Genomic DNA, 55583 nt, shown 5'->3' on the forward strand with positions numbered 1-55583 from the left:
ACGCGGGAGAGTAGGTCGCTGCCAGGTCTGCCAAGCGCATGTTCACCCTCACATCTTCTCATTACGATAAAGGCCCGCCAACGGGACCACGGGCCGCGTAAGCGGCCCTTTCTCTTGGCGGATCCCTTGATTCCGGTAAGCGCAAACTTACCTCTAAGGTTGACGCGGGGTGGAGCAGCCCGGTAGCTCGTCAGGCTCATAACCTGAAGGTCACAGGTTCAAATCCTGTCCCCGCAACCAATCCCAAAACAGCCCGCGAAAGCGGGCGTTTTTGTATCTGGCTGACAGTGGCCGGCTGATTTGAATTGTCATCAGGGGCCCGCAACGAGGCAAAGCCGACGGCGCATATCGCCGTGCACGTCCTGAAACTGCCTGGCCTGGATCTTAGGAGCGCTGGTCCTGAAAACGGTTCCAGGCATGCATGCGGTTGGCTACCTGCACCGCGATCGGATGGTAAGGAACAGGCTTCATGGCGGTCACCGGCAGCGGCATCTGCCCGTCGGTACGTCGGCCCGCCGCCCAGCGGCCGATCTCCTGACCGAGCGACATGGATAGCGCCACGCCGCGGCCGGAATAGACGCCGCCAAAGACGAGGCCGGGCGCCAGCCGGTAAAGCCGCGGCTTGCGGTCGGGCACCACGGCGAAGGTTCCGTGCCAGTATTCCACCATTTGCGGTTCGCCGCCAAACGCCCGGAATGCCTTGCCCAGCATGTGCGAGACTTTTGCGCGGCCGCGGTCGGCCTCGTCGTGCCAGAAAGTATGCGTGCCGCCGCTGACCAGCCGATTATGGCGGTCATAGTGGAAATAGCGGAGGTCGTTGCGCATGTCGGACACGGCCGGATTGCCGACCAGGATCCTGGCGCGCAATTCGTCGGGCAGGGGATCGGTCGCAGCCTGGAACACCTTGAAAGGCACGAGTGTCTTCTTCAGCCCCGGCCAGATGTCGCCGGTCAGCGCATTGGTCGCCAGAATGACCTCCGGCGCCGTGACGCTGCCCGTTGCCGTAAAGACGCGCCAGCCGCCTTCCAGCCGCTCGAGCCGCGTCGCGCGCGAGTTCTCGTAGACGGTCACGCCTTCGCGCTCCAGCGCGTCCGCAAGCCCGACAGTCATGGCGAATGGATTGATATGGCCCGAATTGTGGACCATCCAGCCGCCGAGATAGGGGCTGCCAATGCGCGCGCTCACTTCCGCGCGGTCGAGCCAGGAGACATTCGCGCCGAAGGCTTTCCATTCGTCGTGGAATTGGCGAGCGCGGGCCAGAGTCGCCTCGGTGTGGGCTGGCTGGATCCAGCCTTCCTGCACCTGATGGGCATCGATGTTGAAGCGCTGCATCAGGCCGAAGGCGACGCCGGCCGCGTCCGCCACCATGCGATTGTAGCGGGCGCCGACGGTCTTGCCATAGGCGGCCTCGAATTCCGAGGGCGACGCCTTCGAGTGATGCGAGATGACGAGGCCGTTGTTGCGGCCCGAGGCAGCCGATCCGATCTCATTGCCTTCCAGCAGGATGACGTCGACGCCGCTGTCGCGCGCGCCGAGCGCCGCGGCCATGCCGGTGAAGCCGCCGCCGACGACCAGCACATCCGTCTTCAGATCGCCTTGCAGCGCCGGCGCCGCTTCGCGCGAGCGCGCGGTCTTGCGCCACAGATGCGGCGTCTTCCAGTCCACCTCAAACATGAAGGACCGCCTCGCTGGCGCCGCCGAGATAATGCTCGCTCAATGCGGAGTGCTCGGCCATCTCCTGGGCGGGGCCGTGCAGCTTCACCTTGCCGGTGTTCAGGAGATAGGCGTAATCGCCGCATTCGAGCGCGAGCTGGACGTTCTGCTCGACAAGCAGGATCGAGATGCCGTTGCGCGACAAGTCGAGGATGATGCGGAAGATCTGATGCACGATCTTCGGAGCAAGGCCGAGGGAAGGTTCGTCGAGCATCAACAGCTTCGGCTCGGCCATCAGCGCGCGGCCGATCGCCAGCATCTGTTGCTGTCCGCCCGACATCCGGCTCGCCACGCTGTTGCGGCGCTCCTTGAGCACCGGGAAAAGATCGAAGGCCTCGGCGCGAAGCGCCTCGAAGCTCTTGCCGGCGCGGCCGATATGGGCGGCGACCAGGTTCTCCTCCACCGTCAGGCGCTGGAAGATCTGGCGGCCTTCCGGGCAATGGGTGATGCCGAGGCGCACCACCTGTTCCGGACGCATGCCGGTGATGTCGCGTCCTTCGAACGCGATCGCGCCTGCGCTTGCCCGCGCGACGCCGGAGATTGAGTTGAGCAGCGTCGTCTTGCCCGCGCCGTTCGGGCCCAGCACGACGACGATCTCATTCGGATCGACCTCTATGTCGATGCCTTCAAGAACGCCGACGCGCCCGTATCCCGAGCTGAGCCCGGCGATCCTGAGCAGCGGCCCGGATGTCGTCGATGTCATTGGCGGTTCCCAGATAGGCGAGTTGGACGTCGGGGCTCGCCTGAACCTCGGCGGGCGTGCCCTGGAACAGCAGCTTGCCGTGGTGCATGACGATGATGTTGTCACAGAGCGACATGACCAGATCCATGTCGTGCTCGACGATGATGGTGATCCGGTCGGGCAGGCGCTGGGCGGCCAGCCTTGCGGTCAGTTCCGCCGTCTCGTGATGATTGAGGCCGGCGGCCGGCTCGTCGAGCAGCAGCACGCGCGGATTCGGGACCAGCGCTCGGGCAATCTCCAGCATGCGCTGCCGGCCATAGGGCAGGCTGCCGGCGTCGCAGTCGGCGTAGCCCTGCAAATCGAAGAAGCGCAGGATCTCCATGCATTTCTCGCGCCGGCTTTCACGCCTGGCCAAGGCATAGGGCGGCCACATCACTTCCTTCCATGTGCCGGCGGCATCGGCCGGGTAGAAGCACACTTCGAGGTTCTCGAGCACCGTCATCTGGTCGAAGAGCCGGATGTTCTGGTAGGTGCGGGCCACGCCGGAATTGGCGATCTGGTATTTCTTGAGTGTGTCTAGGCGCTTGCCGTCGAGCGTGATCGATCCCGAGGAGACGCTGTAGGAGCCGGCGGTCATGTTGATCAGCGTCGACTTGCCGGCGCCGTTCGGCCCGATCACGCCGTGGATGAGCCCGGGAGCGAAGGCGGCCGTCACGTCGTCGATGGCGACGACCTGGCCGTATTGCTTTCGCAGTCTGTCGAAGGCCAGGGTCATTTGCCGAAAAGCCTCCGGATGAGCTTGTCCGGCCCGAAGCTGCGCGGCACGATTCCCGCTGGGCGCACAATGATCAGGAAGATCATCAAGAGCCCGAGGAAGAGGATGCGCCATTCGGCGAACTCGCGCAGCACCTCGGGCAAGAGCATCAGGATCGCGGCGCCCGCCACGATGCCGAGAATGTTGCCGATGCCGCCGATCACGATCATCAGCACGATCAGCACCGATTCCTGGAGCGTGAAGCTCTCCGGGCTGACGAAGCGCTGGGAGGCGGCGAAGATCGCGCCGGCGATCGAGCCGATCGTCGCTGACGTCGCGAAGGCAGCAAGCTTGGCGTTGGTCGTGTTGATGCCGATGCCGCGAGCGGCGTCCTGGTCCTCGCGGATGGCCGCCCAGGCCTTGCCGAGGATCGAGCGCTCCAGCCTCCAGACCAGGACGCCGGCCACCAGCACGGTGACGAGCAGCAGCCAGAAGAAATCGATCGGACGGGCGACCTGGATGCCGAGGATCGAGGCCTTGTCGAGGCGCGCTATGCCCTTCGGCCCACCGGTGAGCCAGTCCATATTGTTGATGATGATGCGGATGATCTCGCCGAAGCCAAGTGTGACGATGGCAAGGTAGTCGCCGCGCAGCCTCAGCACCGGTATGCCGAGCAAGATGCCGGTGACGGCGCCGAGGCAGGCTGCAACCAGGAGGATGAGCAGGAACGGCCAGTGCAGGTCGAGCTGAGGGCTGGCAAGCAGCGCATAGCTGTAGGCGCCGACCGCGTAGAAGGCGACGAAGCCGAGATCGAGCAGTCCCGCATAGCCGATCACGATGTTCAGCCCGATGCCGAGCAGGATGTAGATCAGCAGGCTGTTGATGACGCGGACATAGTAATTGGGCAGGAAGGGCGTCGCCACGATCAGGGCGAGGGCGATGGCGAAGAAGAGGAACGAAACGGCCCGGCCCGAACGCGGCCTGGTGGCGGTGAGGGTCCCGGCGGCAGACATCAGAACTCCCTCTTGTACACGATGCTCTCCTCGGACACGGCCTCGCCCAGAATGCCGGCGGGGCGGACCAGGAGCACGAGTATGAGGATCGCGAAGGAGAGCACGTCGCGGTATTCGGTGCCGAGCACGCCATGGGTGACGACGGGCAGCAGCGCCGTTCCGCCAACCTCGACGAAGGCCAGGATGAAAGCGCCGAGCATGGCGCCGGGAATGGAGCCGATGCCGCCGAGGATCGCCGCGGTGAAGGCCTTCAGCCCGATGACGGCACCCATGGTCGGCGACATGATGCCGTAATAGCTGGCATAGAGGATGCCGCCCGCCGCGCCGAGCAGTGGCCCGACGAAGAACACCATCGAGATCGCACCGTTGACGTTGATGCCCAGAAGCTGGGCGGTGGGCCGGCTTTCCGAGACGGCGCGCACGATGATGCCGATGCGGCTGCGGTTGACGAGAAAATGCAGGCCGAACATCAGTGCGAAGGCCGCGACCAGGATGCCGATCTGCACCGAGCTGACCGTGCCGCCAAGCACCTCGTAGCGAACGGAAGGAAAGAAACTGGGAAAGGCGACCGGCTGCGGTCCGGCGAGGATCTGGATGCCGGTGACCAGTGAAAGCGACACGCCGAGCGAGGAGAGCATCGGCGCGAGACGGGTGGAATTTCGCAACGGCTTGTAAGCCACCCTTTCGATGCCGACGCCGATGATTCCGACCACGAAGATCGCAACGACAAAGGCCGCGGTGAGCGCGATCGCACCCGCGGCGCCGACATCGCCGATCAGCATGGTGAGCAACAGGAAGGCGACGTAGGCGCCAAGCATGAACATCTCGCCATGGGCGAAATTGATCATGCGCAGCACGCCGTAGACCATGGTGTAGCCGAGCGCGATCAGAGCGTAGATGGCGCCGATCGTCAGGGCATTGACCGTCTGTTGAATGAGGTTTCCCAGCATGGGCTGGCGTCCCTGTGCAATGGGTTCCGCCCGGCAGGCTCAGCCGGGGAGGGGAACGATCAACCTGGCCGCAGCGCTCTGCGTCGGGTGCGGCCGCAAACAAACGAAGGAGCCGCCCGCCAAGGGGCAAGCGGCTCCGGCGCGCAATCGCTATTTCTGGCCGACGAGATGGAAGTCCGAGCCTTCGACCTTGTAGAGGTAGGATGGGGCGACTTTGAGTTCGCCGGTCTCGTCGAATTCCAACTCGCCCACGGCGGTCTTGACCTTGACCGCGTGCAGCGCGGCGTTGATCTCCTCGCGCTTCAGCCCCTTGGTCGTCTTGAGCACCTGCTCGAGGATTTGGCCCTGGACATAGCCGTAGATCGAATAGGGGCCGGCTTCCTCGCCGTATTTGGCCTTGTAGAGCTTGGCGAAGTCGGCGATCGCCGGAGAGGCGTCCATCGGCGGCACCTGGATCGCGACCAGCGTGCCCTGGATGTTGGCCTCGCCGGCCTGCTTGATGAGGTCCGGCGTGTAGCCGCCATCGGGGACGATCAGCGTGGCGCTGATGCCTTGCTCATGCATCTGCTTGGCGAACAGCGCGAGCTGCGGCATGACGGCGCCGAGATAGATCACGTCCGGCTTCTTGGGCTTGATCTGCGCCAGCACGGCGGTGAAGTCGACGTCGGTCGGCGCGACCGCGATGGTATCGAGAACCTTGCCGCCGCCCGCCTCGAAATTCTTGGCGAAGATTTCCGAAATGCCTTGCCCGAAGACCTGCTTGTCGTTGACGACGAGCGCGGTCTTTGCGCCGAGCTTGCCGAGCGCGTATTCGGCCGGCAGCAGCGCACCCGCCAGGTCGTTGGCAACCGGGCGCACCATGAACTTGTAGCCCTGCTTCGTCAGCGACGGGTTGGAGCCGAAGGTCATGGTCGGCAGCGAGCAATCCTCATAGATCGGCAGAGTCGACTGGGCGACGCCGGAATTGAAGTTGACGAGGCCGAGGACCACCTTGTCGTTGTCGCAGAATTTCTGCGCCACCAGCGTTCCTTCGCGCGGGTCCGCCTTGTCGTCTTCCTGCTCGTAGGCGATCGTCACGCCGTTGACCCCGCCGTCGGCGTTCAGCTTGTCGACATAGAGCTTGAAGCCGTTGTGCCACGTGGTGCCGAAATAGGCCTGCGGGCCGGAGAGCGGAGCTGAAAGACCGACCGTGGCCTCCTCGGCCATGGCCGGCGCCGCGAACAACGATGCTCCCAACAGGAGCGTGGCAGTGAATTTTCCCATGATGGTTCCCCTTGGCTACTGGTCACGACGGGAGCGGCCGTTCCGGTCTTCTTCTCCTTGATCGTCATCGAAGCAGACAAAGAGATCGTCGTCAAGAAAGTGTCTACACTATTGCGTTCAATTTTGTGCTCAGATACGATTATGTGTCGCGGGCCCTTCGCCGGCGCTTCAAATCCGCGCCGTTTCCCGGCGCGAAAACCCTGAGCAGCGCGTCTTTGAGCGCCTGCTGCGTGGCGGAGACGGTCATTTCGATATGCTCGCGCAACAGTTTCATGCCGTTCTCGGCGTCTCGCTTGACGGCGGCGGCGACAATCGCCGAGTGGGCGGTGACCTGCGTCTTGTCGTGCGAGGGGTGCTCGATCTGGATGCGGCGGATGAAGCGGATACGGGCATTGATAGAGGCGAGCTGGCCGACGAGTTCCGGATTTCCGGAGAGCTCGGCGATGAGCAGGTGGAAGCCTTCATCCTCGGCCAGGATGACATCGGGCGCCTGGTCGCGATAGCCGTCGACGATCGCCTCCCAATACTGCCGCAGGCGGTCGATCTCGCCGTCTTCCGCGCGTTCGCACATCAGCTTGAAAGCGGCGCATTCGATGATCGAGCGCAGCTCGTAAAGGTCGAGCAGTCCCTCGGTGCTGAGGCTTCTGACGAAGAAGCCGCGATTGGGCGTGAGCGAGACGAAGCCTTCGGATGCGAGCCGGTTCAGCGCCTCGCGTATCGGCGTGCGCGAAACGCCCAGGCCGCGCGAAAGCTGCACCTCGTTGATCCGCTCGCCCGGCTTGAGCGTGAATTCGACCAGAAGCTTGCGGATGGTGTTGTAGGCTCGTTCGCTGCTATCGGCGGTGCGACGCGTATCGGCCTCGCCGGCGGGGAGCGGATCGTTGTCGGTACTCTCGGCGCGTTCGGTCATGAGGGCTCCCATCTGATTTGCGTGCAACTCGTGTCGACACTTTGCGATGCGTCTTTCTTTCCCAAACCGGCGCGAATGGCAAGCGAGAGGTTCGAGTTGAGGGGGCGGCAATGATCCTGGGAGTTCTTGGCGTCGGCCATCTGGCAGCCTCGATGCTGGCCGGGTTTCAGCGCTCCGGGCTCGGCCCCGAGAGCATCCTTCTGTCGCCGCGCGGCAAGGCGGCGGCACTTTGCGCCCGGCACGGCTTCCGGCTCGCGGCGGACAACCAGGATCTCGTCGAGCGGGCCGACATCGTGATTCTCGCGGTGCGGCCTGCACAGGCGCCAGAGGTTATCCGGGACTTGCCCTGGCGCAAGGGGCAGCTTTTGATCTCGGTTTGCGCCGGCGTGCCGCTGTCGCGGCTTGCCGTCGCGCCCGCACGGGCGGTGCGCGCCATGCCGTTCACCGCCGCCGAGATCGGCGCCAGCCCAACGGCCTATTTCCCAGACATCGAAGAGGCTCGCGCGGTTCTCGGCCGGCTCGGCCCGTCGATCGCCTTGGCCAGCGAAAGGGATTTCGAAGTGGCAACGGTCAGCGCAGCCGTCTACGGCTGGGCACAGGACCTGATCCGCAAGACTGCCGAATGGTCGAGCGCCGAAGGCCTCGATCCGGACATTGCCCGCCGGCTGGCAGCCATGACCTTCGCGGCCGCCGGCAAGCTGATCGCTGAAAAGCTCGAGCCGGTGGACCAACTGCTAGAGGAGCTCGTGACACCTGGAGGCATCACCGAGCGCGGCCTGCAGGTCCTGTCGGCGCGTGGCGTGCCTGCCGCCTGGAACGAGGCTTGCGCGGCGGTGCTCGACAAGCTGACGGCGCAGGCGCCGGGCTGATCGCGCGAAGTGTCCCGGCCGTCGCCCTCACCGTTGCGGCGCGGGTGGATAGACTTGGCCGCCGGCGGCCTGTTCGCTGGGCGCGACGATGAGCTCGGCCATATCGACGTGATCCGGCAGGCGCAGCGCCGAAACGAGCACGGCGGCAATGTCGGCCGGGTGCAGCGGCCGCTGTTGCGAATACATGCGCTTTCGCAGGCCTTCGTGGTCGCCGTCGAAGGCCTGGAGGTAGAAATCCGTCTCCACGCGCCCGGGAGCGATCTCGGTCAGCCGCACGCCGGTGCCGGCAAGGTCGAAGCGCAGGATGCGGCCTGCTTGCGACAGCCCGGCCTTGGCCGCGCCATAGGCAGTGGTGCCGGGAAAGACGGCGCTGCCCGCCGTGCTGGTCAGGTTGAAGATATGGCCGCGCTTGCGCGCGATCATACCGGGCAACAGGAGGCGGATGAGCTGCAGCGGCGCGGTGAGGTTCAGCGCCACCACCTCGGCCGTTTCCTCGGCACTCTGTTCGTGCAGGGGGCGCACCGTGGCCAGGCCGCCGGCATTGTTGACCAGCACGTCGATTTCCGCCGCACCGAGCGCGGCTGCGATCTTTTCCACGTCGCGGACATCGGCGACCAGCGGCCTGACTTGCGGCCCCAGCCGCTGCCGGAGGTCAAGCAGCGCGTCGTTGTTGCGCGCCAGCGCATGGACGGTCAGTCCTTCTTCCACGAGGCTTTCGACGATCGCGGCACCTATACCTTTCGAGGCACCAGTGACGAGGGCATTGCGATACTCCATGGCCGTACTCCCGGGGTGCGATGCGATGATCAGAGCGCGCCGTGCTTGGCGACTGTCTTGAGAATGCCGACGAGCCCGGTTTCCCGCGCCGCCTTCAACTCCTCCTGGCCGCGGCCATTCACCGCGGCATTCGTCGAGGCCGTGATCGAACGGACCGTATCGCTGTCGAGCCTGGCATCCAGGAGCGTGTCCCAGATTGCCTGGTAGGTGGGGCCGTATTTGCGCAGGAAGTCTTCGATGCCGTCCGCGTTGAGCATGTTGGAAATGAAGGATCCCTGCAGGGTCCATTTCGGTCCTGGCCCGTACATGAAGGCCCTGTCGACGTCCTCGACCGAGGCGACGCCGTCGCGCACCAGCGCTATCGCCTCGCGCCACATCGCCGCCATCAGGCGCAAGGCAATATGGCCGGTCACTTCGCGGTTGAGCGTCACCGACTTCTTGCCGATGGCCTCGTAGACGGCGCGCGCTCGCTCGATCGCCTGCGGATCCGTCGCCTTGCCGCCGACGATCTCGACCAGCGGCATCAGATGCGCCGGGTTGAACGGATGGCCAAGCACGATGCGGTGGGGCAAACGGCACTCGGTCTGCATGTCGGAGACGAGAAGCGCCGAGGAAGAGGAGGCGATGATGACCGCGTCGCCGACATGGTCCTCGATCTCGGCGAGCAGCCGGCGCTTGAGTGGCAGATCCTCCGGACCGTTTTCCTGGACGAAGTCGACGCCCTCGAGCGTCTCGGCCAGCGTCTGGAAAAACTGGACAGCGCCGGGCGCCGGCGAGGGGCCTTTCAACGCGTCGAGATCGGCCATCAGGGCCGACAGAACGTCATGGAGGGTTGCCTCGCGCCGATCTGTCGGATCATAGACGCGCACGTCATGTCCGGCGTGCGCGAAGCAGGCCGCCCAGCGCTGTCCGATCACACCGAAGCCGACCAGGCCGATCGTCAGCTTTTCCATCGTCAGGCCCTCCTTCCATCGAGCGCGGCGCGGAAGGCTTCATTGAGATCGTTCCACGGAATGAGCAGGTCGAGCCAGGCGCCGATCCGTCCGGCAACCAGGATCGCCTCGTCGATCAGGCCATCGAACGGGTATGCGTCGCCCATCGCCGCCTTGAGCCGGAAAAGCAGCGCCGGCGTTTCCTCCATATGGCAGAAGTCGCGAAGGCGCGTCGCCGCCTTGTCGAGCGCCAGCGCGGCGGCGTGGCGCCGCATCGCTTCGCCCGTTCCGCGCTCGGCGCGGATCCACCACAGGAATTCATGCAGCACCCGGGCTTCCGATTCGGCGGTGAAGACGGGTCCCGCCGGATGCATGATGGCGCGCGAGGATGTCGCCTGGCCGATGTCGGACGGACAAGCGCCCCAGAGCGCCTTGCGTGCCGCGACGATATCCTGCGGCAGCGGCGATGGCGCCGGCGGCGCGGGGACACGGCCGTCCACCCTGGAAAGCGTGCCTTCGAGGATGCGGCGGCCCTGGTCTTGCTTGAGCGTGGCGGCGAGCTCGGCGATACCCTCCACCGGCGCGTCGAGATGGCCGAGCACGGTGACCTCGGCATTCTCGGCCTGCAGCGGCGCGAAGGTGATTTCGAGGAACTGCCGCACCGGCCAGTAGATGAAGGTGCCGGCGCTCGCGGCAAGCACATGCGTTGCGCCTTCCAGATCCTCCACGAAGGGCGCGTGCCAGTAGATGTGGCTGCCGGCGATTTTGGGCGTGTGCAGTTGCAGGCGCATGGGCAGGGCCGAAAGCAGCGCCCGGCGGGTGCGATCGGCATCGCCCGTGAGCCTTATCGGCCAGTTTTGCCCTTCGGCCGAGAAATTCAGGTCCATCTTATTTCCCGGGATTGAAGAAGGAGACGGGCTTCAGGATCTGGTTGCGCATGTCGAGCAGATAATCGGTCTCGATGACCTTGCGGCGATAGGCCTGCCATTCCGGATCGGCCTCCATGCGGTCGCGCCGCTCTTCCCGGTCGGCAAGGCTCGCGTATTTCCAGAGATGTACGGTGCGGGAGAGATCGCCGATATGGGTCTGGAAGAAGCCGAAGGGCTCGCCCAGATAATGCCGCTGCATGGGCAAGCCGACATCCTCATAGAGCTTGAGGAAATGCGGCAGCTTGTTGGGGCGGGCGGTGTAGGTGCGATGGTCGAAGATCATCTCGGTTGCTCCTTCTGGTCGTGGTCCGGCGTCGCTTGAGCCGTCGAAATCGTGTCTGGTCTGTCGAATCGGGCTCAGCCGCAGCTCCGAACCGTCTCCGCGATGAGCCTGGCGGTCAGCGCCGGCGCTTCGATCTGCGGCACATGGCCGATGCCGTCGAGGAGATGGACCGCGGCAAAGCCCGGCGCGCGGGCCGCGTGGGCGGCCGGTATGACGCGGTCGAGCCGGCCCCAGACAAGCCGCGTCGGCACGCCAAGTTCGGCTAGCGCCGTCGTCAGGTCGAAGCCTTGCGTTCCGTCGGGAAACAGGGTCTCGGCCATCGTGGCTAGCGCGCCGCGATTGCCTGTCTTGTCGATCTGCCTGAGTGCTGCTTGCGCATAGCCGGCGGGCAGGGCTGCCGGATTGCCGACCATGACTGCCAGCCACCGCTCCAGTGCCTGGACGCTGGTCGCGCGGGCAAACCCGGCGATGAAGCCCGCATTGATCTCGGGACCAAGCCCGCCTGGGGCAAAAAGGGTGACCGAGCGCACCGTGAGGCGACCGAGCCGGGCGAGCGCAAGGGCCGCCGCGCCGCCCAGCGAATGGCCGGCGAGATGGGCGTCCCGTACGCCGAAGGCGTCCAGGCGATCGGAGAGGTCGAAGGCGATCTCCTCGATATCCTTCGCGGGCCGCGCGGCTTCGGCGCCGTGGCCGGGCAGGTCGAGGCTGATCGTCTCAATTCCCGGTTCGAGCAGCGGCACGACCTGCCGCCAGACGGAGCTGTCGGCTCCGAAGCCATGCAGCAGCAGCACCGGTGCCGTTTGTCGCGGCGGCGCAGCAGCGGGCGATGCCACCGCGGCCCGGGCCACACGGATCCCGCCAGGCTCGTCCTGACGCGCGGCGAGAGCGGCGTCGATATCGCGCTTCTTGATGCGGCCTCTGGGACCGCTTCCGGCAATGGTCGAAAGATCGAGACCCGCCGCGGCGGCAAGCCGGCGAGCGAGCGGGCTGGCGATGGCGCGTGTGCCGCTCCGGCTGGCGGGGGAAGAGGCGTTGCTTGCCGCGAGCAGAGGACTGGCTGCCGACGATGTCGCGGCCGGTGTGCCGGCCGAGACGGTCCGGCCCGAGGGCCTCTCGTCGGCGATGGTGCCGAGCACCGCGCCCACCGGCGCTTCCTGCCCTTCGAGGAAGAAGATGTCCGCCAGCCAGCCATCGCGGTCGGCTTCGATCTCGGTTGCCGCCTTGGCCGTCTCGACGGTGACGACAAGATCGCCGGCCTTGACCGGATCGCCCGGTTTGGCCGCCCAGGCGACCACCAGCACGGCTTCCATATATTCGCCGCCGGCGCTGTCGATGCTGATTGGATGGATGGCCATCGCCGTCTCCGTCACTTCAGCGTCGTCAGCGCGGCGGCGCGGATCTTCTCGGCACTCGGCAGCATCGCCGTCTCGAGCGGCTCGGAATAGGGGATCGGCATGTCCGGCAGCGTGACGCGCGCGACCGGCGCGTCCAGCTCGTCGAAAGCGTGATCCATGATCGTGGCCGACAGCTCGGCGGCATAGCCGCAGAAGCGCCAACCTTCATTGACCACCACCGCATGATGCGTCTTGGCGATCGAGGCGACGATGGCATTGACGTCGAGGGGGCGCAGCGACCGGAGGTCGACGATCTCGGCCGAAACGCCGTCCGTGGCCAGAAGATCGGCGGCCTTCGACGCCTCGATCACCATCTTGGACGTGGCGAAGACCGAGATGTCGCTGCCCTCGCGCACAATCGCCGCCTTGCCAAGCGGCACCGTGACGTCGCCGTCAGGCACCTCGCCGCGGATATTGTAGAGCAGCTTGTGCTCGAGGAAGACGACAGGCTGATCGTCGCGGATGGCCGCCTTCAGCATGCCCTTGGCGTCGGCCGGCGTCGAAGGCGCGACGACCTTGATTCCGGGAATATGCGCGACCATGGAATCGAGCGCCTTGGAGTGCTGCGCGCCGGCGCCGGCGCCACCACCGCCCTGGGTGCGCAGCACGAAGGGCATCTTCACCTGGCCGTTCCAGATGTAATTGTAGATCGAGGCCTGGTTGACCAGCGCATCGAGCGTCAGCGGCATGAAATCCGCATACATGATTTCAAGCACCGGCCGGGTGCCGGTCATGGCGGCGGTCACCGCCATGGCGGTCAGCGCCTGTTCGGAGATCGGCGTGTCGCGCACCCGCTTTTCGCCGAACTCCTCCATCAGTCCCTTTGTCACCTTGAAGACGCCGCCATAGCGGGCGATGTCCTCGCCGAAGAGGAAGACGGAAGGGTCGGCCTGCATTTCCTCGCGCAGCGCGGCATTGAGCGCTTCGGCATATCGCATCATCGCCATGTCAATGCGCCTCGCTATAGGGATTGCAGGCTTCGTCGATCATGAATTCCGGCATCGGGTCGGAAAGCGCGGCTTCGAACGCCTCGTCCGTCTCGGCCCTGGCGGCGGCCTCGATCGCGGCGAGCCGCGCCTCGTCGACCTTTTCCGACAGCGCCTTGCGCGAGATCAGCAGGGGGTCGCGCGCCTTCCAGGCTGCTATGTCCTCCGGTTTCTGGTAGCCGCCCATGTCGGAGGTGGAGAAGCCTTCGACGCGATAGGTCTTGCATTCGACCATGCCAGGACCCTCGCCGCGCCTCGCCCGCTCCACCATGGCCGACACGGCGCGGTAGACGGCGACCGCGTCGTTGCCGTCGACAATCTCGGCCGGCATGGCATAGCCGGCTGCCCGGATCGACAGATCCGCGACCGGCGACTGGACGTCGGAAGGAACCGTCAGCCCGAACTGGTTGTGCTCGAGCACGAAGACGACCGGCAGCTTCCAGAGCCCGGCCATGTTCATCGCTTCGTGGCAGATGCCGGTCTGGGCGGCGCCGTCGCCGAAGATGCACATGGCGACATTGCCGGTGCCGAGGATCTGCATGGACAACGCCATGCCGGTGGCGGCGGGAATGCCGGCGCCGACGATGGCATTGCCGCCGATCACACCCTTCTCGGCGTCGGCGACCAGCATGTGCCCGGCGCGCCCGCCGCAGGCGCCGGTGGCCCTGCCGAATATCTCGGCCACCACGGGACGCATGGCCATGCCCTTGCCGATATAGACGGCATGACCGCGGTGCGTCGTGGCCACCTTGTCGCCGATCTCCAGCGTCGCCGTCGCGCCGACGCCGACAGCCTCCTGGCCGTCGCACCGGTGGATTGGACCGCGTGTGCGCCCTTCCTTGTGAAGCGCTCCGAGCCGCTCTTCCAGATGCCGCACGAGCAGCATCCGGCGATAGATTTCCAGCTGTTGTTCGACGGAAGGAGTGTTCTTCACGGCTATCCCCGATTTCGTGCCGAAATTAAATACAAAAGTGTCGACACTTTGCAAGCACTTCTGCAAGATGGGGTGAAAACAAGTTGCAAAAGGGGACTTGCCATGCGGCTCCAGGACAAGGCGGCCATCGTCACGGGGGCCGGTGCCGGCATCGGCGCCGCCGTCACCACGCTGTTCGTGCAGGAGGGCGCCCGCGTGCTGGCTGTCGACCGCGACGGCGCCCGGGCCAGCGAAGTGGCGGACAGGACCAGGGCCCTGGCGATGGAGGCGGACGTCTCCGACGAGGCCTCCGTCGCGGCAATGGTGCGCTACGCTCAAGAGGCTTTCGGCCGGATAGACGTGCTGGTCAACAATGCCGGCTACGGCATTCGCGGCTCGGTCGTCGACACCTCGGCAGGAGATTGGGACGCGCTGATGGCGGTGAACCTCAAGGGCGTCTTCCTGTGTTCCAAGCATGCCATTCCCGTCATGGCCGCCGGTGGCGGCGGGGTCATTGTGAACACCGCCTCGAACGTCGCCCATGTCGGACTTGCCGACCGGGCCGCCTATGTGGCCTCGAAAGGCGGCGTCGCGGCGCTGACGCGCGCCATGGCGCTGGACCATGCGGGCCAGAACATCCGCGTCAACGCGGTGGCGCCGGGCGTCACCTGGTCGAGCTATTTCGACAGAATGCTGGAAACCCATCCCGACCCGGAGGGATTTGTCGCAGCCCTCAATGCACGCGCGCCGATGAACCGCGTCGCGCAGCCGATCGAGATCGCCAATGCGATATTGTGGCTCGCCAGTGGCGAATCTTCCTTCGCGACCGGGTCGATCCTGACGGTCGACGGCGGCATGACCGCCTGGTGAGCCCAGGCTCCGTTGCATCACGGCGGCGCGTCCTTCGCGGCATCAGGCAACGGGCGGGATGGAGCGCAGAGCGGCGAGCATCTCGTCGAGGTCGGCGCAAGGCAGGCAGCCGAGGTTGGCGATATCCTTGGTCACGTCGACCGGCAGGCCCGAATTGGAGTCCTTGGGCACCTCGTTCAGCCGCCCGCCGATCAGGACCGGCAGGGCAAGTCCGCGTGCCGCCATAGCCGCTTTCAGCGCCTGCGCATAGCGCAGCGCCACGCCATTATAGGTGCTGACCGCGATGGCGTCCGCGCCGGTTTCGGCGGCGCAGGCGACGAGCGCCTCCGGGTCAATGGCCACACCGGCATCGGCGATGGCGACGCCCAGGCCCTCGAGCGCCTGCTCGACGAGATATTTGCCATGCTCGTGCACGTCGGTGGTGCCGATGCAGACGGTGAGGTTCCTTGAGGCCTGCATCTGCCTTTGCGCCGCCACCCAGCTTGCCGCCTTGTCGTTGAGCTCTCGCGCCCATTCGGCATGGATCAGCGGCGCACGTCCGCGCTGGCCGATGGCGCCCGGACCGAAAAGCGCTTCCAGGCGTTTCGGCCCGATGCGGCGGATGGCCAGCATCAGAGCGGCGGGATCATCCATCGCGACCCCGCGCTCGGCGAGGCCGGCGAGAGCGGAATCGGCAAAGCGCCGCCCGCCTTCGACCAGCACGTCCGCCATCGCCTCCACCCTTGTCCAGTCGAGGATCGGGTCATAGAAGGGCGCGTGCAGCGTTAGCCGGTGGGCGAAGGTCTGCGCGTCGATGATCTCGTCGACATCGGGAATGCGCTGGTTCTCCGTCACCGGCACGGGATTGACCGCATGGCCGGAGGGCCATCGGCCCATGGCGAGTATGTCGGCCAGGAGATAGCTCGCCAGGCTCGCGTAATTGCCGGCCGGCGTCGACTGATAGGAGACGGTGTTGCCGAAGATCATTGTGCCCGGCGTCTCGGTGACCCGGACCAGGGCCGCGTGAAAGGCGGCGCGCGACAGCGGATCGCTGAAATGATGGCCGTAGCAATGGCCAAGGCGCGCGCCGATCAGCGTCTCGACGATGTGCTTTTCCACCAGCACCATGCCGAGCGCGCAGGCCATGTCGATGAAAAGCCCGGCGAAGCCGTCGTCGAGGTTGGAATGGACAAGGATCTCCGCATCCTGCGCGGCGATCAGACCGAGCGCGGTGACGGTCGCTTCGGTGGTCGCCACGTCATCGTCCCAGTAAGGCAGCCGGAAGGTGAAATACTGTCCGAGATTGCCTATGGCCGTCGCTCCGGCGGCAATCGCCGCGCGGGTGTTTTCGACTGCGCCCGGCAGGCCGAGCATGAAGTCGCCGAAATGGGCGGCGGCGGGCGCGGCGTTGGTGATGCGGGCGAAATCTTCCGGACCGGTCAGCACAATGCCGGTGCCGCGCGCGGCCTTGGCGCGCATGGCCTGCGGATAGCCCATCGACCAGTCCAGCGTGATGCCGAAACGATCGACCGTCACGCCTGCCTTGCGGCATTGCTCATGCACCTCGCCGATCGCCGCGATGGTGCGGTCGACGCTTCGGAAGCCGATATGCGCGTGCTGCATGACCCGCCTTTCGGTCGCCGCCTTGCGTTTCCACGCCGCTTCCGACGGCACACCGGCCTCGGTGAGAAAGCGGCAGGTGCCGAGCCGCCAGTCGCGGGCCATTATGCGCCCCTCGGCAAGCAGGACGGCCCCCGGCTTGAGGCGCGGGTCGATGAGTGCGGGAGCGGCGTCGGCGGTCATGATATCTGCTGTTCGGTTTCGGCAATGAAGCGACGGATGATGGCGGCGAACCCCTCGGGATCGGCGAGGGGATGGAAATGCGCGCCCGCGATGGACGTGTATCTCGCCGCCGGTATCGCGGCTGCGATGGCTTGCGACAGGGCAGGCGGCGTCACGACATCGCCGATGGCGGCGATCACCTGGACCGGGGCCGCGATACGCGGCAGGTCGGCGAGGCGGTCGTGGTCGAGCAACATGCGTACGCGCGCGGCCGCGACGGCAAGCGGAGCGAGCGTCCGGGAGGCGGCGGCGACCGCGGCTTCGAGCTGCTCCTCATGCGCTTCGAGATAGGAAGGCTCGTGGCAAAGCACATGGCCAAGGCGCTGATAGGTTTCAGCCATGCCGGCCTCGAGCAGCTCGGCGCGGGCGCTGAAGAGCATACGGAAGCGCGCATCGGCCTGTGCCCAGGAACTGCTGATCGTGTAGCTGAGCCCAAGGCCGGCGTGATCGAGCGCGAGCACTTGCGCGATGGCGCCGCCGGTCGAATGCCCGATGATGTGCGCCGGCCCGTCCGTGCTCGCCAGCAGACCGGCCACGTCACTCGCAATCAGCGGAATGGAATAGGGGCCCTCCGGGCGGTCGCTGCGGCCGGCGCCGCGATGGTCGGTGACGATAAGGCGATGGTCGACCTCGAGCAGGCGCGCCACGCCGGCCCAGAACCGTCCGTCCCCACCGAGCCCCGGGATGAGGACCAGGCGCGGACCGTTCGCGCCAAACGTTTCGTAATGGATGCGGCATCCGTCGGCGGCGGTGAAGAACGCCATCAACGGCCTCCCATGTCGAGCAGGTCGCGCAGCGCCGCAGCCACGCTGAGCGCCGTCAGCGCCGACGTCTTCGGATTGCCCGGCGAAGGTGTGTTGGCGAGGCGGAAAGCGGCGGTGCCGGCCGCGCTCTCGGCCTCGATTTCATGCGTGTTGCCGGCTGCCTTCGGATCGGCGATCGCGCGCACGGTGACCTTGTCGGCGCCAACTGCCAGCGCCACAGCGAAGGCGGCGTTCAGGTTCTTCGGATAGGCCCTCGCCGCTTCCTGGGGCGTGCCCTCGAACAGAGTCACTGCTTCTTGCCCGGCGGACAGGCCGAGGGCCGCAAGCTCCGCCTTCCAGGCTGCCGGCGGCTTGCGCGAGGTGTAGCGCACCCGCGCGTCGGGAAGCGCCGCTATGGCGCGGAGATAGTCGAGGCCGCCCAGGGCGCCGGCGGGCAGGACGAAGCGCGTGCCGCCGATGCTGCCGGCGGCGGCGAGGCGTGTCTGAAGCGCAGCGTCGGCGAGAGCGCCGACCGAGGCGATGACGGTCGGGATACCGGCTTCGAGCAGTGCCGGCACATAAGCGGCGACGGCCTCCTGGCCCGCCGCTTCGACCACGGCTGCGGGGCGCGCGTGGGTCAACAGATCGAGCCGGGTGACCGCCCTGACATTCGCCGGCAATACGGGGCTGGCGCCTTCGCGCAGGAGCACCACCCAATCGACCGCGTGCGCTGGAAAAGCCGTCACGATGTCACGCGCGATCGCGCCATAACCGATGAGACCAAGCGTCGTCATCGGGCTGCTTCAGGGGTTTCGGCTCAGGGGATCGAACTTGTCCACGATGTCGGCGCCGAAGACCGTCTTGCGCTCGATCTCCAGCACGTTTTCCGGGCGCGGGAAGTTGGACGGCACACGCTCGCCCGGCTTGCGCGGCTTGCCGATGAGGCGGAAGAAGTCCTCGAGCCCATTGGGCACGATCAGCCAAATCCAACGAAGCTGTGTCTCGCCGTCGTTGATGAACATGTGCCTGACATTCTTCGGCAGGAACACCACGCTGTCGGGCCGTATCGGATACTCCTTGCCTTCGACGACGGCGCGGCCATGGCCTTCGATCACATAGATCGCCTCCTCGTTGCGGTCATGCGTGTGTTCACGCACGTAACCGCCGGGCGCGACCGACTGCGTGCCGAGCGCGAACGGGTGCTCCATGCCGACGATATGGGGCGCCAGCGCGACATCGATATGGCCGTTCGCCGGCACCGGCTGCCAATAGCTTTCGCGCGTTTCGGACCCGGAAATATGAATGCCGGAAGGAGCAGGTGGAAGGTGGGTGTCGTCCATGGCTCTGCCTGTCGGAAGGGGCTGCAAGTGAGCATGCGGGAGAATGCCGCTCACCGAACGGAGCGTATAACGCAAAAACTGTCGACACAATAGTAGACAGATTTAATTTCCCGAACCTATAGTGACGCCGCGATGACAGCAGAGGGACCGCAATGGGCGAATTCGACGTTCTGGTTATCGGTTCGGGATCGGCGGCCTGTTCGGCGGCGTTGCGGGCCGCCAGGGGCGGTCTCAAGGTGCTGGTGATCGAAAAGAGCGAGTGGCTGGGCGGCACTTCGGCCATGTCTGGGGCCGGGGTCTGGATACCCGCCAACCATCTGGCGGCGGGCGCCGGGGTTGCCGACAGCCGCGAAGATGCGCTGAGCTATCTGCGCGCCGTGGCGCCGCAGGGCTGGGCGCGCAAGGAAGATGCGCTCTGGAGCGCCTTCGTCAGGGCCGCTCCCGATATGTTGCGGTTCCTGGCCGACAACACGGCTCTCGACTTTCGCCTGGTCAACGAGCCGGATCCCTTCGCCGAAGCGCCGGGCGGCAAGCTTTTCGGCCGCATGGTCTCGCCGAGGCCGCTCAGCCGCCGCATCCTGGGCAAATTTGCGCCGCGCCTGCGCCGCTCCACTTTGCCGCACAGCTTCAGCTATCAGGAGGTCGTCGATCTCGACCTCTATCATCACCCCATCCGCGCCGGCCTCAGGCTGTGGCCGAGGCTGCTTTGGCGGTGGCTGACGAATTCGGGCGGGCAGGGCACGGCCCTCATGACCGGGCTCATCAGGGGCTGCCTGGACGCGGGCGTCGCCTTTCAGCTGGAAACGCGCGCCGTGAGTCTGCTTCAGGAATCGGACTCGCGCGTGATCGGCGCCGAGGTTGAGTGCGAGGGCCAGCGCTTGGAGCTTCTGGCGCGGCGTGGCGTGATCATCGCGACGGGTGGCTTTGAGTGGGATGCCGAGATGCGGGCCCGCCATTTTCCCGGTCCGCTGGATCGTATCGGCAGCCCTCCCACCAATGAAGGCGACGGCCAGAAGCTTGCCGCTTCCGTCGGCGCGGAACTGGATCGCATGGACCAGGCGAATGTCTATCCCTGCCTGCCGACGCGCTATCGGGGCAAGCCGCATGGCCTGCCGATGACCTTTCAGGCCGAGCCGCATTCGATCGTGGTGAACCGCGATGCGAAGCGCTTCGTCAGCGAGAATGATTTCAACATCGGCGAGGCGATCGATGCGCGCGGGGCGGACGGCGCGCCGGTGAACCTGCCGTGTTATCTCATCGGCGACCACCGTTTCCTGAAAACATCGCTGCCGTTCCGCTGGTATGCCTCCTACGAACGTCAATGGCTCAAGAGGGCCGACACGATCGGTGGCCTCGCCGCAAAGCTCGGACTGCCGGCGGCGGCGCTCGAAGACACGATCGCCCGCTGGAACGGGTTTTGCGCCAAGGGACGCGACGAGGATTTCCGCCGCGGCGAGAACGGCTGGGAGGATTACAAGGCGCACGGTCCCGAGAACCGCCTGAAGCCGATCGACAAGCCGCCCTATATCGGCATGACGATAAACCGCTCGATCCTCGGCACAAAGGGCGGTGCCCGCACCAACGAGCGGGCGCAAGTGCTGAGGCCGGACGGCTCGATCATTCCCGGGCTCTACGCGGCGGGGCTTGCCATGGCCAATCCGATCGGCACGCGCGCCGTGGGAGCCGGCACGACCCTCGGCCCGAACATGACCTGGGGCTTCATCGCCGCCGAAACCATCCTTCACCAGAACCGATGATCGCTCCGGGGCGAATGCGCATCGTCGGCGGTGTCCGGCCGGCCTGAGTGCGTGTCCTGTCGACGGCCGGCTCGGGGAAAGTCGATTTCTCGTGAGTGGTTCATGACCTGTGCAGGCGAGCCCGGCCGCTCTCCTGCTCTAACTTCAGCGTCGCCGGCCTCAAACGCTCTCGAGATAGGTCTCGATCTCGAAGTCGCTGACATTCAGCGCGAACGTGTTCAGTTCCTGGCGCTTGCAGGCGACAAAGGCGTCGCGCAGCACGTTCGGGAAAATCTCGGCGACGCGCGGACCGGCCTCGAAGGCAGCGATGGCCGAAGCCCAGTCCGGCGGCAGCTTGGCGAGCGTCAGCCCCTGGCCTTCGCCGCCTGTCGGCTCGCCGGGCGAGAGCTGGCGCTCGATGCCGATCAACGCCGCGCCGAGGATCGCCGCCAGCACCAGATAGGGATTGGCATCGGCGCCGGAGACGCGATGCTCGATGCGGCGTGCAGCCGAAGGTCCGCCTGGAATGCGGATCGCCACCATGCGGTTCTCGTAGCCCCAGGCGACGGCGGTCGGCGCGTAGGATCTCGGCCGCAGCCGGCGGTAGGAATTGAAATGCGGCGCGAACACCAGCGTGCTCTCGGCCATCGCGGCAAGCAGGCCGCCGACCGCGTGGCGCATGGTGTCGGAGCCCTGGTCGGAGCCGTCGTCGAAGATGTTGCGGCCGTCCCTGTCGAGCACGCTGAAATGCACATGAAAACCGTTGCCGGCGCGCTCGCCATAGGGCTTGGCCATGAAGCAGGCGGAGAAGCCATGCTTGCGGGCGATGCCCTTCACGGTACGCTTGAACAGCACCGCATCGTCGGCGGCGCGCAAGGCGTCGGGCACATGGTTCAAATTGATCTCGAACTGGCCGACGCCGTTCTCGGCGATCGCAGTGTCGACCGGAATGTCCTGCATGCGGCAGGCTTCGTAGATATCGTGGATGAAGGCCTCGAAATCGTCGACCTCGTCGATCGAGAGCGCCGCGTCGGAATCGAGGCGCCTGCCGGTGACAGGTGAAACAGGGCCGACGGGCCGCTGCGAGGTCGGGTCGACAAGATAGAATTCGAGCTCGGTCGCGGTGACGGGCGTCAGGCCGAGCGCGGCGTAGCGGTCGAGGATGCGGGCCAGCGCGCGGCGCGGATCGCCAAGATAGGGCGCGCCGCTGTCATCCGCCAGCCAGAGCGGCAGCAGCGCGGTCGGATGGGCCGTCCAGTTGACGGGCAGTATGCCCCGCCCCGTCCAGTGGCAAAGCCCGTCGGCATCGCCGGTCGAGAAGACCTGGGCGTTGCCTTCTATATCCTCGCCCCAGATGTCGAGGCCGATGGCCGAGTAAGGCATGCGCAGCTTGCCTTCGAGCGCCTTGCGCGCCTGCTCGACCGGAATGCGCTTGCCGCGCATGATGCCGTTCAGGTCGCACACCGCCGCCCTCAGGCTCTGGATGTCCTTCCTGCTTGCAAGCCAGTTCAAAACGTCCGCAATCGCATCGCTCAATTTCCAGCCCCTTTTTAGGTGCTGTAGCCTTTGCAGGCTACGATATCCAATTTTCAGCTTGTGAGTTTATGAAGGCCGTATCGGCTGGCGCCGAAAGGCTTTTCTTCATTTTTTCAAGTCACTAGCTGGGATATCGGGCGGCATTTCAGGTCCATTTTCGCGATCTGCGATCGCAACATAGCGATACAGCCGGCGAAAGCCAAGCCGGATTCGGCGTGTGTTGGCTAGTGACGAAGTTCGGGAAACTTCACCTGCCCGAGGATATGCGTGGCGCCCTCTTCGATGTCGCGCACGATCGCCGCCCGCGCCCGCTCGCCATCGCGAGCCTCGATCGCCGCGACGACCTCCTCGTGGTAATCGATGCCGAGAATGCCGGCGAGATCATCCTCGAAACCGATATGCAGGTTTCGCAGGAAAGGCCCAACCTGCATCCACACCGTCTCGATGAGGAAGATCATCTGTTCATTGCCGCAATGGCGATAGACCCCGAATTTGAAGTCGTGGTTCTTGCGCAGATAGTTTTCGATCCCGCCATTGCGGGCGGCCTCGGTGAGCTCGGCGCAGTGGCGCCGGATCGCGCGCAGATTGTTGCCGTTGATGCGTTTCGTCGCGAGCTCGGTCGCGGTGCCCTCCAGGATGGTGCGCACCGCGGTCAATTGCGCAAACCGATCGGCGGAGATCAGAGGCACCTCGACGCTGCCGTTCGGCATCGGGCTCAGCGCCCGCAGCGCCTGCAGCCGGGTGAAGGCGCTGCGCACCGGCATGTCGCTGGTGCCGAGTTCCTTGGCGAGCTTGCGCGAGGTCAGCTTCTGGCCAGGCTGCAACTGTCCGGACATAAGGGCCCGAACGAGCTCCAGATAGACTTTCTCATGCAGTGGAACGGTATCGACAGCGGTCAGTCCGATTCGCGATTTGTCGGCCATTGGCTCTGCGTTGCTTCGTCGTCCTGAAAGCTGCTTCGTCGCTCTATCCGCCGGGGGGACAGGTTCCGATGGCATTGGGGCGCACGATAGACGGTTAACGCTCGCTGCCGCAAGGGAGCGCGCGTCCGTCCCCCAACCGCGTCATTGCGACTGCGACGTTATCGGACCCCGATCCCCGCCAAAAGGCCGCCATCTATCCTGTAGTCGGCCCCAGTGCAGAAGCTTGCCTTGGACGAGCACAGGAACGCGATCAGTTCCGCCACTTCCTCCGGCTCGCCGATGCGGCCAAGCGGATGCGCTTCGCCGAAGCGTTTGAAAGCAGCTTCGACATCCGCATTGGGATCGTCGGCGCGGGCGGCGCGTTCGAGGATCGGAGTGCGGACGGATCCCGGACTGACGGAGTTCACGCGGATGCCCTTTCGGGCATAGTCGAGCGCCAGCGAGCGCGTCAGCGTGTGGATGGCGCCCTTGGTGGTAGCGTAGGCTGCGACATTCTCCTGGCAGGCGGTGCCCTGCACCGAGGCGACGTTGACGATGGCGCCGCCGCCGCGCTTGATCATCTCCGGTATGCCGAAACGGGCGGTGAGGTAGATCGATCCGACATTGACCGACATTGCCCGGTTCCAGGTCTCGAAATCCGTCGTCGTGGCCGTGCCGTAAGGATGCACGGCCGCCGAATTGACGATGACGTCCAGCCCGCCGAATTTTTCGACGCCGTCGGCGATCGCCCTCTCGACCTGGTCGGGCACGGCAACGTCCGTGGCGAGCACGAGCGCGGCGGCGCCCGCGCGGTTGAGCTCGGCCTGCAGCATCGCGTTGGCGGCCTGGTCGATGCCCAGCGCGATGATTGCGGCGCCGCCTTCGGCAAGACGGCGCGCGGTTGCCTCGGCGATGCCGGTCGTTCCCGTCACCAGGGCAACCTTGCCGTCGAAATCGTTCATGGACAAAACTCCTGCAATGATGGACGAAAGCGCCTGTCAGTGGTTCGTCGCAAGGCGCCGCGATCCCCTGATTTGACGGCCATTGTCATCCGACAATATGGTCGATCGCAACCACGCTGAGCGCTCGCGCCGAAATGGGTTCGGTCCGATGCGGCTTTACGTCTTTGTTTTGATGCATGGCGGCCGTTCAGATACGACACGGATTAAAACGCATGCTTTGGGAGGCAGTCATGGAACAATGCTGGCGCTGGTACGGCCCGAACGACCCGGTCACGCTCGACCACATCAAGCAGGCGGGGGCGACTGGTATCGTCACGGCGCTGCACGACATCTATGACGGCAGCGCCTGGCCGCTCGACGCCATTCTCGAACGCAAGCGCATCATCGAGGCGGCGGGGCTGACATGGTCGGTGGTGGAGAGCATTCCGGTCCACAACTCGATCAAGACGGGGACACCCGAGCGGGAGCGCTACGCCGGGTGGTACAGGGACACGATCCGGGCGCTGGCCAAGGCCGGCATCTCGACGATCTGCTACAACTTTATGCCGGTGGTGGACTGGACGCGAACCGATCTCACGTACCGGCTGCCGACCACCGGCTACGCATTGCGCTTCGATGCGCTCGACTTCGCCGCCTACGACGTCTTTGTGCTGAAGCGGCCGAATGCCGAGGCGAGCTACGGTCCGGAGCGCCTCAAGGAGGCGGAAGCACGACTGAAGACTCTGAGCAACGATGACATCGAGAAAATAGAGCGCAATCTGATCGCCGGCCTGCCGGCCACCGAGCGCACCTACAATCGCGAGACGATGCGCCAGGCGCTTGCCGACTATGCCGCGATCGGTCCGGCCGAACTGCGCGCCAACCTCGCCTGGTTCCTGAAGGAGATCATTCCGGCCGCCGAAGAAGTCGGCGCGCGCATGTGCATCCATCCCGACGATCCGCCCTTCTCGCTCTACGGTTTGCCGCGCGTGGTTTCCACGGCGGAAGACGCGCGCTTCATCGTGGGAACGGTCGACAGCCCGTCGAACGGACTGACTTTCTGCACCGGCTCCTACGGCGTGCGCGCCGACAACGACCTGGTCGCGATGATCGAGGAGTTCGGACCGAAGATCCATTTCGCGCATCTGCGCAATGTGACGCGCGAGGCGGATGGCTCGTTCTACGAGGCCGAGCATCTGGAAGGCTCGACCGACATGGCCGAAGTCATCCTGGCGCTGATGAAGGAGGAGGCGCGCCGGCGCAAGGAAGGCCGGTCCGACTGGCGCATCCCGATGCGGCCGGACCATGGCCATCTGCTCGCCGATGATATCGGCAAGACCAGGATCAATCCCGGCTATTCGCTGATCGGCAGGCTGAAAGGCCTTGCCGAGTTGCGCGGCATCATGCGCGCCGTGGAGCGGTTCGAACTCGCCTGAGAGGCGGACGCAGGAGCGTTTGGCAAGGGGTCGTGACCCGGCGGGGTCGCCGCTGAACCGGGCTGCCGCTCAGTTGGAGGGAACGCTCTCCAATCGGCGTTGAATCTCGTTCGCCCTGGCGACGTAGCTGCGCCAGCCGCCATAGGCCGAGATGTCCGTCGCCGCCGCCAAGCCGGCGCTCTCGGCCAGGAAACCCTTCGCCGAGGTGCCGTCGTCGAGCTCGATGGTGCCGATGCCGAGCGGCGGCGGGATGGCGGCGACGAAACGGCCGAAGGCGTCGGCGCAAAGGCGCCAGACCTCGATCTCGATGGCGGTGCCTCCATTGCCGACCCGGACCAGCCCGGGCTTGGGCGGGGTCTGGCCGGCGAGCTCATAGAGCTTGTAGGACGGCGCCGTCCGCGCCGACCTGCTGAAGCTTGCGCCGGCCTCCTTCAATTGGCCGTTGAGCGGCATTCCCGAAAGATGCGCGCCGACCACCACCAGCTCGATCGTGCCGTCATCGGCGGGCGCGCCGACAGGCTGCGCGCTCGACTGCGGCCATCCGGTCGCGCCGAGAGCGAGGCCGCTCGCGGCATGGAGATCGCGCGCGACCGCCGCGACGAGGCCGTCGCGTCCTGCGGCGGCAAGCAGGGTCACGCTCATTGGCAGGCCGTCGTCGCGCGTGCCGGCCGGCACGGCGATGCCGCACATGTCGAGCAGATTGACGAAATTGGTGTAGGTGCCGAGCCGGCTGTTGGTGACGATCGGATCGGCGAGCACGGCATCGACGCTGTAGTGGGTCGGCGCGGTCGGCACGCAGAAGAGGTCGACGGAAGCGATGACCGGGGCCAGGCGGGACTTGTAGGCCTGCAAGGCATAGAGGCCGCGGAAAGCATCGGCCGCCGACAGGTTCCTGGCGCCGCCGATGATCTTGCGCGTCACCGGATGGAGGGCTGCTTCGTTCGCTTCGAAGAAATCGCGGATCGCCGCATAACGCTCCGCCACCCAGGCGCCTTCGTAGAGAAGGTCTGCGGTGGCGTAGAAGTCGGCGAACGGGATCTCGACTAACCTGGCGCCGAGCGTTTCCAGTGATGCGAGAGCTGCCTCGAAGCCGGCCTGCATCGACGCGTCGCCGAAGAACTTCAGATCGGCCTTTGCCGGGATGCCGACAGTCAGCACCGGTGGACGGGCGGCGAGGGGCTGGACGGCGACCACACGCGAATAGGGATCGGCGGCGTCGTGTGCGGCAGCGGCCGAGAGCACCGCATAGGCGTCATCGACGGTCAGCGCGAAGACCGAGACGCAGTCGAGGGTCCGGCAGGCAGGCACGACGCCGGTCGTGGACAGCGCGCCGACCGTCGGCTTCAGCCCGACAATGTTGTTAAGGCCGGCCGGAATGCGGCCAGAGCCGGCGGTGTCGGTGCCAAGCGCGAAGGAAACGATGCCGCGCGCCGTCGCAGCCGCCGAGCCGGAGGAGGAGCCGCCGGGCACGAGTTTCGGATCGATCGCGTTCCTTGGGATCGGCCAGGGTGTGCGCACGCCGACAAGGCCGGTGGCGAACTGGTCGAGATTGGTCTTGCCGACGACAAAAGCGCCCGCGGCCTTGAGCCTCGCCACGACCGTTGCGTCTTTGTCCGGCGTGTAGGCATATTCCGCACAGGCCGCCGTGGTCGGCATGCCGGCGACATCGATGTTGTCCTTGACGGCGAAAGGGATGCCCCAGAGCGGCTTGGCCACGGGATCGAAAGGACCGAGCGCATCGGCCTCGGCCAGCAAGTCCGCTTTCGTCGCTAGGTGGATGAAGATGCCGGGGTCGCCGGCCGCATCAATGCGGGCAAGGACCGCATCGATCACCTCGGCGATGCCAAGCCCGCTTTGGTAGGCGGCGCGCAGGCTGGCGATGTCGAAGCGGATGTCGTTCATTTCGTCTCCCCCAGGATGATCACCGGCAGGTCCCACTGGATCAGCACCACGCAGCCGTCCTTCGTCCACACAGAATGCTCGGTGCCGACCGGATTGAGGATCACGCTGCCCGCTGGATAGTCGCCGTTCTCGTCGCTCTGGGTGCCTTCCAGCACGACGATGGTTTCCAGCCCGGCATGGCGGTGGCGCGGCACGCCGGCGCCCGGCTGATATTTGAGCAGCGCGACCGACGGTTCGACCGGGCCGCCCTTGAGCAGCCAATGCACGGTGACGCCGTCGCGGAAAGGCTCGAACGCCAGATCGCGCCAGCCGCCGTCAAGGAGGCCGGCAAAGGCAAGATTAGGCATTCGCAATTCCCTCGAGGATCTGATCGGTGGTCGCCGTCCAGCCGACGATGGCGCCCTGCGCCCTAATCATGGCGAGCGCGGCCACCTTGAATTCGGGAAAGTAGCTTTCCGTCGCATCCTCCGCGACCAGGCACTCATAGCCGCGGTCGTTCGCCTCGCGCATCGTCGTCTGGACGCAGACTTCGGTCGTCACGCCGGCGAACACCAGTTGCCGCGCGCCGAGCCGTTTCAGGTCGTCGCCGAGGCCGGTCGCGTAGAAGGCGCCCTTGCCGGGCTTCTCGATGACGATCTCGCCGGGCAGGGGCGCGAGCTCGTCGAGGATCGCGGTGCCAGGCTCGCCGGCGATCAGGACGCGGCCCATCGGGCCGACATCGCCGATCCGGATCGAGGGATTGCCGCGGTCGCGCTTGGCGGGAGGCAGGTCTGAAAGGTCGGGCTTGTGGCACTCCATGGTATGAATCACCGGCAGGCCCGCGGCGCGAAAGCCCTCGATCAGCCGCTTCACCGTCGGCACGATCGCCGTGACCCGGCTGACGTCGTTGCCAAGGCTGGCGCCGAACCCGCCCGGCTCGGCAAAGTCGCGCTGCATGTCGATGACGATGAGCGCCGTCGTCTCGAGCCTGAAGGCAAAGGCGAAGGGCTGCGCTGCGATTTCCGCCATCAGTGATGCCCCGCCATGTGCTCGCCGATGGTCTGCACGCTCGCCTGCGCAATCGGCGTCTCATAGACCAGCGCGCCTTCCGACATGACGAGGATGCGGTCCGAGAGTTCCAGCAGCTCGTCCAGGTCTTCCGACATCAAAAGCACCGCGGCGCCTGCGTTGCGCGCCTTCATGATGCGGGCGCGGATCTCGGCGACGGCGGAGAAATCGAGGCCGAAGCACGGGTTGGAGACGATCAGCAGGTCGACCTCGCCGGTGAGCTCGCGGGCGAGCACGGCGCGCTGCACATTGCCGCCCGACAGCGAAGCGATCGGCGAAGACAGCGATGCGGTCTTGACCTTGAACTGCTCGACCAGGCGGGCGCTGAAAGCCTTGATGGCGCCGGCGCTGATCCAGCTCACCGGCTTGCCGTTGCCGTCCACGTCGAAGGTGCGGAAGGCAATGTTCTCGGCGACCGTCATCTTCGGCGCGCAGGCATTCTTCAGCGGCTCCTCCGGGATCAAGCGGACATTGAGCGCGCGCGCCTCGGCGCGCGTCGCTGCATAGGCGCTGCCGCGCACCATGACTTCCCCCTGATCACGGGCGCGCTGCCCGGCCAGCACCTCCAGGAACTCCTTCTGGCCGTTGCCGGAGATGCCGGCGATGCCGACGATCTCGCCGGAGCGGACGCCGAGATCGGCGATGTCGATCGACTTGAGGCCGGTGCGGTCCGGCGCCTTCAGCGCCTTTACCTTGAGCACGATCTCGGCGTCCGGCTTCGGCGCCGCGCGGCTGTCGAGCGCGGCGATCGGCTGGTCGCCGATCATCATCGCCGCCATCTCCCTGTGCGAAAGATCGGAGACCTTGCCGGTCCCGGTGAGCCTGCCCTTGCGCAGCACGGTGATGTCGTCGGCGAAGGCGGTGACCTCGTGGAATTTGTGCGAGATCATCAGCACGGTGAGGTCGCCGGCCTTGGTCATGCCGCGCACCAGGCCAAGCACTTCCTGCGCCTCGCCCGGAGTGAGCACGGACGTCGGCTCGTCCAGCACCAGGAAATTGCGGCCGAGATAAAGCTGCTTGATGATCTCCAGCTTCTGCTTCTCGCCGGCGGCGAGCTCGGCCACCTTGACGTCGAGCGGCAGCTTGAAGGGCATGCGCTCCATGAATTGGGCAAGCGCTGCGCGCTCCTTGCGCCAGTCGATGACGCCCGGCACTTTTTCGCGCGAGATGACCAGGTTCTCGGCGCCCGTCAGCGAAGGCACCAGCGTGAAATGCTGGTAGACCATGCCGAGGCCGAGCGCCGAGGCGTCCCTGGGGCTGGCTATCGCGACCTGGCGTCCGTCGACCAGCATGTCGCCCGATGTCGGGTGGTAGAAACCCATCATGCATTTGACCAGCGTCGACTTGCCGGCGCCGTTCTCGCCGAGCAGCGCGTGGAAGGAGCCTGCCGGCACCTTGATGGAGACATCGTCCAGCGCCGTGAAGGCGCCGAAGCGCATGGTCATGCCGATGGTCTCGACGCCGATCGCCTTTGTATGCGTTCCGCTCATCGCCGGCTCCTCACGGCAGCTGCGCGACGAGCGCGGCGGAATTCGACACCGCGCCGAACACGCCGCCCTGCATCTTGATCATCTTGATCGCCGCCAGGTGGTTGCCGTAGTCGGTCGCCCCGCAGCAATCCTCCAGCATCACGCATTCGAAGCCGCGGTCGTTGGCCTCGCGCATGGTGGTGTGCACGCAGACATCGGTGGTGATGCCGGTGAGCACGATGTTCTCGATGCCGCGCTGGTTGAGGATCAGCTCGAGGTCGGTGGCGCAGAACGAACCCTTGCCCGGCTTGTCGATGATCGGCTCGCCCTCGGCCGGATAGAGGTCGGGGATGATGTCCCAGCCCGGCTCGCCACGCACCAGGATGCGCCCGCACGGACCCGGATCGCCTATGCCGGCATTGATGCGGCGCGAGCGCCAGCGCTTGTTGGCGGGAAGGTCGGCGAGGTCCGGGCGATGACCCTCGCGGGTGTGGATGATGGTGTAGCCCTTGGCCCGCATGGCGGAAAGCACCGACTTGATCGGCTCGATCGGCGCGCGGACCAGCGACAGGTCATAGCCCATATGGTCGACATAGCCGCCAGGCCCGCAGAAATCGGTCTGCATGTCGATGATGATCAGCGCCGTGTTGTCGGGCCTGAGATCGCCATTGTAGGGCCAGGGATAGGGATCGGCGTCGATGTAGCGCTGGGTGATCTCGGCTCTGGCGTTCATGGCAAAAACTCCGGTCTCTCAAGCGATTCCAGGGGCGGTGCGTGGTGCGCGGTCATTTGGTGATCGACAGTTCGCCGGGCGCGCCGGCGAGCGTGCGGCTCGGCGACGAGGTGGCGATCATGATGATAAGGGTGAGGATGTAGGGCGCGGCGTAGAAGAGGTAGTAGCCCTGCGTGACGCCCACCGACTGCAGCGCCGGGCCAAGCGCGCCGGCGCCGCCGAACAGGAGCGCTGCGGCAAAGCAGCCGAGCGGGTTCCAGCGCGCGAAGATGACCAGCGCCACCGCCATCAGTCCTTGGCCGGACGAGATGCGCTCGGTCCAGCTGCCGGGATAGTAGAGCGACAGATAGGCGCCGCCGATGCCGGCCAGCGCGCCGCCGACGCCGGTGGCGAGCAGCCGCACCGTGTTGGGGTTGAGACCCATGGCGCGCGCGGCGTCGGCGCTGTCGCCGACCACGCGCACGATGAGGCCGACGCGCGTGTTGCGGAAGGCCCACCAGAGGAACACGGCAAGCGCCGCGCCGATCAGGAACAGCACGTTGACGTTGAGCGCCGCCTGCACCTGCGGGATGTCGGACCAGTTGCCGAAGGGGATCGCCGGCAGGTCGGGCGCCGAAGGCTGGATAAAGGGCTTGCCGAAGAAGAAGGCGAGCCCTGTGCCGAACAGCATCAGGGCGATGCCGATGGCGATGTCGTTGACCTTCGGGAACTTGCAGATCCAGCCGTGGAAGAGGCCGAAGCAGAGGCCGGCGAGCGCCGCGGCCAAAAGGCCGAGCCATGGCGAGCCGGTCATGACAGCCACCGCGTAGGCGCTCATGGCGCCGAACACCAGCGTGCCTTCGAGGCCGAGATTGATGCGGCCGGAACGCTCGGTGATGGCTTCGCCGAGCGAGACGAAGATGAAGGGCGTGGAGACGCGGATGGCGCCGCCCAGCATGGCGAGCGGCACGCCCCACAGGCCGATGTCGGTCGTTTCCATCAGACATTTCCCTTCAAGAAATGGGGCCTCTGCCAGAGGTCCGGGTTGAAGAGCTTGAAGCGGCCGTAGAAGGTCTCGCTGAACAGGATGACGATGAAAAGCATGCCCTGCAGCACCAGGACAGTTGCGTCGGGCAGGTCCATGCGGCGCTGGATCAGTCCGCCGGACGCGTCGATGCCGCCAAGCAGGATGGCGACAGGGATGATGGCAAGCGGGTTGTGGCGGGCGAGGAAGGCGACGAGGATGCCGGTATAGCCGTAGCCCGCGGCAAGCGAGCCGTTGGCGCTGCCCTGCACGGCCGCGACCTCGATCATGCCGGCAAGGCCGGCGAATCCGCCCGCCAGCGCGGTGAAGCCGACGATCAGTGGACCGACGGCCAGCCCCTGGACTTGTGCGGCCCTGACATTGCCGCCAGCGATGCGGGCGGCAAAACCCCAGCGGGTCTTCTCGATCAGCAGCCAGGAGAGCACGCAGGCCAGGATGCCGACGACGAGACCCCAATGCACCTCCATGCCCGGTATGTTGCCGATGCGGTAGATGTCGGCCAGCGGCTGGGTCGAGGGTTTGTTCAGCGAAGCCGGGTCGCGCAACGGCCCTTCCACCAGATGGTTCATCAGCGCGATGGCTATATAGGCCATTAGCAGGCTGGAGATGGTCTCGTTGACGGCTCGGTAATGGCGGAGCGCCCCGACGACACCTATCCAGATGCCGCCGGCGGCTGCGCCCCCCACGCCCATGAGAAGGATAACGAGGAAGGACGGCGCGCCGTTCAGCGCGACGCCGATGGCGGCCGCGGCGACGCCGCCCAGCACGATCGCGCCTTCGCCGCCGATGACGACCAGGCCAAGGCGCGCCGGCAGCGCCACGCAGAGCGCCGCAAGCAGGAGCGGCGCGCCGCGCGACAGGGAGTTCTGGATCGAGAACCAGGAGCCGAAGCCGCCCCGCCACATCGTCTCATAAAGCTGCACCGGCGACTTGCCGACAGCCAGGATGAACAGGCTGAACAGCACCATGCCGACGACCAGCGCCGCGAGCGGAATGACGAAGGCCTCCGCCCGCCTGGCGGTCCATTCGAGCGCCGCCCGGTATCCTCCGGCGTCGAGGATGGTCCGCACATCCGGGCTGCTCACAGTGTCCGCCATATCCGTCTCCTCGGCTCGCGCTTGAAGCGTGCTTCAAGCCCTTGTTCGGATACGTGTCGTCATCCCAAACCGCTGCGCAGCTTTGGGCGACACGCAATGCCTCAGGCCGTGGAACCGACGACGCCCTCGACGAGATAGTCCATGCTTTCGAGCTCGATCGCGGTCTCGACGAAGGCCTGGCCTTCGGTCGCGACGACGGCGCCCTTGTTGCTCTTCAACGGTCCCTTGATGACGGAGAAGCCGCCCTTCATCATTTCGGCCAGCGTGGCGTCGAACTGCTTGCGTGCCGCTTCGCCGACGGCGGGGCCGAGCGGGCTCATCTTGACGAAGCCGTCGGCCAGTCCGCCGCGCGTGAAATTGGGCAGCGGCTTGCCGGCGATGAGGTCGTCGACGAACATCTTGTAGACCTTGGCCCAGTTCCATTCCGCGCCGGTCAGGTATTTTTCCGGCGCCAGCGGGCTCTGGTTGGCGTGGTAGCCGCAGATGAAGGCGCCGCGTCCAGCGGCCGTCTCGACCACCACCTTGGGGCTGTCGACATGGCAGGTGACGACATCGGCGCCCTGGTCGATCAGCGCATTGGTGGCCTCGGCCTCCTTCACCGCCAGCGACCATTCGCCGGTGAAGATCACCTGGCAAGTGATCGCCGGATCGACCGAGCGCGCGCCGAGCAGGAAGGAATTGATGTTGAGGAGAACCTGCGGGATCGGCTTGGCGGCGACGAAGCCGAGCTTCTTCGACTTGGTGGTGTGGCCGGCGACGACGCCGTTCAGGTACTGGCCCATGCCGATATAGCCGAAATAGGAGCCGGCGTTCATCGGGTGCTTGTCCTTGTTCCACATGCCGCCGCAATGGCGGAACTGCACGTCGGGGAACTTGGCGCACATGGCCAGCATATGCGGATCGAAATAGCCGAAGGAGGTCGGGAAGATCAGCGAGGCGCCGTCGAGATTGATCATCGATTCCATCGTCTTCTGGACGTCGACCGTCTCGGGGACGTTTTCTTCCTCGACGATGGAGATGCCTTCGACGCCCTTCAGCGACGCAGCGCCTTCGGCATGCGCCTGATTGTAGCCATAGTCGTCTTTCGGGCCGACATAGATGAAGCCGACGGTCGCGGCGGCGGCGCGCGCGGCGCGGATCGGAAACGCGGCCGAGGCCAGACCGAGCGCCACTCCGGTGGCGGTGGTCTTGAGCAGGTCGCGGCGGCTAAGCATGAATTTCCCGGTCATATCGAATGCTCCCCTTTCTTGGACCCTGGTGGGCCGGTTAACATGTTGTCAAGAAAGTGCATGCAATCGCTGTGCCAGTTTCTTTTTCTAATTTTCTGCAATAAAATCAACGAGCGAATTTAGAAGACCTGCATAAACCAAAGGCAAGTGCATGCACTTTTTGCCTTAAAAACGATCAATTTGACATTAAGGTCAAAATCTAGGCATACAGGGATGCGGCCTTGAGTCGAAACAGCCCGTGGACCGTCCACCTCGCGGGCTGTCCGCAATAAACTGGGCGGAGGAGACGTGTCGGGAAAGCGTGGCTTGGTCAGGTCGGGCACGACCGTGGATCAGATGGTGAGGGCGATCGCGGACCGCATCGTCACCGGCTATCTGCGTCCCGGCGAAAAGCTCGACGAGGGCTCGCTCGCCGCCCGCTTCGACGTTTCGCGCACGCCGGTCCGGGAGGCGCTCGGCCAGTTGAGCGCCATCGGACTTGTCGAGAGGCGGCCCAACCGGGGCGCCATCGTCGCCGTGGTCACGCAGGAGCATCTGGCCTCGATGTTCGAGAGCATGGGCGAGCTGGAGGCGATCTGCGCCCGCTTCTCCGCCGAGCGCATGACCGGCGCCGAGCGCCGCTCGCTGGAGATGGAGCATCAGGCGTCGGCGCGCATGGTGCAGCTCGGCGCCGAGGAGGATTACGAGTATTTCAACACCGAGTTCCACAGCAGGCTTTATCGCGGCGCCCACAACACGCATATCCATGATCTGACGGTGGCGACCCGCAGCCGGCTGGCGCCGTTCCGGCGCGCGCAATTCATGCTGCCGGGCCGGCTGGCCAAGTCCTGGCAGGAGCATGATGTGATCGTCACCGCGATCATGCGCGGTGACGCGGCGGCCGCGGGTAAGGCGGCCAGGGATCATGTCTCGATCGTCAGCGAGGCGAGCGCGGTGTTCGCGACAGTCGATCCGGTGGAGCCGAGGCTCAGCCGATCCGCGCGTCGATGATCTCGACGAAGCGCGCGAAGAGACCCGCCTGCGACTTGATCTTCAGCTTGCGATAGATGTTGCGGCGGTGGACCTTGACGGTCCCCGGCACGATACGCAGCGCCCTGGCAATCGATTCCGTGGAATGGCCCTGAAGCACGAGGTCGACCACCTGCTTTTCGCGTGAGGTCAGCGACAGGCTTTTCCAGATATGCGCTCGGTCGAGTTCGTTGGCCGTCGCGACGGTTTCTCCGGAGGGTTGGGCCGCAGCCTCTTCGGCGGGCAAAGCGGGCCAGCGCTGCCTGCAGAAGCTGATCACCGCTGGCGCCATGTCGCGCAGCAGCCTGGCATCCGCCGTTCCGAACGGCCCGGTGGCGCGCAGCCGCATCAGCGACAGCACCAGCGCGTCCTTCCCGGCCAAAGGCACGAAGAAGCCGACCTCTTCAGCAAGTTTGGTCTGGCTGTAATAGGAACGGTAGTACTCGCTGGCATAGAAACGGTCGGGCGCGAGCTCGCGCATGCGCCAGAACCCCTCCTTGCGCTCGACCGCGGCGTGGTGGAACGGGTCGAGCAGGTAGGGCCCTTCCTGATAGAGCGCGACGAAGATGTGGCTCTCCGCCGGAGAGAAGGTCTCGAACAGGAGCGGCGGCCGCATAGCGCCGCGATAGCCAAAGATCACGCAATGGTCGAATCGGACATGGCCGCTGAGCCAGCCGACGACCGCCTTGCCGAAATGATCGCCGCCGGTCTCGCGCGACGCGGCGATCACGGCGGCCAAGGCGTTGTAGTCGTTACTGCGGGAGGCGGCCAATCCATACCCCTCTAAACGATAAAATCGGCTAAATATACCACCTGCGAGGTATATACTAGGCACCATTGGCTCTGCTAGCGTCGCGACATTGCCTCATGCTGTCGCTGGAGCCCGTGGCTTGACTGCAGTGCCCGATATCGAATTTCGCGCGGTCACCAAGCGCTATGGCGCGGTTACCGCCGTGAGCGGCATCGACCTTGCCATCCCGCCTTCCGCCTTCGTCGCGCTGCTCGGCCCTTCCGGCTGCGGCAAGACGACTTGCCTGCGCATGATCGGCGGCTTCGAGCAGCCGAGCGAAGGTCAGGTGCTGATCCGGGGCCGCGACATGGCGGGAACGCCGCCCTACCGGCGCCCGGTCAACATGGTGTTCCAGCAATATGCGCTGTTCCCGCATCTCGATGTCGAGGACAACATCTCCTACGGGCTGCGCCAGGCAAGGCCGCGCCTGTCGTCGCGCGAGATCAGCCAGAGGGCGGGCGAGGCGCTTTCGATGGTGCAGCTCGCCGGCTACGGGCGCCGCAAGATCCACGAGCTGTCCGGCGGCCAGCAGCAGCGCGTCGCGCTCGCTAGGGCACTGGTCAACAAACCAGCGGTGCTGTTGCTCGACGAGCCGCTGGCGGCGCTCGACAAGAAGCTGCGCACTGACATGCAGATCGAGCTGCAGAACCTGCAGCGCGAGATCGGCATCACCTTCGTGCTGGTCACCCACGACCAGGAAGAAGCGCTGTCGATGAGCGATTTCGTCTGCGTCATGAATGGCGGCCGCATTGTCCAGCTCGGGCAGCCGAGCGAGATCTATGACGAGCCGGCCGACCTGTTCGTCGCCGATTTCGTCGGCAAGACCAATCTCATCAGCGGCAAGGTGGCCGGGCTCTCCGGCGATCTCGTCGATGTCGCGCTTGCCGACGGCACGGTGATTGCGGCGCGCAAGCGGGTGCCGCTCAGCCGCGGCGAAGCCGTATCCGTCAGCCTGCGGCCGGAGTCGCTCAGCCTCTCAGCGCCTGGAGGCGGCAGCCTGCAAGGCATCGTGCGCAACAGGATTTTCCTGGGATCGACGGCGGAATACGCGATCGAGGTCCAGGGCATCGGTTCACTGCTCGCCAAGGCCGACCACGTGATGGGCCAGGGCAATCTGTTCAAGCCGGGCGAACCCGTCGCCATCGGCTTCGCCGCCGGAGCGCCGCTGGCGTTTCCGCACGCCAACAATAACGGGACCAACCAGAGGGAAGACCAAAATGCCGAAATCCTATCGTGACGGACTGCCGATAAGCCCCGATAAATTCGTCGATCAGTTGATGCGCCTGAAGCGCGGCTCGATCAGCCGGCGCGACTTCCTCGGCCTCACCGGCCTCGGCGTCGCCACCGCGGTGATGGCGCGCGAGCTCGGCATCATGCCGACGCCGGCCTTCGCCGCCGAAAATCTCGGCGACCGCATGTCGATCGCCACCTGGCCGAACTACCACGACCCGCAGACCTTCGAGAATTTCAAGGCCGAGACCGGCGTTGCCGTCGAGGTCAATGTCTTCGGCTCGAATGAGGAGATGCTGGCCAAGCTGCAGGCCGGCGGCTCGGGCTGGAGCCTGTTCGTGCCGACCAACTACACCATCTCGACCTATAAGAAGCTCGGCATCATCGAGGCGCTCGACATGGCCAAGCTCGGCAATTTCGACGGCTCGCAGGAGGATGCCCGCTTCACCGCCGAAGGCACGATCGACGGAACCATCTACGCCGTGCCGAAGAACTGGGGCACCACCGGCATTGCGATCAACACCAAGAAGCTCACCAAGCCGATGACGAGCTGGAAGGAGTTCTGGGACACGGCCATGGCCGAGGGCGATGGCCGCACCATGGTGCATGACTATCAGCTGACCACCATCGGCAATGCGCTGAAATATTACGGCTACTCGTTCAATTCGTTGAAGCAGGACGAACTCGCCAAGGCCGAGGAGTTGCTGCTCAAGGTGAAGCCGCATCTGTTCGCGGTGTCGAGCGACTATCAGCCGGGAATGCGCGCCGGCGATGCCTGGATGACAATGTGCTGGACCAATGACGGGGCGCAGCTCCATCGCGACATCCCCGAGATCGCCTATGTGCTCGGCAAGGAGGGCGGCGAGATCTGGACCGACTTCTACGCCATTCCGAAGGACGCGCCGAACAAGCCGGCCGGCTATGCGCTGCTCAACTATCTGATGAACCCGAAGGTCGCGGTGAAGGAGCATCTGGCCAATGGCGCGCCCTCCACCGATGCGCGGGTCAATGCGCTGCTGCCCAAGGAAGTGCTCGACAACCCGATCCTCTATCCGGCGGCCGATCTGCTGAAACCGCTCGAATTCGGTGCTGCCGCGACGCTGACCGATCCGGGCCGCGCCGAGCTGATGGCGCGCTTCAAGTCGGCTTGAGCGAGACCAACCACAAACCCGAACCAGACAATGCGACCGGCGGACGAAAGTCCGCCGGTTCTCAACCGGCTTTCCCAATGCGCGGCAGTCTCTTTCGCAAAAACCTCGTGACGACGCTGCTGCTCGCTCCGGCGGCGCTGTGGCTGGTCGTGTTCCTGGTGCTGCCCTTCATCGCCATCGCCATCTTCAGCGTCGGCGAGCGGGCGCCGGAAGGCGGCTATCAGGCGGCGCTGACCTTCGCGCAATACGCCAATTTGCCGGCCCGTGCGACCGCCTTCTGGAACACGATGGTGCTGGCGCCCATCGGCGCGCTGGCCTGCCTGCTCGTCGCTTATCCGGTCGCCTACTATCTGGCGCTGCGGGCGCCGGATCGCTGGCGGCTGATCCTGCTCGCCCTGATCGTCATCCCATTCTGGACCAGCCTTTTGATGCGCACCTATGCCTGGATGTACGTCCTTGGCGGTCGCGGCATTCCGGCCCTGCTCGCCTATGTCGGCATCGAGGATCTGAGGCTGATCAACACGCCGGGCGCGGTGCTGCTCGGCATCGTCTACGGCTACCTGCCGCTGATGATCCTGCCGATCTATGTCAGCCTGGAGCGGCTCGACCGGCGCCTGCTGGAAGCCTCCGCCGATCTCGGCGCGACGCCGCTGTCGACCTTCCTCGGCGTGACACTGCGGCTGTCGCTGCCCGGCGTGATGACCGGCTTCTCGCTGGTGATGATCCTGTTGCTCGGCGAATATCTGATCCCGACGCTGCTCGGCGGCGGCAAGGTGTTCTTCATCGGCAACGCGCTGGTCGACCTGTTCCTGCAATCGCGCAACTGGCCGTTCGGCTCGGCCATCGCCATCACGCTGGTGCTGGTCTCGGTGGTGGTGCTGATTGTCGCCAACCGCATCTCGACCCGCCTTTCGGGGGCACGCCGGGTGGACCTGATCTGATGCGCGCCTTCGTCGTTGCCGTCTTTGCCTTCCTCTATTTGCCGATCGCGCTGGTCGTGCTGTTCTCGTTCAATGCCGGCCATCATGCCAGCGAGTTCACCGGTTTCTCGGTGCAATGGTACGGCAAGGCGCTGTCCAATCCCTTCCTGGTCGAGGCACTGAAGAACAGCCTGTTCATTGCCACCACCAGCGCGCTGCTTGCGGCCTTCTGCGGCACCGCCGCGGCGCTCGGGCTGCAGCGCGTCGGCGCGCGCACCCGGGCTCTCTCCGACGCGTTGCTGGGTGCCGCGATCGTCGTCCCGGGTGTGGTCATCGGCATTTCGACGCTGGTCGCGCTGGTGCAGCTCTTCGCCGTCGTCAATCCGTTCCTGGCCGAGTTGTGGCCGACCGACCAGCCGCCGAAGCTTTCGCTCGGCTATGGCTCGATCATCGCCGCGCATGGCCTGTTTTCGATGGCACTGGTGACGATGATCGTCGGCACGCGGCTCGCGAGCCTCGACCGCAACCTGGTCGAGGCCTCCAGCGATCTCTACGCCACGCCGCTGACGACATTCCGCTCGATCGTGCTGCCGCAGATCATGCCGGCGGTGATTGCCGGCTTCCTGCTCGCCTTCACCTTCTCCTTCGACGATTTCATCATCGCCTTCTTCGTCGCCGGCGCGCAGACGACGCTGCCGATCTACGTCTTCGCCTCGATCCGGCGCGGCGTGACGCCGGAGATCAACGCCATCGCAACGATCGTGCTCTGCGCCTCGGTCCTGCTTGTGCTGCTCGCACAATGGCAGCTCGGGCGCCGAAAGCCATCGCCTTGAGAGACCAATCCATGATCCTGAAGGACCGTATCGCCGTGGTGACCGGCGCCGGATCGGGCATCGGGCGCGCCGGCGCGATGATCATGGCGCGGGAAGGAGCGATCGTGGTCATCGCCGACCGCGATCCGGCTTCCGGCGAAGCCACCGCTTCCGACATCCGCGACGCCGGCGGCCGCGCCGAGGCTGTCGCCATCGATGTCGGCAATGATGCGGCTATCGAAGAGCTCATCGAGGGGACGCTCGGCAGGCATGGCCGCATCGACATCCTGCACAACCATGCCGGCATCCAGGTCGGCGGCACGCTGACCGAAGTCGGCACTGACGGCATGGACGCTTCGTGGCGGATCAATGTGCGGGCGCAGTTCCTGGCGGCCAAGACCGTGATGCCAACGATGATCGCTCAGGGCGGCGGCGTCATCCTCAACACGGCGTCCAATTCCGGGGTGTTCTACGACCGCGAGATGATCGCCTATGCCACGTCCAAGCACGCCGTGGTGGCGATGACCAGGCAGATGTCGCTCGACTATGCAAAGCACAATGTGCGCGTCAACGCGCTTTGCCCGGGCTGGGTCGACACGCCGTTCAACGCGCCGTTCATTGCCCAGATGGGCGGGCGCGATGCGATCGAAAACTATGTCCGCACCAAGATTCCGATGGGGCGCTGGGCGAGCGCGGAGGAGATTGCCGAGGCCATCCTGTTCCTTGTCTCAGACCGCTCGTCCTTCATGACCGGACAGGCGCTGGTGGTTGACGGCGGCGAGAGCATCGGCTGATCTGGTCCAGCGAAGCGGACTTGCGCCGGCGGCGATGATCGGTCAAATCATAAGCTCACTTCGATGAGACCCGTCATGCAACGTGCAAAACAGCAACACTGCGAAAGGCATCAGGTTGTCGCCTGCGGTATTTCTTTTGCGCGTGCGGGATATCACTGATCATGCGCTGCTGCCGCCACGAGAACCTGCAGCGCGCGGAGGAGACGAAGGTCGGCTCGCATGTCGTTCGCGACGGCTGGACCGAAGGGGTGCAGGACGCGCTGACCCCGGCCTTTCGGCCGGCCATCAGGCGGGCGTCCGTCCTCGGATAACGCAGCTTAGATAACGCCCTACCGGAACGGACATGCCCGCCGAAGCGATCTCTCCTTCGTACGGACATGACCAATGCCTGACAATCTGAACACCTCATTCCCCGGCGCGGACACGCAAAGCTGGCTGAAGGCGCACGCGATCGACGAAGTCGAATGCTTCGTGCCCGACGTCAACGGCGTGTTGCGGGGCAAGACCTTGCCGGTCGCCAAATTCCTCAAGTCGCTCGACGACCGCGCGCTCTATTTGCCGAGCAGCGCGTTCCTGGTGGCTATCGACGGCCGCTATTCCGGCTCGATCGACGAGGGCTTTGCCTATTCCGATCCGGACATGCGCATGGTGCCCGACGTTTCGAGCCTCTGCCTTGCGCCAGGCAGCGCCGGCCGAGCCTATGTATTTGCCGATACGTTCCACATGGACGACCGGCCGTGGATGGCCTCGCCGCGCCATGTGCTGAAAGCCGTGCTCGGGCTTTATGAGCAGCGCGGCTGGCGCGCGGTGGTGGCGCCGGAGCTCGAATTCTACCTCACGGCGCCGAATCCCGACCCGGATCGTCCCATCACGGCGCCCGTCGGGCGCAACGGCCGGCCGGAAAACGTGCAGCATCCCTACGACATGCAGGCGATGGAGGAGTTCGAAGCAGTGACGCGGCGGCTCTACGAATACGCCGCCGTCGTGGGCTTGCCGGTGGAGACGCTGATCCATGAATCCGGCACGGCGCAGCTCGAGATCAATCTCCTGCATGGCGATCCGCTGACGCTCGCCGACCAGGTGCTTCTGTTCAAGCGCCTGGCGCGGCAGATCGCCCAGGCAAACGGCATGCATGCCACCTTCATGGCCAAGCCGATCGCCGCGCAGGCCGGCAGCGCCATGCATCTGCACATGTCGATCGTCGACCGGAAGGGCGAGCCGCTGTTTGCCGGCGAGGACGGCGAGGACAGCGCGATGTTCTCGCATTTCATCGGCGGTCTGCGGAAATACATCCCCGAAATCATGCCGCTGTTCGCGCCGCACGCGAATTCGTACCGTCGCATCCGCCCCGGTCACAGCGCTCCGGCCAACATCGAGTGGTCGCATGACAACCGCTCCTGCGGTCTGCGCGTGCCGCTGGGCGGGCGCGCCGCGCGCCGCATCGAAAACCGGTTGCCAGGAGCGGACGCAAATCCCTATCTCGCCATGGCCGGCTCGCTGATCGCCGGCTATCTCGGCATCGAGGAGAAGCTTCCGCGCTCGGAGGAGGCCTTCGGCAATGCCTATAAAAGCAGGAGCACGCTGCCGAAGACGATGGAGGAAGCGCTCGATCGTTTCGCCGCCTGCGAGCCCGTGCGGGCGCTGCTCGGCGAAGATTTCTTCCAGACCTATCTGCGCGTGAAGAGCGTCGAGCTCGACCTGTTCCAGAGCGTCGTGACGTCCTGGGAACGCGACCACCTGCTGCTCAAGGTGTGACCATGGCTTCGCGTTTGACAGGTTTCAATTCCGGTCTCGATATCGGCAAATCCTACTATGTCGCCACCGCCAATCCGGCGCCTGACCATCCAGCACTTGCCGGTGACGTCGATGCCGACCTGGTGGTGGTGGGCGGCGGCTGCACCGGTCTTTCGGCGGCGCTGCATGCGGCCGAGCGCGGCCTGAAGGTGGTGCTGCTCGAAGGCGGCAAGATCGGCTGGGGCGCCTCGGGCCGCAATGGCGGCCAGATGATCCCCGGCCTGCGCAAGGGCGCCAAGGGCCTGGTCAAGTCCTTCGGGCCGGAACGGGCCAAGGCACTGTTCGACCTGGCCTTCGAGGCGCGCGGGCTGGTGCTCGACATCATCGAGCGCCACGGCATCGAATGCGACTTGCGCCTGAACGGTCATCTGGTCGGCGCGGTCAGCGCTTCGGATGTGCGCGACTTCGAGGAAGAGGCCGAATGCCTCGCCAAGGTGATGAAGTTCACCGATGTCGAGATCCTGTCGGCGGCCGAGGCGCGGCAGATGGTCGACACGCCCTATCAGGGCGCGGTCTATGAAAGGCTCGGCGGACACATGCATCCGCTTAACTACACGCTGGGGCTTGCGCGGGCCGCGGTTGGCGCCGGCGTCGTCATCCACGAGAACTCGGTTGCGGTGCGGCTAGAGCGCGAGCCTTCCACCCGGGTGTTCACCGACAAAGGCTCGGTCCGCGCCAGGCATGTGGTGCTGGCCGGCGATGCGCTGCTCAAGGGACTGGAGCCGCGCGTCAACAGCCGCATCATGCCGGTCGGCAACTACATCGTCGCCACCGAGCCGTTGGACGAGCGCAATGTCATCCCGGCCAATGTCGCGGTCTCGGACACGCTGTTTGTCGTCAACTACTACCGCATGTCGGCGGACGGCCGCCTGCTGTTCGGCGGCGGCGAGCGCTACACGCCGTCGCCGCCGGCCGACATTGCCGGCTTCGTGCGGCCGCATATGGAAAAGACCTTTCCGCAACTCAAGGGCTGCCGCATCGACCACGCCTGGGGCGGGCTGGTGTCGGTGACGACGTCGCGCCTGCCGCATGTCGGGCATTATAGCGAGGTCTATTTCGCGCATGGCTATTCCGGCAAGGGCGTCATCCTGTCGACGCTGTCGGGCAAGCTCCTGGCGGAAGCGATCACGGGCGATGCCTCGCGGCTCGACCTGTTCTCGACGCTGACGCCGCTGCCGTTTCCCGGAGGCACGGCGCTGCGCGGGCCGCTCTATGTGCTTGGCATGCTGTGGTATGCCATGCGCGACCGGCTCCGGCACTGACGCTGGTTTCCTTGCCCTGGCGTGGCTAATGTCTCTGCGCCGGGAGGGAAATCCCGAGAAGGAAAAGCGGATGAACATCGAGCCGGGCCGACTGACGAAGAAGGAGCGCCATGAGCTGATCCTGTCAGAGGTCCGGCGCTCCGCCTCGATCCGCATCTCGAAGCTTGCGCGCCGCATCGGCGTGGCCGGCGAGACCATCCGCCGAGATCTCATCGAGCTCGGCGAGGCGGGGCTGCTCAACCGCACCTATGGCGGCGCCACCATTTCGCTGGTGACGTCGGAACCGGTGATTGCCGAGCGCGGCCTCACAATGGTCGAGGAGCGGGCCCGCATCGGGCGTGGTGCGGCCGGACTGGTCGAGAAAGGCTCGATCGTGATGATCGACGGTGGATCGACAACCTACGAGGTGGCGCGCAGCCTCTCGCAGCACGGCCGGGACCTGACAATCATCACCAACTCAATCGGGGTCGCCTCGGTGGCCGGCGCCAATCCCGGCTTCCGCGTGATCCTCTGCCCCGGCACCTATGACAGCCGCGAGGCCGCGGTGCTTGGCGAGGACACGGTCGAATTCGTGCGCCGCTACAATGCCGACGTCGCCATCATCGGCGCCTCGGCGTTGAACGCCGAAGGGCCGAGCGACATGATCTCGGGCGCGGCGGCGGTGAAGCGGGCGATGATGAGGCGGTCGCTGTCGACGATGCTGGTCGTTACCAACGACAAGTTCGGCCGCAGCGGCCTGGAGCGCGTCTGCGCGCTGAGCGAGGTCTCGGACATCGTCACCGACAGCGAGCCGGCAGCGGAGCTGCGCGCCGCGATCGACAAGGCGGGCGGCGAGCTGCACGTCTTTGCCGAAGGTTAGGGCTGTACCGGCTAGTCTCTTTGTTTTTGCGCAATTCCGGACGGAAAACCGCTGCGCACTTTTCGTGGAATTGCTTTAGGCGTCCCGATTGGTCAGCGCGATGTGGCAGCAGCCGGGCCGTGGCCCGGCGTCCAAGTGACATTGTCGAAACGCACGCCGGTGGCCTCGAAGAGGCCGCGGTCGAAGGCGCCGGCAATGCGGCAGAGCGTGGCGAGTTTCTCCTCGCCGACGCCTGCTTCCACCCACGCATCCTTCAGCGGGCAGCGCTTGACCTTGAAGGCGATGTGGTTAGGCCCGCGCTCGACGTCGGTCGGATACATGCGCCCACCATCCGGGCTGACGGAGAGGAACGCTTCGCCAATCGCCGGCGCGTCGTTGGGACCGAAGCCGGCGAAGGCCGCTGCCGCGACTTCCCGGCCGCGCTTCTCGATGCTGCGGATCATCACCGCCTCGGCCTTCTCGACGCCGAGCTCGGCGGTCAGTTCGTCGAGGAAGAGGCGGTAGAGGTCGGCGCGGTTGCGGAAAGCGGAATCGAGCTCGCGCGACAGTTTCTCGGCTCTGGCGGATTCGGGGTTGGTCATGATGCGTCCTGACTGGTTCTGACAAGTTTCGGTGTCGCTGCCACCAGCGCCTTGCCGACGGCCGATTGCGGATCGGCGATGACGGCGCGGGCATCGCCGCTCTCGGCGATCCGGCCGGCATCGAGGATGACGACGCGGTGCGCCACGGCGCGGATGACGCCGAGGTCATGCGAAATGAACAGATAGGCGATCCGTTCCTGCCGTTGCAGGTCGAGCAGCAATTCCAGGATCTGCCCACGCACCGACACGTCGAGCGCCGACACGGCTTCATCGAGCACGATCAGCGACGGCCGCGTGGCGATGGCGCGGGCGATCGCGACGCGCTGTCGCTGGCCGCCGGAAATCTCGTGAATGGCGCGGGCAGCGAGGCCGGTATCGAGGCCGACGCGCTCCAAAAGCGCCGCGATGCGGCGTGGACGCTCGGCACGCGGGGCGATACCGTGGATGCGCAAGGGATCGCCCAGCACGCGCGCCACCGTGGCGCGGGGATTGAAGGCGGCGAGCGGGTCCTGGAACACCATTTGCAGGCGGGCACGGCGGGCGCGCAAAGCGGCGCCTGACAGTGCGAAGAAATTCGCGCCTTCGAAGTCGATGCGGCCGGCATCGGGCTCGATCAGCCGCAGCACCAGCCTTGCGATGGTCGATTTGCCGCTGCCGGATGGGCCGGCGAGCGCCAGCGTCTCCGCCGGGCCGACGTCGAAGGACACCTCGTCGACTGCCGCGAAAGGCTTGCCGCCGCGATGGTAGCGCTTGGTGAGATTGGAGACGGCAAGCACGCTCATGCCGAGGTGCCCTGTCGGTCAAGCAGAGGCTCGGCGTCGAGGCCAAGATGAGCGTCGAGCAGGGCGCGCGTATAGGCATGCTGCGGCGCGTTGACGATTTGACTGGTCTCGCCGAGTTCGACCAGTTCGCCGTGGCGCAGCACCGCGATGCGATTGGCGAGCGAGGCGGCGAGCGCGATGTCGTGACTGATGAAGATGAGCGTCATGCCGTCCTCGCTGACCAGCCTGCGGATCAGGGCGACGATCTCGGCCTGGACGATGGTGTCGAGCGCGCTGGTCGCTTCGTCGGCGATCAGGAGTTTCGGTCCGGCGGCGATTGCCGCGGCGATCGCCACGCGCTGCTTTTGCCCGCCGGAGAGCTGGTGGGGGTAGGCGTGGAGAGTGGCCTCGGGATTGGGGAGACGGACGCGTTCGAGGAGGGTTTTGGCCTTGGCGATGGCTTCGCGCCAAGTGAGGTGAAGATGGGTGCGCGCGACCTCGGCGATCTGCTTGCCGATTGGCATGACCGGGTCGAGACTGGAGGAGGGGTCCTGGAAGACAAAGCCGATGTCACGGCCGAGGAGGGGGATGGTATCGCGAGGCTGAGAAAGTTGGCGCGCTACGGCGCCCCCCTCTGTCCTGCCGGACATCTCCCCCACTTGGGGGGAGATTAGCAGTTCCGCTGTCGGCTCTCTCCCCGCAACGTTGGAAATTGGCGAAGGTGGCGACGAGGGCTCAATCTCCCCCCTTTTGGGGGAGATGTCCGGCAGGACAGAGGGGGGCGCGAAGGAATGAGACGTTTGCGATTTCGGTATCTTCCAATTGATGGTTCCTCCGATCGTAGCGGACCTCGCCAACAACCCCGCAACAGCCAGTGCCAGTGTGCTCTTGCCCGAACTGCTTTCGCCGATGATCGCTAGGCGCTCGCCAGCGAGAACATCTAGGCTCACATCTTTCAGCGCCGGCACACCGCCGCGTCGGTACCGCACCGCCAGATCGCGAATGGAAAGCAACGCCGTCACGACAGGCTCCTGCGCACCGCGGTGCTTTCCACCACGCCTTCCCCGGCGAGGTAGACGCCGAGCACCGTCAGCACCAGCGCAATGCCGGGAATGATCGACAGGAACGGCGCGGTGCGCAGCACCGTGCGGCCTTCGGCGATCATGCCGCCCCAGGTGACACGGTTGGGATCGCCGAGGCCGAGGAAGGAAAGCGCGGCCTCGGTGAGGATCGCGGCCGCGACGATCACCGAGGATAGCGCCAGCACCGGCGGCAAGGCATTGGGCAGCACCTCTCGAAAAGCGATCTCCAGCGGGTGCATGCCGATGACGCGGGCTCCCGTGACGTAGTCGCGCTCGCGGATCGACAGCACTTCCGCGCGGGCAACGCGCGCAGGTCCGGTCCAGGCGCTGAGCGCGATCGCAGCAACGACAACGCTGAGCGACGGCCCGACAATGCTGACGAAGGCGAGCGCCAGCAGGAAGCCCGGCACGGTCTGGAAGGCGTCGGTGACGCGCATCAGCACTTCGTCGACGAGCCCTCCGGCGAAGCCGGCCAAGGTGCCGACCACGGCGCCGATCAGGAGCGCGGCGGCAGCCGCCGCCAGGCCGACCGCCAATGAGGTACGGGCGCCATGGAACAGCTCGGCCAGCACGTCGCGCCCGAGCCGGTCGGTGCCGAGCGGCAGCCGCCAGTCCTGGAACGGCGGCAGCAGCGCCGGGCCGGCGATCGCCTGCGGATCGCCGGGAAAGAACAGCGGCGCCGCCAAGGCCATGACGAGGAGCAGGGCGAGGATAAGCACGCCGGCGATCGCTTCCGGGGTGCGCAAGAAACGGCGCAGGCGGTTCATGCGCTTGCCTCGCCGGCGCCGACGCGCGGATCGAGGAAGGCGTAGGCGAGATCGACCAGAAGGTTGATGACGACGACCAGCACCGCACTGACCAGGATGATGCCGAGCAGCAGCGGCGTGTCGCGTCCGGCGACGGCCTCCTGCGCCAGGCGGCCGAGACCGGGCACGGCGAAGACGCTTTCGATGACGACGCTGCCGCCAAGCATCTGCGCCGATTGCAGGCCGAGCATGGTGACCAATGGCAGAAGCGCGTTGCGGGCGACGTGGGCAAGCACGATGCGGCGGCGCGACAGGCCCCTGGCGCGGGCGGCGAGCACGAAATCCTGCCGCCAGGCCTCGGCCATGCCGGCGCGCATCATGCGCAGATAGAGCGCGAGATAGATGAAGCCGAGCGCCGACACCGGCAGCACCAGATGGGTGGCGATATCGGCGGCGCGGGTCAGTCCGGTTTTACCGGAGGCGATGGTCTCGATGCCGCCGATCGGCAGCCAGCGCAAATCGACGGCGAAGACGACGATGAGCACGAGGCCGAGCCAGAAGCCGGGCACGGCATAAAGCGCCAGCGAGCCGATCGACAGGAAGCGGTCGCGAAAGGTGCCGGGCCTGGCGCCGGCATAGATGCCGAGCGCCGAGCCGAGGCCGAAGGAAAGCGCGGTGGCGCTGCCCATCAGGATCAGTGTGGTCGGCAGGCGTTCGAGGATGATCTCGCGGATCGGTCGCGAGAAGGTGACGGACTGGCCGAGGTCGAGATGCAGCAGCGCCCACAGATAGCTGGCGAGGCGGGTGAGCTCCGACTGGTCGAGGCCCCAGCGATGGCGCAGCAGTTCGATCATGCCGGCGTCGCCGCCGGTCGAGACGATATAGGCGTCGACCGCATCGCCCGGAGCGGCTTCGAGGAGGAGGAAGCTGCCGATGACGACGATGAGCAGCACGAAGACGCTGCCGACGAGGCGACGGCGCAGGATGGTGAGGGCGCGGGTCATAGCGAAAGGACGCTGCTCGCAATCCTCCGAGGTCGCGCTCTACGGCGCCCCCCACTGTCCTGCCGGACATCTCCCCCACAAAGGGGGAGATCAGCTGTCATCGCGGCTTTCGCTAATCTCCAACGTTGCAGGGAGGTGTGGGGCGCGGAAGCTGCCAATCTGCCCCCTTGTGGGGGAGATGTCCGGCAGGACAGAGGGGGGCGCGAAGGAACTCTCATTCTCGAAGCTGAGCACCTTGACTGCCGATCCGCAAGTGCCGGATCAGCCCGCCAAATAAGTGTCCGCCCAGTTCGACACAGCCCAGCGCGGGTTGTTGGCGATGTTGCCGACCGTATCGCGCGCGACGGAGATGAAGCCCCATTCGGCGACGTTGATCAGCGGCAGGTCGGCGGCGACCTTTTTCTGAAACTCCTTGTAGAGCTCGGTGCGGGCGGCGGTATCGAGCGTCTCGGATGCCTTGACGATCAGCGCGTCGAGCTCGGCGTTCTTGTAGCCGCCCTGGTTGGAGAAGGGCACGCCGTCCGGAATGCCGCTCTGCACCAGGATGGTGGTCGAGATCGCCGGGTCGCCGCGGAACACCGGCGGGCCGACGGCGAGGTCGAAGGCATGGTCGGTGTAGACGGCCTTGATGTGCGCAGCGGAATCGTTGTTGACGATCTGGGCGTCGATGCCGATCGCCGCCAGCGCCTGGCGCAGATAATCGCCGAACTGCTTGGTCTCGTTGAAATAGGGCGCCGGCAAAAGCTTCAGCGCAAAGCGCTTGCCGTCGTCGGCGCGCTTGTAGCCGGCCTCGTCCAGCAGCGCGTTGGCCTTGGCGACGTCGAAAGGATAGGTCGGCACGTCAGCGGTGTAGAATTGCGGGTCGTTCTTCGGCACTGGACCGGTGGCGGTCGCGGCATAGCCGAGGAAGACCGTCTTGACGACAAAATCCTTGTCGATGGCATGGGCGATCGCCTGCCGTACTTTCAGATCGGCCAGTTCCTTGCGACGGTGGTTGATCTCGACGACGAGCTGGTAGGTCAGCCCTTCATAGCCCTTGGTGATGACCTTCAGGCCCGGCACTTTGGAAATCCGGTCGAGGTCGGCCAGCGGCACGGCGGAGAAGGCGGCGAGCTGGATCTCCTCGGCTTCGAGTGCTGCTGCGGCGGACGTGCGATCGGGGAGCACCTGGTAGACGATCTCATCGAGATAGGGCTCGTCCTTGCCCCAATAGGCGTCGTTCCGCGTCAGCCGGTAATATTGGCCGGCCTTGTATTCGGCGAATTTGAACGGACCGGTGCCGACCGGTGCGTTGTTGGCCGGGTTGTCCTCGATCTTGCCGTTTTCATAAACGTGCTTCGGCACGACGCTCGACAGCGCCGGCAGCGCGTTGAGGATGAGCTGGAAGGGCGTCGGCTTGGCGAATTTGAAGATTGCGGTCAGCTCGTCCGGCGTCTCGACGGCCTCCAGGTCCTTGAACACGGCGCGGCCGAGATTCTGCAGCGGCTTCCAGATCTGCAGCGCCGAGAAAGCGACATCAGCGGAGGTGAAGGGCTTGCCGTCATGCCATTTGACGCCGTCGCGCAATTTGAAGGTCACCGACAGGCCGTCGGCGGCACCCTCCCAGGAAAGCGCGAGTCGCGGCTGTAGCCCGTCCTTGCCGTCGAAGGAGGCTTCGGCCAGCGTCTCGACGATCTTGCTGGAGATGAAGAAGACGCCGTTGGAGGCGACGATCGCCGGGTTGAGGTTGCGCGGCTCGGAATCGGCGGCCAATACGAGACGGCCGCCCTTCTTCGGCGTCTGCGCGAAGCCGATGGCCGGCAGCGCGGTCGAAGCCAGCAGCAGCGCCGAACCGGCCAGCAGGCCGCGGCGTGAAATCGTCAATTCGGACATCGTTCAAACTCCCCTCTTCGCGCCGTCGCAGGCGCGCCAATCGCGTGATTATGGCCCTTGGCAAAGGTTTCGCCAGAGACGGATTTGGCGCATCATGGCTTGGCTTTGAAATTTCCGTCCGCTGGACCAGCCGGCCGAAAGAAGCTCTCATTCTCATATTTGGTAAGACCAGATTATAGCGAAGCGGGATGGAGATTCGGGCATAAACCGCCTTAGGCGCGAAAGTGATCAGTTCTGGCTGGACCAGAGCGGCCAAAATGATGCAGATTTGGCCGACCGCCATAAATCATAACGTTCGGCGCTCCTTGCGGCCGATGAAATCAGGGAGAGGCAGATGAACATCGCTCCGGGCAAGACCGAGGTCAGCAGCATTCCCTTCGACGACGCGCGGGTGGACCGGCTGATGGAAGAGGCCGGCATCGACGTGCTGTTCGCCACCTCCAAGCACAACACGCAATATCTGCTCGGCGGCTACAAGTTCATCTTTTTCGCCGCCATGGATGCGATCGGCCATAGCCGTTACCTGCCGATCGTGCTCTACGAAAAGGGCGGGCCGGAACACGCGGCCTATATCGGCAACAAGATGGAAGGCGGCGAGCATCAGAACCATCCGTTCTGGACTCCGACCTTGCATGCCGCCTGCTGGGGCACGCTCGATGCCGCCAATCTGGCGGTGGAGCATCTGCGCCAGATCGGCAAGTCGGCGGCGCGCATCGGCATCGAGCCCGGCTTCCTGCCGTCCGACGCATATATGCTGATCCGCAAGGCGCTGCCGGATGCCAAGCTGATCGATGCGACCGGCATGCTCGAGACCATGCGCGCCATCAAGACCGAAGCGGAGCTGGAACAGCTGCGCATCGCCTCCGAGCTGATCACCGATTCCATGCTGGCGACGATCGCCTGGGCGCGTGAGGGCACGAGCAAGACCGATATCATCGAGCGGCTCAGGCGCGAGGAGACCAATCGCGGCGCGCATTTCGAATATTGCCTGCTGACGCTGGGCTCCAGCCACAACCGCGCTTCGTCCAGCCAGGCGTGGAAGAAGGGCGAGGTGCTGTCGATCGATTCCGGCGGCAATTATCACGGCTATATCGGCGACCTCTGCCGCATGGGCGTGCTCGGCGAGCCGGATGCCGAGTTGGAGGATCTGCTGGCCGAAGTCGAGACGGTGCAGCAAGCTGCCTTTTCCAAGGTCAAGGCCGGCACGCTTGGCGGCGATATGATCGCGCATGCGGAAGGCGTGCTGAAGGCCTCCAGGGTCGCGGCCTATACGGATTTCTTCGCTCACGGCATGGGCCTGATCACGCATGAGGCGCCGTTCCTGATGACCAACCATCCGGTCGCCTATGAAGGCACCTATGCGGCCAAGCCGCTGGAAAAGAACATGGTGCTCTCTGTCGAGACGACCATGCTCCACCCGACACGCGGCTTCATCAAGCTGGAGGACACGGTCGCGGTGACCGACAGCGGTTATGTGATGTTCGGCGACCGCGGGCGGGGGTGGAACAGGGGTGGGGCGGCAGCTTAGCTTCGACGGCGCTCCCCCTCACCCGGATTGCCAGCCGAATTGCGAAGAGCAATTCGGGGCAATCCGACCTCTCCCCGAGGGGAGAGGAGCAGGTAAGCGCCGCCGCTAACCTCTTCTCGCCGCCGGGAAGAAGGTGGCCGCGAAGCGGCCGGATGAGGGGGCTGCGACGCTGAAGATTATGCGCCCGCCGGCAACAGCCTGAAATCCGGCAGATCGCGCAGCGCCAGCTCCGGGCCGGCGGGCGAATAGACGACGAAGAGCTGCATCGGCTGGTCGCCGGTGTTGAGCGTCGAGTGGAAGCGGCTTTCCGGCACGTAGATGGTGCAGCCGGGGCCGACCTTGGCCACCACCGGATTGCCCTTCTCGTCCTCGACCATCTGCTCGCCATTGCCGGAGATGACGAAGATGATCTCTTCGGCGCCGGGATGATTGTGGCGGCTGTGGCCCTGGCCGGGCGGCAGGTCGACGACGCCGCCTGAAAAGCGTTCGGCGCCGTTCACTTCCGGCGCCACGGTCAGCGACAGTCTGCCCCAGTCGAAGCCGAAGGCGCTGACATCCTTCGGGTAGACAAACACCTTGCTCCTGTCGGCCATCGCCTCATCCCTTCTTTTTCGTGATCGCCTTGAAATCCGCCGTCTGCTTGGCGATTGCCGCCTCGGCGGGCAGCCGCTCCATCGAGCTCGCGCCATAGAAGCCGTGCAGCCCCTCGCAGCGCTCGAGGATGTAGCGCGCGTCGTCGGGCATCGAGATCGGTCCGCCATGGCAAAGCAGGATGACATCCTCGCGCACCGAGCGCGCCGCGTCGGCAATGGCGTCGACCTCCTTCACGCAGGCGTCGAGCGTTTTCGCCGAGGTGGCGCCGATCGAGCCGCCGGTCGTCACACCCATATGGGCGACGACGATATCGGCGCCAGCCTTGGTCATGGCGCGCGCCTCGTCAGGATTGAAGACGTAAGGGGTGGTCAGCAGGTCGAGCTTATGCGCTTCGGCGATCATGTCGACCTCGAGGCCAAAACCCATGCCGGTCTCCTCGAAGCTCTGGCGCATGGTGCCGTTGAACAGGCCGACGGTCGGAAAGTTCTGCACGCCGGAAAAGCCCATCGTCTTCAGCTCGGAAAGCAGCAGCGGCATGATGACGAAGGGATCGGTGCCGTTGACGCCGGCCAGCACCGGCGTCTTCTTCACCACCGGCAGCACCTCATAGGCCATTTCCTTGACGATCTCGTTGGCGTTGCCATAGGCGAGCAGGCCGGCGGCCGAGCCGCGTCCGGCCATGCGGTAGCGGCCCGAATTGTAGATGATGATCAGGTCGATGCCGCCGGCTTCCTCGGCCTTGGCCGACAGGCCGGTGCCGGCGCCACCGCCGACGATCGGCACGCCGTCGGCGATCATCTTGCGGAATTTCTCCAGGATCGTTTTGCGCGGGATGGCGACCATGCTTGTCTGTCTCACTTCCTGGCGATGTCGAGGAACGCCTCGGCCGCGGCCTTGGCGAAGGCGGGATCGTTGATGTGCAGCGGCAGGCGCGTGACGGTGCGGTCCTTGGTCGGCTCGATCGTGCGCTCAATCGCATCGAACAGCGCCGCGTCGGCCTCCGCGTCGAAGAAGGCGCCGCCTTCTATATCGAGCGCCGAGACGCCCTTTTCCGGGATCAGGAAACGGACCGGGCCGTCGCAGCGCGCGAGACGGCCGCCGATCCATTCACCGATCCGGCGGCATTCGTCGGCCGTGGTGCGCATCAGCGTGACGTTGGGATTGTGCTCGTAGAACAGTCGCCCACGATATTTTTCCGGGATGGTCGGGGGCGCCCAGAAATTCACCATATCGAGCGCGCCGACCGAGCCGACATAGGGCAATTTCGTGCGGGCGATCGCGCCGAAGCGATCCTCGGTCGCCGGCAGCACGCCGCCGAACAGGAGATCGCAGACCTCGGTCGTGGTGATGTCGAGGACGCCGGCCAGCAGGCCGCTGTCGGCGAGCTTCTCCATCGAGCGGCCGCCGGTGCCGGTGGCGTGGAAGACCATGCAGTCATAGTCGGCGCGCAGGCGCTCGACGATCGCCGTCACGCAAGGCGTGGTGACGCCGAACATGGTGAGCCCGAGCGCCGGCTTGCCGGCGGCGGCCGGGGCCGGCTTCGCGGCCATGCCCGCGATTGCCTGGGCGGCGTTGTGCAACACGACGCGGGAGAGCCTGTTCAGTCCCGCCATGTCGGTGACCGACGGCATCATGATGATGTCGGACACGTCGACATAAGGCGCGGTGTCGCCGGAAGCCAGCGTCGAGACCATGAGCTTCGGCAGGCCGAGCGGCAGCGCGCGCATGCCGGCGGTGACGATCGAGGTGCCGCCGCCGCCGCCGATGCCGATCACACCGGCGATGTCGTCGCGCGAGCGGATGAAACCGGCGAAGGCGACGCCCATGCCGGCAACGGCGGCGCCGCGGTCATCGAGGCCGAGAACCGCGTGGGCTCCCTTGGGATGATGCGCGGCGACCTCGCTGGCCGGGATACCGACCGGGACGGTCGCGCCCCGCGTCCCGATATCGACACGCACGACCGCGCCGCCCGCAGCAGCGACGGCATCGGCCAGGAAGGCAAGCTCCTCGCCTTTGGTGTCGGCGGTGCCGACCACATAGATGCGCTTCATGCGCGTTTCCCCGTCGTCCGGCATGTTCGGCTTTGCCGCCTGCCTTCTTGCCCCACCCTTAAGCTCCTCGGCAAAGGCCTCGTCGCTGGTGGGGACCCATCTTTCTTGCCCCACCCTTAAGCTCCTCGGCAAAGCCTCGTCGCTGGTGGGGTCCCGTGATTGCCCGGCATTGCGCCATTGCAAATTTTTGAGACGCGCGTATCGTATTGATATGGATGTCTCACGTCAACAAGCCGTCGCCAAGGATGAGGCCGCCCAGGGGCCGGCCGTCGAGAAGGGGGCGCGCGCCCGCACCAGGCGGCTGATGCTGGAGACGGCGACGCGGTTGATGCAGTCCGGCATGACACCCTCGGTCAGCGAGGTCGCGGAGGCGGCGGAGGTGTCGCGCGCAACCGCCTACCGGTATTTCCCGAGCCAGGCGGCGCTGGTGCAGGCCGTGGTCGACGAAGGGCTCGGCCCGATCCTCACCTGGAAGTCGGCCTCCGATGATGCCGAACGGCGCGTGGCGGATCTGTTTGCCACCGCGATGCCGCGCATCGAGGCCTTCGAG

Annotated in this window: 55 protein-coding genes and 1 tRNA gene (1 of these 56 running past the window's edge); 17 read left to right on the forward strand and 39 right to left on the reverse strand. The window is 65.6% G+C overall.

Translation table 11 applies throughout. The features are described from left to right. Positions 1-163: 163 nt before the first annotated feature. Positions 164-240, forward strand: a tRNA-Met gene (locus E5X34_RS24925). Between the two features lie 144 nt (positions 241-384). Here E5X34_RS24925 and E5X34_RS24930 read toward each other — a convergent pair. From E5X34_RS24930 to E5X34_RS24960, 7 genes are all read right to left on the reverse strand, one after another. Continuing rightward, positions 385-1674 (reverse strand): FAD-dependent oxidoreductase, encoded by a 1290-nt coding sequence (locus E5X34_RS24930; protein WP_292570240.1) that lies wholly within the window; start codon positions 1672-1674, stop codon positions 385-387. Continuing rightward, positions 1667-2416: an ABC transporter ATP-binding protein gene (locus E5X34_RS24935; RefSeq protein WP_292570243.1), complete on the reverse strand. Its 750-nt coding sequence runs from the start codon at positions 2414-2416 to the stop codon at positions 1667-1669. The genes E5X34_RS24930 and E5X34_RS24935 overlap by 8 nt, the downstream gene beginning before the upstream one ends. Next, entirely contained in the window at positions 2340-3170 is an 831-nt protein-coding gene (locus E5X34_RS24940; RefSeq protein ID WP_292570246.1) for an ABC transporter ATP-binding protein, read from the reverse strand. Before E5X34_RS24940 ends, E5X34_RS24935 begins: the two co-directional genes overlap by 77 nt. Continuing rightward, a complete protein-coding gene (locus E5X34_RS24945) occupies positions 3167-4162 on the reverse strand; it encodes a branched-chain amino acid ABC transporter permease (RefSeq protein WP_292570249.1) in 996 nt (331 codons plus the stop codon). Before E5X34_RS24945 ends, E5X34_RS24940 begins: the two co-directional genes overlap by 4 nt. Then, a complete protein-coding gene (locus tag E5X34_RS24950) occupies positions 4162-5112 on the reverse strand; it encodes a branched-chain amino acid ABC transporter permease (RefSeq protein WP_292570251.1) in 951 nt (316 codons plus the stop codon). Before E5X34_RS24950 ends, E5X34_RS24945 begins: the two co-directional genes overlap by 1 nt. A 150-nt stretch (positions 5113-5262) precedes the next feature. Beyond that, on the reverse strand, positions 5263-6375 hold the full coding sequence (locus E5X34_RS24955) for a branched-chain amino acid ABC transporter substrate-binding protein (protein ID WP_292570254.1): 1113 nt from the start codon (positions 6373-6375) through the stop codon (positions 5263-5265). Between the two features lie 139 nt (positions 6376-6514). Beyond that, entirely contained in the window at positions 6515-7285 is a 771-nt protein-coding gene (locus tag E5X34_RS24960) for a GntR family transcriptional regulator (protein WP_292570256.1), read from the reverse strand. Between the two features lie 110 nt (positions 7286-7395). Between E5X34_RS24960 and E5X34_RS24965 the strand changes: the two genes are divergently transcribed. Continuing rightward, positions 7396-8154 carry an NAD(P)-binding domain-containing protein gene (locus E5X34_RS24965; protein WP_292570258.1) on the forward strand — a complete coding sequence of 253 codons (759 nt, stop codon included), beginning with the start codon at positions 7396-7398 and terminating at the stop codon, positions 8152-8154. 27 nt (positions 8155-8181) lie between these two features. Here the strand turns inward: E5X34_RS24965 and E5X34_RS24970 are convergent, their stop codons facing one another. The 7 genes from E5X34_RS24970 to E5X34_RS25000 all read right to left on the reverse strand — a co-directional run bounded on the left by E5X34_RS24970 (position 8182) and on the right by E5X34_RS25000 (position 14389). Continuing rightward, a complete protein-coding gene (locus E5X34_RS24970; protein ID WP_292570260.1) occupies positions 8182-8931 on the reverse strand; it encodes an SDR family oxidoreductase in 750 nt (249 codons plus the stop codon). A 29-nt stretch (positions 8932-8960) separates the two neighbouring features. Next, a complete protein-coding gene (locus E5X34_RS24975) occupies positions 8961-9884 on the reverse strand; it encodes a 3-hydroxyacyl-CoA dehydrogenase NAD-binding domain-containing protein (protein WP_292570262.1) in 924 nt (307 codons plus the stop codon). 2 nt (positions 9885-9886) lie between these two features. Continuing rightward, positions 9887-10750 (reverse strand): hypothetical protein, encoded by an 864-nt coding sequence (locus E5X34_RS24980; protein ID WP_292570264.1) that lies wholly within the window; start codon positions 10748-10750, stop codon positions 9887-9889. 1 nt (position 10751) lies between these two features. Beyond that, the gene (locus tag E5X34_RS24985) at positions 10752-11075 is read right to left on the reverse strand and encodes an NIPSNAP family protein (protein ID WP_292570266.1); all 324 of its coding nucleotides are present in this window, start codon (positions 11073-11075) and stop codon (positions 10752-10754) included. A 74-nt stretch (positions 11076-11149) separates the two neighbouring features. Continuing rightward, positions 11150-12430, reverse strand: coding sequence for an acetoin dehydrogenase dihydrolipoyllysine-residue acetyltransferase subunit (locus E5X34_RS24990; RefSeq protein ID WP_292570268.1), 1281 nt, complete (start codon positions 12428-12430; stop codon positions 11150-11152). An 11-nt stretch (positions 12431-12441) separates the two neighbouring features. Then, the gene (locus E5X34_RS24995; protein ID WP_292570270.1) at positions 12442-13416 is read right to left on the reverse strand and encodes an alpha-ketoacid dehydrogenase subunit beta; all 975 of its coding nucleotides are present in this window, start codon (positions 13414-13416) and stop codon (positions 12442-12444) included. A 1-nt stretch (position 13417) separates the two neighbouring features. After that, entirely contained in the window at positions 13418-14389 is a 972-nt protein-coding gene (locus E5X34_RS25000; RefSeq protein WP_292570271.1) for a thiamine pyrophosphate-dependent dehydrogenase E1 component subunit alpha, read from the reverse strand. Positions 14390-14491: 102 nt separating this feature from the next. Between E5X34_RS25000 and E5X34_RS25005 the strand changes: the two genes are divergently transcribed. Further along, positions 14492-15238, forward strand: coding sequence for an SDR family oxidoreductase (locus tag E5X34_RS25005; RefSeq protein WP_292570272.1), 747 nt, complete (start codon positions 14492-14494; stop codon positions 15236-15238). A gap of 42 nt (positions 15239-15280) precedes the next feature. On the opposite strand, the gene E5X34_RS25010 is transcribed toward E5X34_RS25005, so the two are convergent. From E5X34_RS25010 to E5X34_RS25025, 4 genes are read right to left on the reverse strand one after another with little or no spacing between them, the layout of a single operon-like run. Then, complete coding sequence (locus E5X34_RS25010; RefSeq protein ID WP_292570274.1) at positions 15281-17020, reverse strand: cobalamin-dependent protein; 1740 nt, start codon at positions 17018-17020, stop codon at positions 15281-15283. After that, positions 17017-17823, reverse strand: a complete 807-nt coding sequence (locus E5X34_RS25015) for an alpha/beta fold hydrolase (protein ID WP_292570276.1) — start codon at positions 17821-17823, stop codon at positions 17017-17019. Before E5X34_RS25015 ends, E5X34_RS25010 begins: the two co-directional genes overlap by 4 nt. Further along, the gene (locus E5X34_RS25020) at positions 17823-18596 is read right to left on the reverse strand and encodes an aspartate dehydrogenase (RefSeq protein ID WP_292570277.1); all 774 of its coding nucleotides are present in this window, start codon (positions 18594-18596) and stop codon (positions 17823-17825) included. Before E5X34_RS25020 ends, E5X34_RS25015 begins: the two co-directional genes overlap by 1 nt. A gap of 9 nt (positions 18597-18605) precedes the next feature. Then, positions 18606-19142 (reverse strand): cupin domain-containing protein, encoded by a 537-nt coding sequence (locus tag E5X34_RS25025; RefSeq protein ID WP_292570279.1) that lies wholly within the window; start codon positions 19140-19142, stop codon positions 18606-18608. Between the two features lie 152 nt (positions 19143-19294). On the opposite strand from E5X34_RS25025, the gene E5X34_RS25030 reads away from it, so the two are divergent. After that, a complete protein-coding gene (locus E5X34_RS25030) occupies positions 19295-20899 on the forward strand; it encodes an FAD-dependent oxidoreductase (RefSeq protein WP_292570281.1) in 1605 nt (534 codons plus the stop codon). A 159-nt stretch (positions 20900-21058) separates the two neighbouring features. Here E5X34_RS25030 and E5X34_RS25035 read toward each other — a convergent pair whose 3' ends face one another. The 3 genes from E5X34_RS25035 to E5X34_RS25045 form a co-directional block, all read right to left on the reverse strand. Beyond that, positions 21059-22414 carry a glutamine synthetase family protein gene (locus E5X34_RS25035; protein WP_292570283.1) on the reverse strand — a complete coding sequence of 452 codons (1356 nt, stop codon included), beginning with the start codon at positions 22412-22414 and terminating at the stop codon, positions 21059-21061. Positions 22415-22638: 224 nt separating this feature from the next. Beyond that, a complete protein-coding gene (locus E5X34_RS25040) occupies positions 22639-23337 on the reverse strand; it encodes a GntR family transcriptional regulator (protein WP_292570285.1) in 699 nt (232 codons plus the stop codon). A 158-nt stretch (positions 23338-23495) separates the two neighbouring features. Then, positions 23496-24278, reverse strand: a complete 783-nt coding sequence (locus E5X34_RS25045) for an SDR family oxidoreductase (RefSeq protein WP_292570287.1) — start codon at positions 24276-24278, stop codon at positions 23496-23498. A gap of 230 nt (positions 24279-24508) precedes the next feature. On the opposite strand from E5X34_RS25045, the gene uxuA reads away from it, so the two are divergent. Continuing rightward, positions 24509-25693: a mannonate dehydratase gene (gene uxuA / locus E5X34_RS25050; RefSeq protein ID WP_292570290.1), complete on the forward strand. Its 1185-nt coding sequence runs from the start codon at positions 24509-24511 to the stop codon at positions 25691-25693. Positions 25694-25762: 69 nt separating this feature from the next. On the opposite strand, the gene atzF is transcribed toward uxuA, so the two are convergent. The 8 genes from atzF to E5X34_RS25090 all read right to left on the reverse strand — a co-directional run bounded on the left by atzF (position 25763) and on the right by E5X34_RS25090 (position 34194). Continuing rightward, the gene (gene atzF, locus E5X34_RS25055) at positions 25763-27595 is read right to left on the reverse strand and encodes an allophanate hydrolase (RefSeq protein ID WP_292570293.1); all 1833 of its coding nucleotides are present in this window, start codon (positions 27593-27595) and stop codon (positions 25763-25765) included. Next, positions 27592-27942 (reverse strand): cupin domain-containing protein, encoded by a 351-nt coding sequence (locus E5X34_RS25060; RefSeq protein ID WP_127250398.1) that lies wholly within the window; start codon positions 27940-27942, stop codon positions 27592-27594. The genes atzF and E5X34_RS25060 overlap by 4 nt, the downstream gene beginning before the upstream one ends. Continuing rightward, the gene (locus E5X34_RS25065; RefSeq protein ID WP_292570296.1) at positions 27935-28603 is read right to left on the reverse strand and encodes an isochorismatase family cysteine hydrolase; all 669 of its coding nucleotides are present in this window, start codon (positions 28601-28603) and stop codon (positions 27935-27937) included. The genes E5X34_RS25060 and E5X34_RS25065 overlap by 8 nt, the downstream gene beginning before the upstream one ends. After that, positions 28603-30132, reverse strand: a complete 1530-nt coding sequence (locus E5X34_RS25070) for an ABC transporter ATP-binding protein (RefSeq protein WP_292570299.1) — start codon at positions 30130-30132, stop codon at positions 28603-28605. Before E5X34_RS25070 ends, E5X34_RS25065 begins: the two co-directional genes overlap by 1 nt. Before the next feature lie 10 nt (positions 30133-30142). Then, positions 30143-30844 carry an isochorismatase family cysteine hydrolase gene (locus E5X34_RS25075; RefSeq protein ID WP_135870884.1) on the reverse strand — a complete coding sequence of 234 codons (702 nt, stop codon included), beginning with the start codon at positions 30842-30844 and terminating at the stop codon, positions 30143-30145. A gap of 52 nt (positions 30845-30896) precedes the next feature. After that, positions 30897-31823 carry an ABC transporter permease gene (locus tag E5X34_RS25080; protein ID WP_292570302.1) on the reverse strand — a complete coding sequence of 309 codons (927 nt, stop codon included), beginning with the start codon at positions 31821-31823 and terminating at the stop codon, positions 30897-30899. After that, positions 31823-32965 (reverse strand): ABC transporter permease, encoded by a 1143-nt coding sequence (locus tag E5X34_RS25085; RefSeq protein WP_292570305.1) that lies wholly within the window; start codon positions 32963-32965, stop codon positions 31823-31825. The genes E5X34_RS25080 and E5X34_RS25085 overlap by 1 nt, the downstream gene beginning before the upstream one ends. Before the next feature lie 101 nt (positions 32966-33066). Then, positions 33067-34194, reverse strand: a complete 1128-nt coding sequence (locus E5X34_RS25090; protein WP_292570308.1) for a BMP family ABC transporter substrate-binding protein — start codon at positions 34192-34194, stop codon at positions 33067-33069. A 336-nt stretch (positions 34195-34530) separates the two neighbouring features. Between E5X34_RS25090 and E5X34_RS25095 the strand changes: the two genes are divergently transcribed. Beyond that, positions 34531-35184, forward strand: a complete 654-nt coding sequence (locus E5X34_RS25095; protein WP_292570387.1) for a GntR family transcriptional regulator — start codon at positions 34531-34533, stop codon at positions 35182-35184. Here the strand turns inward: E5X34_RS25095 and E5X34_RS25100 are convergent. After that, on the reverse strand, positions 35162-35974 hold the full coding sequence (locus E5X34_RS25100) for a helix-turn-helix transcriptional regulator (protein WP_292570311.1): 813 nt from the start codon (positions 35972-35974) through the stop codon (positions 35162-35164). The genes E5X34_RS25095 and E5X34_RS25100 overlap by 23 nt on opposite strands. 118 nt (positions 35975-36092) lie before the next feature. On the opposite strand from E5X34_RS25100, the gene E5X34_RS25105 reads away from it, so the two are divergent. The 9 genes from E5X34_RS25105 (at position 36093) to E5X34_RS25145 (ending at position 44814) form a co-directional block, all read left to right on the forward strand. Next, positions 36093-37229, forward strand: coding sequence for an ABC transporter ATP-binding protein (locus E5X34_RS25105; RefSeq protein ID WP_292570314.1), 1137 nt, complete (start codon positions 36093-36095; stop codon positions 37227-37229). Further along, positions 37210-38373 carry a spermidine/putrescine ABC transporter substrate-binding protein gene (locus E5X34_RS25110; RefSeq protein WP_292570317.1) on the forward strand — a complete coding sequence of 388 codons (1164 nt, stop codon included), beginning with the start codon at positions 37210-37212 and terminating at the stop codon, positions 38371-38373. The genes E5X34_RS25105 and E5X34_RS25110 overlap by 20 nt, the downstream gene beginning before the upstream one ends. Positions 38374-38450: 77 nt before the next feature. Next, positions 38451-39314: an ABC transporter permease gene (locus E5X34_RS25115; protein WP_292570320.1), complete on the forward strand. Its 864-nt coding sequence runs from the start codon at positions 38451-38453 to the stop codon at positions 39312-39314. Then, on the forward strand, positions 39314-40126 hold the full coding sequence (locus E5X34_RS25120; protein WP_292570323.1) for an ABC transporter permease: 813 nt from the start codon (positions 39314-39316) through the stop codon (positions 40124-40126). The genes E5X34_RS25115 and E5X34_RS25120 overlap by 1 nt, the downstream gene beginning before the upstream one ends. An 11-nt stretch (positions 40127-40137) precedes the next feature. Continuing rightward, positions 40138-40899 (forward strand): glucose 1-dehydrogenase, encoded by a 762-nt coding sequence (locus E5X34_RS25125; protein WP_292570327.1) that lies wholly within the window; start codon positions 40138-40140, stop codon positions 40897-40899. Between the two features lie 161 nt (positions 40900-41060). After that, positions 41061-41210, forward strand: coding sequence for a hypothetical protein (locus E5X34_RS25130; protein ID WP_292570330.1), 150 nt, complete (start codon positions 41061-41063; stop codon positions 41208-41210). Positions 41211-41283: 73 nt separating this feature from the next. Beyond that, complete coding sequence (locus E5X34_RS25135; RefSeq protein WP_292570332.1) at positions 41284-42654, forward strand: glutamine synthetase family protein; 1371 nt, start codon at positions 41284-41286, stop codon at positions 42652-42654. Positions 42655-42656: 2 nt separating this feature from the next. Then, entirely contained in the window at positions 42657-43955 is a 1299-nt protein-coding gene (locus E5X34_RS25140; protein WP_292570335.1) for an FAD-binding oxidoreductase, read from the forward strand. Between the two features lie 70 nt (positions 43956-44025). Further along, positions 44026-44814, forward strand: a complete 789-nt coding sequence (locus tag E5X34_RS25145) for a DeoR/GlpR family DNA-binding transcription regulator (protein WP_292570338.1) — start codon at positions 44026-44028, stop codon at positions 44812-44814. 92 nt (positions 44815-44906) lie between these two features. Here the strand turns inward: E5X34_RS25145 and E5X34_RS25150 are convergent, their stop codons facing one another. From E5X34_RS25150 to E5X34_RS25175, 6 genes are all read right to left on the reverse strand, one after another. Further along, positions 44907-45395, reverse strand: coding sequence for an L-2-amino-thiazoline-4-carboxylic acid hydrolase (locus E5X34_RS25150; RefSeq protein ID WP_292570341.1), 489 nt, complete (start codon positions 45393-45395; stop codon positions 44907-44909). Further along, complete coding sequence (locus tag E5X34_RS25155; RefSeq protein ID WP_292570344.1) at positions 45392-46177, reverse strand: ATP-binding cassette domain-containing protein; 786 nt, start codon at positions 46175-46177, stop codon at positions 45392-45394. The genes E5X34_RS25150 and E5X34_RS25155 overlap by 4 nt, the downstream gene beginning before the upstream one ends. Further along, positions 46174-47178 carry an ABC transporter ATP-binding protein gene (locus E5X34_RS25160; protein WP_292570346.1) on the reverse strand — a complete coding sequence of 335 codons (1005 nt, stop codon included), beginning with the start codon at positions 47176-47178 and terminating at the stop codon, positions 46174-46176. Before E5X34_RS25160 ends, E5X34_RS25155 begins: the two co-directional genes overlap by 4 nt. Beyond that, positions 47175-48005, reverse strand: a complete 831-nt coding sequence (locus E5X34_RS25165; RefSeq protein ID WP_292570349.1) for an ABC transporter permease — start codon at positions 48003-48005, stop codon at positions 47175-47177. The genes E5X34_RS25160 and E5X34_RS25165 overlap by 4 nt, the downstream gene beginning before the upstream one ends. Continuing rightward, positions 48002-48988: an ABC transporter permease gene (locus E5X34_RS25170; protein ID WP_292570351.1), complete on the reverse strand. Its 987-nt coding sequence runs from the start codon at positions 48986-48988 to the stop codon at positions 48002-48004. Before E5X34_RS25170 ends, E5X34_RS25165 begins: the two co-directional genes overlap by 4 nt. Positions 48989-49249: 261 nt before the next feature. Next, a complete protein-coding gene (locus tag E5X34_RS25175) occupies positions 49250-50860 on the reverse strand; it encodes an ABC transporter substrate-binding protein (RefSeq protein ID WP_292570353.1) in 1611 nt (536 codons plus the stop codon). A 334-nt stretch (positions 50861-51194) separates the two neighbouring features. Here E5X34_RS25175 and E5X34_RS25180 point away from each other — a divergent pair, with 334 nt between their 5' ends. After that, positions 51195-52388 carry a Xaa-Pro peptidase family protein gene (locus E5X34_RS25180; RefSeq protein WP_292570356.1) on the forward strand — a complete coding sequence of 398 codons (1194 nt, stop codon included), beginning with the start codon at positions 51195-51197 and terminating at the stop codon, positions 52386-52388. Positions 52389-52564: 176 nt separating this feature from the next. Here E5X34_RS25180 and E5X34_RS25185 read toward each other — a convergent pair whose 3' ends face one another. The 3 genes from E5X34_RS25185 to E5X34_RS25195 are packed head-to-tail and all read right to left on the reverse strand — an operon-like array spanning position 52565 to position 55033. Beyond that, positions 52565-52981 (reverse strand): cupin domain-containing protein, encoded by a 417-nt coding sequence (locus E5X34_RS25185; protein WP_292570358.1) that lies wholly within the window; start codon positions 52979-52981, stop codon positions 52565-52567. A 4-nt stretch (positions 52982-52985) separates the two neighbouring features. Beyond that, positions 52986-53825 (reverse strand): phosphoenolpyruvate hydrolase family protein, encoded by an 840-nt coding sequence (locus E5X34_RS25190; protein ID WP_292570361.1) that lies wholly within the window; start codon positions 53823-53825, stop codon positions 52986-52988. 11 nt (positions 53826-53836) lie between these two features. Then, positions 53837-55033 (reverse strand): Tm-1-like ATP-binding domain-containing protein, encoded by a 1197-nt coding sequence (locus E5X34_RS25195; RefSeq protein WP_292570390.1) that lies wholly within the window; start codon positions 55031-55033, stop codon positions 53837-53839. Between the two features lie 211 nt (positions 55034-55244). Here E5X34_RS25195 and E5X34_RS25200 point away from each other — a divergent pair, with 211 nt between their 5' ends. After that, positions 55245-55583: the 5' portion of a TetR/AcrR family transcriptional regulator gene (locus E5X34_RS25200; RefSeq protein ID WP_292570364.1), read on the forward strand. Its footprint extends 318 nt past the window's final position; only the first 339 of its 657 coding nucleotides appear in the window; it begins with the start codon at positions 55245-55247; its stop codon lies beyond the right edge, outside the window.

The sequence above is a fragment of the Mesorhizobium sp. genome (assembly GCF_004963255.1).
Lineage (GTDB): Bacteria > Pseudomonadota > Alphaproteobacteria > Rhizobiales > Rhizobiaceae > Mesorhizobium.

Bases quoted from the DNA above. Each gene is read 5' to 3' on its own strand.
- E5X34_RS24930 (WP_292570240.1), bottom strand. From the start codon at position 1,674: ATGTTTGAGGTGGACTGGAAGACGCCGCATCTGTGGCGCAAGACCGCG.
- E5X34_RS24935 (WP_292570243.1), bottom strand. From the start codon at position 2,416: ATGACATCGACGACATCCGGGCCGCTGCTCAGGATCGCCGGGCTCAGC.
- E5X34_RS24940 (WP_292570246.1), bottom strand. From the start codon at position 3,170: ATGACCCTGGCCTTCGACAGACTGCGAAAGCAATACGGCCAGGTCGTC.
- E5X34_RS24945 (WP_292570249.1), bottom strand. From the start codon at position 4,162: ATGTCTGCCGCCGGGACCCTCACCGCCACCAGGCCGCGTTCGGGCCGG.
- E5X34_RS24950 (WP_292570251.1), bottom strand. From the start codon at position 5,112: ATGCTGGGAAACCTCATTCAACAGACGGTCAATGCCCTGACGATCGGC.
- E5X34_RS24955 (WP_292570254.1), bottom strand. From the start codon at position 6,375: ATGGGAAAATTCACTGCCACGCTCCTGTTGGGAGCATCGTTGTTCGCG.
- E5X34_RS24960 (WP_292570256.1), bottom strand. From the start codon at position 7,285: ATGACCGAACGCGCCGAGAGTACCGACAACGATCCGCTCCCCGCCGGC.
- E5X34_RS24965 (WP_292570258.1), top strand. From the start codon at position 7,396: ATGATCCTGGGAGTTCTTGGCGTCGGCCATCTGGCAGCCTCGATGCTG.
- E5X34_RS24970 (WP_292570260.1), bottom strand. From the start codon at position 8,931: ATGGAGTATCGCAATGCCCTCGTCACTGGTGCCTCGAAAGGTATAGGT.
- E5X34_RS24975 (WP_292570262.1), bottom strand. From the start codon at position 9,884: ATGGAAAAGCTGACGATCGGCCTGGTCGGCTTCGGTGTGATCGGACAG.
- E5X34_RS24980 (WP_292570264.1), bottom strand. From the start codon at position 10,750: ATGGACCTGAATTTCTCGGCCGAAGGGCAAAACTGGCCGATAAGGCTC.
- E5X34_RS24985 (WP_292570266.1), bottom strand. From the start codon at position 11,075: ATGATCTTCGACCATCGCACCTACACCGCCCGCCCCAACAAGCTGCCG.
- E5X34_RS24990 (WP_292570268.1), bottom strand. From the start codon at position 12,430: ATGGCCATCCATCCAATCAGCATCGACAGCGCCGGCGGCGAATATATG.
- E5X34_RS24995 (WP_292570270.1), bottom strand. From the start codon at position 13,416: ATGGCGATGATGCGATATGCCGAAGCGCTCAATGCCGCGCTGCGCGAG.
- E5X34_RS25005 (WP_292570272.1), top strand. From the start codon at position 14,492: ATGCGGCTCCAGGACAAGGCGGCCATCGTCACGGGGGCCGGTGCCGGC.
- E5X34_RS25010 (WP_292570274.1), bottom strand. From the start codon at position 17,020: ATGACCGCCGACGCCGCTCCCGCACTCATCGACCCGCGCCTCAAGCCG.
- E5X34_RS25015 (WP_292570276.1), bottom strand. From the start codon at position 17,823: ATGGCGTTCTTCACCGCCGCCGACGGATGCCGCATCCATTACGAAACG.
- E5X34_RS25020 (WP_292570277.1), bottom strand. From the start codon at position 18,596: ATGACGACGCTTGGTCTCATCGGTTATGGCGCGATCGCGCGTGACATC.
- E5X34_RS25025 (WP_292570279.1), bottom strand. From the start codon at position 19,142: ATGGACGACACCCACCTTCCACCTGCTCCTTCCGGCATTCATATTTCC.
- E5X34_RS25030 (WP_292570281.1), top strand. From the start codon at position 19,295: ATGGGCGAATTCGACGTTCTGGTTATCGGTTCGGGATCGGCGGCCTGT.
- E5X34_RS25040 (WP_292570285.1), bottom strand. From the start codon at position 23,337: ATGGCCGACAAATCGCGAATCGGACTGACCGCTGTCGATACCGTTCCA.
- E5X34_RS25045 (WP_292570287.1), bottom strand. From the start codon at position 24,278: ATGAACGATTTCGACGGCAAGGTTGCCCTGGTGACGGGAACGACCGGC.
- uxuA (WP_292570290.1), top strand. From the start codon at position 24,509: ATGGAACAATGCTGGCGCTGGTACGGCCCGAACGACCCGGTCACGCTC.
- atzF (WP_292570293.1), bottom strand. From the start codon at position 27,595: ATGAACGACATCCGCTTCGACATCGCCAGCCTGCGCGCCGCCTACCAA.
- E5X34_RS25060 (WP_127250398.1), bottom strand. From the start codon at position 27,942: ATGCCTAATCTTGCCTTTGCCGGCCTCCTTGACGGCGGCTGGCGCGAT.
- E5X34_RS25065 (WP_292570296.1), bottom strand. From the start codon at position 28,603: ATGGCGGAAATCGCAGCGCAGCCCTTCGCCTTTGCCTTCAGGCTCGAG.
- E5X34_RS25070 (WP_292570299.1), bottom strand. From the start codon at position 30,132: ATGAGCGGAACGCATACAAAGGCGATCGGCGTCGAGACCATCGGCATG.
- E5X34_RS25075 (WP_135870884.1), bottom strand. From the start codon at position 30,844: ATGAACGCCAGAGCCGAGATCACCCAGCGCTACATCGACGCCGATCCC.
- E5X34_RS25080 (WP_292570302.1), bottom strand. From the start codon at position 31,823: ATGGAAACGACCGACATCGGCCTGTGGGGCGTGCCGCTCGCCATGCTG.
- E5X34_RS25085 (WP_292570305.1), bottom strand. From the start codon at position 32,965: ATGGCGGACACTGTGAGCAGCCCGGATGTGCGGACCATCCTCGACGCC.
- E5X34_RS25090 (WP_292570308.1), bottom strand. From the start codon at position 34,194: ATGACCGGGAAATTCATGCTTAGCCGCCGCGACCTGCTCAAGACCACC.
- E5X34_RS25095 (WP_292570387.1), top strand. From the start codon at position 34,531: ATGGTGAGGGCGATCGCGGACCGCATCGTCACCGGCTATCTGCGTCCC.
- E5X34_RS25110 (WP_292570317.1), top strand. From the start codon at position 37,210: ATGCCGAAATCCTATCGTGACGGACTGCCGATAAGCCCCGATAAATTC.
- E5X34_RS25115 (WP_292570320.1), top strand. From the start codon at position 38,451: ATGCGCGGCAGTCTCTTTCGCAAAAACCTCGTGACGACGCTGCTGCTC.
- E5X34_RS25120 (WP_292570323.1), top strand. From the start codon at position 39,314: ATGCGCGCCTTCGTCGTTGCCGTCTTTGCCTTCCTCTATTTGCCGATC.
- E5X34_RS25125 (WP_292570327.1), top strand. From the start codon at position 40,138: ATGATCCTGAAGGACCGTATCGCCGTGGTGACCGGCGCCGGATCGGGC.
- E5X34_RS25130 (WP_292570330.1), top strand. From the start codon at position 41,061: ATGCGCTGCTGCCGCCACGAGAACCTGCAGCGCGCGGAGGAGACGAAG.
- E5X34_RS25135 (WP_292570332.1), top strand. From the start codon at position 41,284: ATGCCTGACAATCTGAACACCTCATTCCCCGGCGCGGACACGCAAAGC.
- E5X34_RS25140 (WP_292570335.1), top strand. From the start codon at position 42,657: ATGGCTTCGCGTTTGACAGGTTTCAATTCCGGTCTCGATATCGGCAAA.
- E5X34_RS25145 (WP_292570338.1), top strand. From the start codon at position 44,026: ATGAACATCGAGCCGGGCCGACTGACGAAGAAGGAGCGCCATGAGCTG.
- E5X34_RS25150 (WP_292570341.1), bottom strand. From the start codon at position 45,395: ATGACCAACCCCGAATCCGCCAGAGCCGAGAAACTGTCGCGCGAGCTC.
- E5X34_RS25155 (WP_292570344.1), bottom strand. From the start codon at position 46,177: ATGAGCGTGCTTGCCGTCTCCAATCTCACCAAGCGCTACCATCGCGGC.
- E5X34_RS25165 (WP_292570349.1), bottom strand. From the start codon at position 48,005: ATGAACCGCCTGCGCCGTTTCTTGCGCACCCCGGAAGCGATCGCCGGC.
- E5X34_RS25170 (WP_292570351.1), bottom strand. From the start codon at position 48,988: ATGACCCGCGCCCTCACCATCCTGCGCCGTCGCCTCGTCGGCAGCGTC.
- E5X34_RS25175 (WP_292570353.1), bottom strand. From the start codon at position 50,860: ATGTCCGAATTGACGATTTCACGCCGCGGCCTGCTGGCCGGTTCGGCG.
- E5X34_RS25180 (WP_292570356.1), top strand. From the start codon at position 51,195: ATGAACATCGCTCCGGGCAAGACCGAGGTCAGCAGCATTCCCTTCGAC.
- E5X34_RS25185 (WP_292570358.1), bottom strand. From the start codon at position 52,981: ATGGCCGACAGGAGCAAGGTGTTTGTCTACCCGAAGGATGTCAGCGCC.
- E5X34_RS25190 (WP_292570361.1), bottom strand. From the start codon at position 53,825: ATGGTCGCCATCCCGCGCAAAACGATCCTGGAGAAATTCCGCAAGATG.
- E5X34_RS25195 (WP_292570390.1), bottom strand. From the start codon at position 55,033: ATGAAGCGCATCTATGTGGTCGGCACCGCCGACACCAAAGGCGAGGAG.